We start from the raw sequence: 57,671 nt of genomic DNA, 5'->3' as shown, positions 1-57,671 counted from the left end.
CGTAGAGGCTGCCGACCTCGCCGCGTCCGAGGACGCGCAGGGTGCCGGGTCGCTGGTCACCGAGAGCGACGGCACCGATGTCGGTGCGCACGAGACGGATCACGGGGTGCTCGACGGCTTCGAAGAGCCGCCGCACGATGTGCTTGCGCCCTTCGTGGAGGACGACCTTGATGAGCGTCTTTCCCTCGTTGACGTCCAGCACCGCGTAGGAGTCCACGCTGGCGGGACCGTCGTCGAGTTCGACTCCGTTCATCAGCTGCTTGCCGACGTGGCGTTCGAGGACACCGTTCACCGTCGCCAGGTAGGTCTTGGACACCTCGAACGACGGGTGCATCAATCGGTGGGCGAGGTCGCCGTCGTTGGTGAGCAGGATGAGGCCCTCGGTGTCGGCATCCAGTCGGCCGACGTGGAAGAGCCGCTGACCGGCCTGCACTCGTTCGGCGACGATGTCGCCGATGCACGGTCGACCCAGATCGTCGGACATCGTCGACTGCCACCCGCGAGGCTTGTTCAGCGCGATGTGCACCAGGTCGGCCTTGACCACGACGCGCGTGCCGTCGACGCGAACGACGGCGGTACCGGGGTCGATGCGCACACCCTGCTCGCGGACGATGCGACCGTCGACCTCCACCCGGCCCTGATCGATCAGTTCCTCGGCCGCACGTCGTGACGCGACACCGGCCTGGGCGAGCACCTTCTGCAGCCGTACGCCGTCCTCGGGGGCGACGTGTGGACGGGGGGTCTCGTCGGTGTGCTGGTGACGCGCGGGTTTCGCGTTGCTCACCGTGACCGACGTGCTGACCTTGCGCTCGGGCTTGGGGGATTTGCCCTTGCCGGTGGGCTTGCCCGACGGTTTCGGAGCGGTGCGGGGGTAGCCGGACTTGGCGGCGCCGCGCTCGGGTTTGCCGTCGGTCCCGCGCTGCGGCTTCCCGCCGGTCCCGCGCTGCGGCTTCCCGCCGCTGCCTCGCGAGACGGGGGTACGGCGGGTCTCGTCCCGCCGTTCCCAGGCCTTCGCGGCCACGGCCTTGTTGGGGCGCTTCTTCTTGCGTTCGGGAGTGTCTCCCGAATCCGGTGTGCCATCACGGCGAGCGGAGTCATTCACAGCAAAACCTGTCTTCAGTCGTTGTCGTCCACTTCGGCGGTGCCGAGGTCGGACTCGTTCTTGTCCTTGCGCCGAGATGCGCGCAGAACCCGTGGATCGGAATCCATCGTGTCGTTGATGTCGTCGATCATGTCCACACCCGGGAGGAGAGGCGCGAGCTCGGGGAGGTCCGACAAGGAGGCCAACCCCAACCGTTCGAGGAACATCTCGGTGGTGACGTACTGCGTGGCACCGGAGTCCGGATCGGGTCCGGACTCCGCGATGAGTCCCCTGGCGAGCAGAGTGCGCATCACACCGTCCACGTTCACACCGCGCACCGCTGATACTCGTGCGCGGGTAACCGGTTGACGATAGGCGATAACGGCGAGGGTTTCCAATGCCGCTCGGGTCAGCTTGGAGCGAGCCCCGTCGAGGAGCAGCCGTTCGACGTACGGCGCGTACTCGGTTCGGGTGTAGAAACGCCACCCGTCGCCCGCGAAGCGCAGGTCGATGCCGCTGCCGCGGTCGGTGAGGTCGGCGGCGACGGCCCGGACGGCCGCGGCGATGCGGGATTCCTCACAGCCCAGTGCGGACGCCAGCTGCGGGACCGATGCCGGGGTGTCCACGACCAGGAGGACGGACTCGAGCGCGGCGCGCAACTCGGGTTCGCTCAGCTGGTCGGACTCGATCTCGTCGGTGTCGACCGGCCGACGCTCACTCGCGTCGCCGGTCGCTTCTCCGTCCACCGTCATCCGTAGTCCTCCATTCTCGCGACGTCGATCTCGTCGTCGGCGCCCGTCCAGCTCACCGACAGTTCGTCGAGCGGTTCGGGTTGTTCGAAGGCCACGACCCGCTCGCGGTACAGCTCGAGCAGCGCCAGAAAACGGGCCACGATGTCGACGGTCACCTCGCAGTCCTGCACCAGATCACCGAACGTGACCCAGGCCCCACGGCCGCGCGCCTGCAGCATCGCCAGGACCGTGCGCGCGTGTTCGGGAACGGACACGGAGGCCATGTGGAGGTGGTCCAGTCCGACGGACAGGACCTCTCGGGGCTGGAACGCGGCCGCGGCGATCTCGGCGAATCGCGCGGTGTCGACCCCCAACATCACTTCCGGCAGCAGGCTCGCGAATCGGTCCTCGAGCGAGACCGACCGGGGGTAGCGCCGCAACGCTGCGCTCTCGAGTTCGCCGAAGAGCAGAGCGACCTGCTTGTACGCCCGGTACTGCAGCAATCGCGCGAACAGCAGATCGCGCACCTCGAGCAGGGCCAGATCCTCGGCGTCCTCGACGTCGCCCGACGGCAGCAGCCGCGCCGCTTTGAGATCGAGCAGGGTCGCCGCGACCACCAGGAACTCGGTGGTGCGGTCGAGCCCCATCGCCGGGCCCAGTTCGCGGGTGTAGGCGATGAAGTCGTCGGTGACGGTGTGCAGGGCGACCTCGGTGACGTCGAGCCGATGCTGGCCGATCAGCGTCAACAACAGATCGAAGGGACCCTCGAAGTTGGTGAGCCGGACGCGGAAGCCGGCGTCGGGTGCGTCGATCCGGGCGTCGGTCACGAACCGGAGACGTCGCGGTGGATCACTTCGCGGGCCAAAGCTCGGTAGGCCTCTGCGCCGGCCGACTTCGGCGCCCACGTGGTGATCGGCTCACCTGCGACGCTGGTCTCCGGGAATCGCACGGTGCGGGTGATCACGGTGTCGAAGACGACGTCGCCGAACACCTCGACCACCCGGTTCATCACTTCCCGCGAGTGGAGGGTGCGAGCGTCGAACATGGTGATGACGATGCCTTCGAGCGACAGACGCGGATTGAGGCGATCGCGCACCTTGTCGACGGTGTCGTTGAGCAGGGCGAGCCCACGCAGGCTGAAGTACTCGCACTCCATGGGTATGAGTACCGCATCGGCGCACGCCAGGGCGTTGACGGTGAGCAACCCCAGCGACGGCTGGCAATCGATGAGCACGTAGTCGTACCGGTCGAGGACGGGATGCAACACACGGCCGAGAGTGTGTTCACGACCCACCTCGGTGACGAGCTGGATCTCGGCGGCCGAGAGGTCGATGTTGCTGGGGAGCAGATCCATGTTCTCGACCCGGGTGCGCATCAGAACGTCGTCGACCGAGACACGCGGCTCGACCAACAGGTTGTGCACCGTCAGCTCGAGCTCGTGATGCGGCACCCCGAGACCGGCGGAGAGCGCGCCCTGAGGATCGAGGTCGACGAGCAGCACCCGCCGACCGAACTCGGCGAGCGAAGCCCCGAGGTTGATCGTGGACGTCGTCTTCCCGACGCCGCCCTTCTGATTGCACATCGCGATCACCGTCGCCGGACCGTGTGTGGCGAGCGGACCCGGCTCGGGGATCTCGCGCGGGAGCCGACCGGTGGGGCCGAGGCCCTGAGCGGGCTTGACCGTCGGCTCGGGCTCGGGTGTGCGCGTTCGGAAGAGGGCACCGTCCGCGTGCTCCTTCTCCTGCTCCGCGGTCGGTGGGCCCTCGGGCCCGTCCGCCGACGGCTGCACTGACACCACTACCGCTCCCTGTCCTCGGTTCTCGACGCGACGGCCGCATCGTGCACGGCCACCGATTTCCCGAAACGCTACCGCGTGCCCGGGCCGGACTCGGCCGTGACACGCACCGCCGGGCCGCGGGCAAGGCTACCGCGCACGCGGATGAGCCTCCGCCCAGACTTCGCGCAGTGTCGTCACGGTCACCAGGGTGTAGATCTGCGTCGTCGTGACCGACGCGTGGCCCAGCAGTTCCTGCACCACGCGCACGTCGGCGCCCCCGTCGAGCAGATGGGTGGCGAACGAGTGACGCAGCGTGTGCGGCGAGACGTTCGCCGTGATACCTGCTCGCTCGGCGGCGTTCTGCAGTACCTGCCACGCCGTCTGTCGGGACAGCCGGCCGCCGCGCACGTTGAGCAGCAGCGCCGGGGTTCCGCGCGAGATCAGGGACGGCCGTCCTCGGACGAGGTAGTTCTCCACCGCCTCGATCGCAGGACGGCCGACCGGGACCAACCGCTCCTTGCCCCCCTTGCCGCGCAGTACCACCGACCGCGACTCCGCGTCGATGTCGTCGACGTCCAGGCCGACGGCTTCGGAGATGCGCGCGCCGGTCGAGTAGAGCAGTTCGAGCAACGCCCGATCCCGCAGACCGCGCGGAGTGTCGGAGGACTCCCCCGCGACGGCGTCGAGCAGGGCGAAGACGTCCTCGACGGACAACGACTTCGGCAACCGACGGCCGGGAGTCGGGGGTTTGACACCCGCCGCCACATCGACGTCCACCACGCCCTCTGCGAGAGCGAAACGGTGCAGACCGCGCACCGCGATGACGGTGCGCGCGGCCGAACTCGGAGCCAGCGGCGGGAACGAGTCCGATCCGAGCCGCAGCGCGGACACGAAATCCGCCACGTCGACCTCCGTCACCTCGCGCAGAGTTCCGCGGCCGAGCCCGGCCAGATAGCTGGCGTACCGAGACAGATCCCGGCGGTAGGACGTGATGGTGTTCCGCGCCGAACCCCGTTCGACCGCAAGGTGATCGAGGTAGGTGTCGATCACCTCGATCGGTGTGTCAGTGGCCACCGTCGGTCGACCGACCGGTCTTGCGCAGCTCGAAAGCCGTCGGGCGATCCCGCCACGGAGCGTCGGGCGGGCGCAGCGCGATCGACCGCGACCGCATCGCGGCGACGGCCAGGATTCCGGCCACGGCCGAGGCGTTGACGATCTCGCCGCTGAACACCCGCGCGACCGCGTCGTCCACGGAGAGCCGGACCAACTCGATGTCCGCCTCCTCGTCGCGGGCGTCGGGCCGGTCCGCCTCGGACAGGTCCTCGGCGACGAAGATGCGCACGGTCTCGTCGGTGAAGCCCGGTGACGCCGCGACGTCGACGAGCAGCGATACCGTCCCGGCCGCGAGGCCGGTCTCCTCGAGCATCTCGCGCTTCACCGCGTCGACGGGGTCCTCGCCCGGCTCGTCGAGCAACCCGGCCGGCAACTCCAGCAGACGCCGACCGAGCGGGTGGCGGTACTGGCTGATCATCACGATGCGGTCCTCGGCATCGAGAGCGACCACCGCCACCGCGCCGTGGTGTTCGATCACCTCGCGCTCGGCGGTGCGGCCGCCCGGCATGGCGACCGAGTCGAGTTTGAGCGCGAGGATCGCGCCCTGGTACACCACGCGAGAGTCGAGAGTCGCGAAGTCGTGACGATCGCTCACGGCCGACTCACGCGTCGCTTCCGGCGGACGCGGGAACCGACGCGGCATTCTCGACGTCCGCGCGGACACTCGGCGCGGAATCGTCCTCGCCGTGCACGTCGACCGGCAGCCGTTCGGCCGACTTGTAGGTGACGGCCGCCGAGACGAGTGCGGCGAACAGCGGGTGCGGCCGCGTGGGCCGGCTCTTGAGCTCCGGGTGGGCCTGCGTCCCGACGAAGAACGGGTGCACGGACTTCGGCAATTCCACGAACTCCACGAGGTGTCCGTCCGGGGAGGTGCCGCTGAACACGAGTCCGCTCTCGGCGATCTTCTCGCGGTAGGTGTTGTTCACCTCGTAGCGGTGACGGTGCCGTTCGGAGACGGACTCGCTGCCGTAGGCCTGCGCGACGACAGACCCCTTGAGCAACGTCGCCGGGTACGCCCCGAGCCGCATGGTGCCGCCGAGGTCCGCTTCACCGGCGACGGCCTGTTCCTGGTCCGCCATCGTCGAGATCACCGGCTGCGTGGTGTCCGGCTCGAACTCCGCGGAGTTGGCATCGGCCAACCCGACGGAGCGCGCGGCCTCGATCACCATGCACTGGAGGCCGAGACACAGTCCCAGAGTGGGGATCTTGTGTTTCCGGGCGTAGGTGATGGCACCGAGCTTGCCTTCGATACCGCGAATACCGAACCCCCCGGGGATCAGCACGGCATCGATGTCGGACAGCGCGATCTTCGCGCCCGCCTCGGTGTCGCAGTCGTCGGACTGCACCCACACCAGCTCGACCTTGGCGCGGTTGGCGAACCCGCCGGCTCGCAGGGCCTCGGTGACCGACAGGTACGCGTCGGGAAGGTCGACGTACTTGCCCACCAACGCAATTCGCACCGTTTCGCGCGGCTGATGGACCCGCTCGAGCAGGTTGCCCCACACGGTCCAGTCGACATCGCGGAACGGCAGGCCCAGCCGTCGCACCACGTAGGCATCGAGGCCCTCGCCGTGCAGGACCTTGGGAATGTCGTAGATGGACGGCGCGTCGGGGGTGGAGATGCACCCGTCGACGTCGACGTCGCACATCAGGGCGATCTTGTTCTTCAGCCCCGGCGGCACGTCACGGTCGCAGCGCAGGATGAGCGCATCGGGCTGAATACCGATGCTGCGCAACGCCGCAACGCTGTGCTGGGTCGGCTTGGTCTTCAACTCGCCCGACGGGGCGAGGAACGGCACGAGCGAGACGTGCAGGAAGAACACGTTCTCGCGGCCGACGTCGTGGCGGACCTGGCGTGCGGCTTCGAGGAACGGCTGCGATTCGATGTCGCCGACGGTTCCGCCGATCTCGGTGATGACCACGTCCGGTGCGTGACCCTGCAGATCGGGCCCGCGCATCGCGAGGATTCGAGCCTTGATCTCGTCCGTGATGTGCGGAATGACCTGGACGGTGTCCCCGAGATACTCGCCGCGACGTTCCTTGGCGATGACGGTCGAGTAGACCTGTCCGGTGGTGACGTTGGCGTAACCCGACAGGTCGCGATCGAGGAAACGCTCGTAGTGCCCCACGTCCAGATCCGTCTCGGCGCCGTCCTCGGTGACGAAGACCTCGCCGTGCTGGAACGGGTTCATCGTTCCCGGATCGACGTTCAGGTACGGGTCGAGTTTCTGCATGGTGACGCGCAGTCCGCGCGAGGTGAGCAGCTGACCGAGGCTGGAGGCAGTGAGCCCCTTGCCGAGGGACGACGCGACTCCGCCGCTGACGAAGATGTGCTTGATGTCGGTCCGCGTGGCGATGCGTGACAGTGCCAAAGAAACTCCCGTGACGGTGCGACCTCGAAAAATCGAGGGGTTCGGACCGAGGCCGATCCACGGGATTTCACAGTAACACCTTTACCGGCCGTCGTCCCGATCCGGTCGACTCCGCGCGTCGGCCGGACCTCGTCGCTCAGCGCGCCGGCGCCCCCACCGTGACGGCGGTCGCCCCCGGTCCGACGCCGTAGCGACCGGCCCCGTCGGCCAGTTGTTCACCGAGAGCGAGGGCGACGGTGATCCGACCGGAGGTGCGATCGACGTTGTCCACCGTGCTCGCCGCCGCGGCGAGAGCGGAATCCGACCGTACGACCGCGATGGGCCCGCTTCCGTCGGCCGCCCCGGGCCGGCCCGCGAGCACCGTTCCGGCGCCGCGCGCGTCGAGCGCACCGGAGAACCGGGCGACGATCGCCCCTCGGTTGCCGTCGGTCCCCGACTCGGCGGCGTCACCGGTGACCACCACGGCCAGCTGCGCCGGCGCCACGGACCCGTCGTCGTAGGCGATATAACCACCACCGCGCAATGTGTCCAGTGCCAGCGCCAACTCCTCGGGCGTGCTCTGCGGCTGTGCGGTGTCCGCGTTCAGCAGTAGCACCGTGCCCAGGAGGTCACCCGCCAGGCTGCCCTGATCCACGGACCCGGTGCGCAACTGCGCACCCGCCGGAACCACGTTGGTCACTCGTGTGCGCAGGTCGTCGCCGCTCGCGGCGGTGACGAACGATTCGGTCAGCGCGACCTGTCCCGTCACCGTCGCACCCGCGTCGACGATCGAGTTCTCCACGCCCTCGATGTCGGCGGGGTCCGCGTCCGGGGTGGTCACCACGATCACGGAACGTTCGGCCAGCGTCCCACCGACGATGCGGGCGGCCACGGCGGAATCGAACACGTCCGCCGCGTTCAGGCGCTCTCCGAGCGCATTGTTCTCCGTCTGGAGTTCGTCGACCTGGTCCGAGAGCCCGGCGCGATCGTCTCGCAGACCGGAGAGCACACGACCCGAGAGAAGGCCCGATCCCAGAACCACACCGACCGCGAGCGCCAGGAACACCGCGATCAGCGAGATGGTGTGGTGGCGTAGCGAAATCACGCCAGCAGCCCCTGGACCCACGGGGCGAAGCTGTTCCAGGTCTCGACCGCCCAATCGAGCGTGGCCGTGCTGCCGTTGGTGACCACGAGCGCCACGATCACGGCGACCAGCGCGGCGAGGACGAGCAGGGCGATGGCTCCGCCCGACACGCGACTCCGGTACAGCGTGGCCATCGCCTTGGCGTCCACCAGCTTCGGTCCGACCTTGAGGCGGGTCATGAACGTCGAGGGGGTGCTCGCGCGCTTACCGGCATCGAAGAACTCGTCCAGCGACGCCGCGCAACCCACCGTCACGATGAGCGAGGCTCCGTGATGGTCCGCCAGCAACAGCGCCAGGTCCGCCGGGGATCCCGTGGCGGGGAACGTCATCGCACCGATTCCGAGGTCCTGGATGCGTTCGAGACCGGTGGCGTGACCGTCGGAATCGGCGGGAAGGACCACCTCGGCGCCGGACTTGAGCGTCCCGGCACTCACGTCCTCCGGGTCGCCGACGATCAGGTCGGGGCGGTATCCCGCGTCGGACAGGGTGTCGGCGCCCGCGCCGACGCCGATGAGGATCGGTGAGTACTCCTTGATGAAGGGCTTCAGGCCCTTGAGATCGACGACGTGATCGGGACCCGTGGCCACCACCACGACGTGACGGCCGTTCATGTCGACGTCGACGTCGGGCACACCCACGCCGTCGATGAGGAGCGGTGACTCGGTGCGGATGAACTCGATGGTGTTGCCGCTGAACGCTTCCAGATGGTCGATCAGACCGGACTTGGCCTCGATCATCCGATCGGCGATGTCGGATTCGGTCTGCTCGACGCCCGTGGCCAGCCTGCGCTCGCCGGCGTAGACGTTACCGTCGTGCAGGCGGATCTTGGATCCGTCCTTGATCTTCTTCAGGGCTTCCGTGCCGACCTCGTCGATCAGCTCGATACCGGCGGCCACGAGAACCTCGGGCCCCAGGTTCGGGTAGCGGCCCGAGATCGAGGCCGAGACGTTGACGACGGCTTTGACTCCGGCCTGCACCAATTGGTCGGCGGTGATCCGGTCGAGGTCGAGCTCGTCGAGTACGACGATGTCTCCCGGCCCGACCCGGCGCAGGAGCTTGGTGGTGTTGCGATCGACCCGAGCGGTTCCCGTGACCCCGGGAAGTGAGTCGTTACTACGCGAGAGCAGAGCGGGCATCTTCATGCCGTCGATGATGAACCGATACGGCGCGTCACCGGAGGAGGCGCGCCGTAACAACTACCACATGGTTCACACGAGTCACATCGATGTCACGGTCAGGTTGTGGCCGATTCACGCTCCGCGGTCGCCGTCCGCAGCAACTCCTCGGCATGGGCACGTCCGGTTTCGGTGTCGTCGAGACCGGCCAACATTCGCGCGAGCTCCACGACGCGCTCGGATTCCGACAGCGTCCGCACCCCGCTGTTCGGACCGCCACGCTTCTCGTCCGTCTTGTTCACCACGAGATGGGTGTCGGCGAAGGCCGCCACCTGCGGGAGGTGGGTCACGACGATCACCTGGTGTGTGCGAGCCAGACGGGCGAGCCGCTTACCGATCTCGACGGCGGCACGGCCACCGACCCCGGCGTCGACCTCGTCGAAGACCATGGTGGCACCGGCATCGGACTGCGCGAGCACGACCTCGAGGGCCAGCATCACACGCGAGAGCTCGCCTCCGGACGCACTCTTGTTGAGAGGGAGCGACTGCGCTCCGCTGTGGGCCGACAGACGGAACTCGACGTCGTCCGTGCCGGACGAACCCGCGTGGAGAACGACACCGTCCACCGTCAGCGCGGACCGATCGTCCGACGTCGTCGTCCGTGGCCGCACCTCGACCTCGAGCTTGGCCTTCCCCATCGCGAGCCCGGCGAGCTCGGTGCTGACCGCTTTCGACAATTTCGTCGCGGCCTTCACCCGTGCCGCAGTGAGCTTGCGCGCGACGTCCGCCGTGGCCGCGGCCGTCTCCTCGACCCGCTCGGTGAGCGCGGCCACCGCTTCCGCGGACACGTCGATTCCGGCGAGACGGGACCGCGCTTCCTCCGCCCAGGCGAGCACACCGTCCACGTCGGCGGCGTATTTGCGGGTCAGGGTCTTGAGCTCGGCCTGCCGCGAGAGCAAGGTGTCCAACGATTCGGCGTCCGACGGGAGGTCGTCCAGGTAGGACGTGAGGTCGGCACCCACGTCGATGACGACGGCGATGGCTTCGGACACGCGCGGCGACATGTCCACGAGCAGCCGGTCCTCGGATCCCGACAATCGATCCCGAGCCTCGCCGAGCAGGGCCATCACCGACACGTCGGTCGGGTCGTCGCCACCGCTGAGGGCGGCTTGCGCGGCCGCAGCCGCCTCGCGGAGCGAATCGACGTCGCTGAGGCGACGCACCGTGGCCGCGATCTCCTCGTCCTCACCCGCGCGAGGCGCCACCGCATCGATCTCGTTCAGCGCATACGTGAGTTGGTCCGCTTCCCGCGCGAGCTCCCGAGCCTTGTCCGTGCGATCTCGCAGTTCGGTGACCGCGTCCACCCACGCGGATCTGCGGGCGCGGTAGGACTTCAGGAGGGTGTCGACGGAGCCGCCCGCGAAGCGATCGACCGCCGCGCGCTGTTGATCGGTGCGCTGGAGCCTGAGCTGATCGTTCTGTCCGTGCACGGTCAACAACGAGCCCGTGAACTCCGACAGCACGCCGGCCGGGACGCTGCGTCCGCCCAGATGAGCGCGAGAACGGCCGTCGCTGCTCACGGTGCGCAACGCGATGATGCTCTCGTCCTCGTCCCGGCGGCCCCCGGTGGACTCGAGGAGTCGTTCCACCTCGGCACGCACGGGATCGGCCGACCGGTCGGTGGTGAACCGACCCTCGACGACCGCGCGGTCGCTGCCCACGCGCACCCGCCCCGCATCGGCCCGTGCACCGGACAGAAGATGCAGGCTGGTCACCACCATCGTCTTTCCGGCTCCGGTCTCGCCGGTGAGCACCGTCAGCCCCGTCGAAAACGATGCGGTGGCCTCGGCGATGACTCCGAGTCCGTCGATGCGAATTTCGGACAGCACGCTAGGTGGTCCTTCCTCGCCAGCCGGTGACCGGCAGGGCGAATTTGTGAACGAGGCGATCGGCGAACGGCGACGAGTCCAGGCGAATCCATTTGATGGGCGCGGCCGCGCGCACCACCTCGACGCGGGCGCCGGCCGGAACGTTCATGGTTCGGCGCCCGTCGCAGAACACGTAGGCGTCACGACCGCCGGCGAAGGTCTCGACGGCGATGTGGGATTCGGGGCTGGTGACGAGCGGTCTCGCGAACAGAGCGTGCGCGTTGCTGGGGATCACGAGGATCGCGTCCAGTTCGGGCCACACCACCGGTCCCCCGGCCGAGAACGCGTATGCGGTGGACCCCGTGGGTGTCGAGATCAGCACTCCGTCGCACCCGAAGGACGACACGGGCCGACCGTCGACCTCGAGGACCACCTCGAGCACCCCGAGGCGGGACCCGTTCTCGATACTCGCCTCGTTCAGCGCCCAGCCGCGGTCGACGATGCGATCGCCCACCCGGACGGTCACGTCGAGGGTCATGCGGGGTTCGATTCGATAATCCCGACGTACGACCATCCCCAGCGTGTCCTCGAGGTCGTCGGCTTCCGCCTCGGCCAGGAAACCGATGCGTCCCAAATTGATGCCGAGCACGGGGATGGACGCAGCGCGAGCGAGCTCGGCCGCGCGCAGGAACGTGCCGTCGCCGCCGAGCACCAACACCAGCTCGCACCCCAATGCCGCGTCGGGTCCGAAATCGACGACGGACACGTCCGAGTGGGGGTCCGACAGCGCGTCGACCCCGGCGCTCGACTCGGCTCGCGAGGCGTTGTGTTCGTCCACGAGAACCCGCAGCGCGATCCCGTGGTCGCGGAAGACCTTCGCCGCGCGGAGCGCGGTCTGTTCGATGTCGGGTCGGCCGGGGTGGGCCACCAGCAGAATCGTGCGGTCGCGTCCGTCGACCGGGACGGAGTGCTCGTTCGGTTGCGCCGTCATCGGGGACCCTTCTCCACTGCCTCGGCCACCAAGTCTTCCACCGGGACAGTAGCGGTCTCGGGATCGTCCGCGCCGGGCGCGCGCAACCAGAGGAAGTACTCCACGTTCCCGGAGGGGCCGGGCAGCGGACTCGGGGCCACCCCCACGGTGACGAGACCGAGTTCCGCTGCCGCTCTGGACACCGCGATCACAGCCTCGGCCCGCCGACCCGGCTCGCGCACCACTCCGCCCGCACCGACGTTGTCCTTGCCGACCTCGAACTGTGGCTTGACCATCGGCACCATGCTCGCGCCGGGGGCGGCCACCGCGGCGAACGCCGGGAGCACCAACGCCAGCGAGATGAACGACAGATCCGCGACGATCAGATCCACCGGCCCTCCCACCGTCTCGACGTCGATGCTGCGAACGTTCGTCCGATCGAGAACCGTGACGCGCTCGTCGGTCCGCAGGCGCCACACCAACTGCCCGTAGCCCACGTCGACCGCGACCACCTCGGCTGCGCCCCGACTCAGCAGCACGTCCGTGAACCCTCCGGTCGACGCGCCCGCGTCGAGGCAGCGGGTGCCGGCCACGGTCAATCCCATCGGCTCGAACCACTCGAGTGCGCCCAGAAGTTTGTGTGCGCCACGCGACGCCCACGAGATCTCGTCCGAGAGTTCCGTGACACGCAACGGAGTTCCCGCCTCGATGGCCGTGGCAGGCTTGGTGGCAACGGAGCCGGCGATGAGCACCCGTCCGGCGGTGATCAGCTCGGACGCATGATCGCGGGAACGGGCAAGTCCGCGCCGCACCAGTTCGGCGTCGACCCGCGCTCGACGAGCCACGTCAGTTCTTGTCCACGGCGGCGAGCGCGTCGACCAAGCTCTGATGGGCCTGTTCGAGGATGCGCCCACGACGAGTCAGAGCGACGAGTCCGTGCGGATCCGCTGTGCCCTCACCGGTGGGGAGGGCGGCAGCCGCGTCGGCCTCTGCGACAGCCGCGGCGACGTCGGCGATCACCGTCGCCGGATCCACCTGCTCGGCCCCCGACTCGATCGCGGGGCCCGGCTTGGGTGCGGCGGGTGCCGATCCGACGGAGACGGATCGGTGCTGCGGAAGGTGACCGCCCGGACGCGGGTACGACTCGTTCATCGGAGACAACGCTATCCGATGCCGCCGACGCTCTCGCGCTCACCGACCGAGCCACCGATCCATGTCGCCGGCGATGCTCAGGACGCGGCGTCCGCCCACCGAGCGACGACGTAGCGAGACACCTCGTCCATGCCCTCGACTCTGTCGAAAGGGCCCGAATCCCAGACCCTCGGCAGAACCGCGCGCAGGGCTTCCACCCAGAGGGCCTGCCCGGCCGACGCATCGTCGGCGGAGTCCGTTCCGGCTGCGGACAGACGGAGAGCACCGTCCGTGACCGACACGGACCAGTCGACGCCGGACTGCACGGGACCACCCACCGTGTGGGCGTCCTTCGCACCGAGCAGCGCCGAGAGATCCGCGGAAATCGACGTCGGTCGTTCGGCGGGGACGGCGCGCAGAACGTCGAGAACCGTACTGACCCCCGTCAGAACCAACAGCGACGGAATCCCGACCTCGTTGGCTCCGGCGATATCGGTGTCGAGGCGATCACCCACCACCAGTGGGGTTCGAGAGTCGCTGCGTTCGAGGGCATCTCGCATCAAAGGGGCCTCGGGCTTGCCCGCCACGATCGGTGTCCGTCCGGTTGCCGCGGCAACCGCCGCCACGAAGGCGCCGTTCCCCGGCCCCAGACCGCGCGGAGTGGGGAGACTGGTGTCACCGTTGGTCGCCACCCAGGTCGCTCCCGCGCGCACGGCGTACGTGGCCTCGGCGATGTCGGCCCACGCGGTGCTCGGCGAGTGCCCCTGGACGACGGCGTCGGGAATGGGCTCGGACGTTCGTACGGCGCGCAGCCCTGCGGCCTCGACCTCGGCGACCAGCGCGTCGGTGCCCACGACGAGAACGGTCGATCCACCGTTCAGCAAGCCCGCCAGAAGCCGACCGGCGGCCTGAGAACTGGTCACGACGGAGTCGTCGGGGGCGGAGAACCCCAGCTCACGAAGATGCGCCGCGACGTCGGACGGCGATCGACTTGCGTTGTTGGTCACGTAGAACAGCGCGGACGGGCACTCGCGCAACACGTCCACCGCACCCTCGATGGGGTCCGGTCCCCGATAGAGGGTGCCGTCCAGATCCAGCAGTAGGGCGTCGTGGTTCTCGGCCAGCGTGGTCACGGACCGGTCAGCTCGTCGACACGTTCTTCTGCGTCGGTCTCGCCGTCCGTGTCGGCGGACGCCGCGCGGAGGAACCATTGGACTCCGTCGTCGGTCCGACCGGCCGCGACGAGAGCATCGGCGTACGCGTAGAAGAGCCGTGCGGCCGCCGATCCTGTGCGATCGCCTTCGAGGTCCGACGTCTGCAAGGTGACCACGGCCTGGTCGTACTGACCGAGGTCCATTCGTGCGCCGGCGACGACGATACGCAGCTCGGACGCGTCGTCACCGGTCAACTGCCTGGCTTCGTCGCTGCGACCCAGTTCGATGGCTCGTTCCGGCCTTCCGAGTCCGCGTTCGCAGTCGGCCATGACCGACAGCAATCCGGGGCCACCCGCCATACGCCGCGCAGCCCGTAATTCGGACAACGCTTCGGCCCACTCCCCTGCGTGATACGCAGCGATACCAGCGGTTTCACGAACGACCGCGATACGTCCGGCACGTTGCCGTGCCGCCCGAGCGTGGGCCAGAGCAACAGCCGGGTCGTCTGCGATCAGACGACTGACCATCACCATGTGCCGTGCGACGGCTTCGGCGTTGGTCTTGTCCAGGCTCAACAGATCTCGACGAACAGCCGGATCGAGTTCTTTCGCTTCCAGATCGTCGGGTAGATCCGGTTCCACCGGCCGCGGGGGGCGAGCGTCGCGAGGCGGTCCGCCACCGGTACGTCGAGGACCGGAGCTTCCTTCGCCTCCGCGGCGCCGCGCCGAGTCGCCCCCGGATGCGGCCGGGCCGCTCCCGCGACGGTCGTTCGTCCATCGCCGTCCGTCGCCGGAACCACGGGAGGAATCACCTCGCTGGGGCGCACCCCCACGATCGGACCCGGAACGTCGATCGGAGCTCCCGCGCCGGTCGGACGAACCGCCGGCTCGAAACCCCTTCTGTCCGTCACCGGACGCTGCGCGGCGGTCCGAGGAGGACTTGCCATCCGGTGCTGATTCTTCCGGCACAGGCTCACCTTTCAGATCGTGTCGCTCGCGTGGAGTTGTCGAGTCCAGTGCACCACGTCGAGAGGCTCGGCGCGCCTCGACCGGCGCCCGATGTCACGCGATCGATCGGGGTACGGAAACACGAAAGGGGACCCAAATGAATGGGTCCCCTTTCGGTAAGTATGTACGGCGGTGTCCTACTCTCCCACACCCTGTCGGGTGCAGTACCATCGGCGCTGGAGGGCTTAGCTTCCGGGTTCGGAATGGGACCGGGCGTTTCCCCTCCGCTATGGCCACCGTAACTCTGTGAAACACAGTGCACGAGGCACACATCCCCTGGTTTCCGGTTACCGGGTTCGGGTGTCGGCGGTGTGCCGGCATCCGGTTCGGTGATCGGGTGATCGGGGGGTGGTGCGGTTCATCTGAACACTCGTGTGTTGTTTCAGATACTGCACAGTGGACGCGTAGCTTCTTCGGTGTAAGTCCTCGGCCTATTAGTACCAGTCACCTGCATACATTGCTGTACTTCCAGTTCTGGCCTATCGACCCGGTGGTCTGCCGGGGGCCTTACCCCCTCGAGGGGGTGAGAAACCTCATCTTGGAACAGGCTTCCCGCTTAGATGCTTTCAGCGGTTATCCCTTCCGAACGTAGCTAACCAGCGGTGCTCCTGGTGGAACAACTGGCACACCAGAGGTTCGTCCGTCCCGGTCCTCTCGTACTAGGGACAGCCTTCCTCAAGTTTCTGACGCGCGCGGCGGATAGAGACCGAACTGTCTCACGACGTTCTAAACCCAGCTCGCGTGCCGCTTTAATGGGCGAACAGCCCAACCCTTGGGACCTACTCCAGCCCCAGGATGCGACGAGCCGACATCGAGGTGCCAAACCATCCCGTCGATATGGACTCTTGGGGAAGATCAGCCTGTTATCCCCGGGGTACCTTTTATCCGTTGAGCGACACCGCTTCCACTTGCCGGTGCCGGATCACTAGTCCCGACTTTCGTCCCTGCTCGACGTGTCAGTCTCACAGTCAAGCTCCCTTGTGCACTTGCACTCGACACCTGATTGCCAACCAGGCTGAGGGAACCTTTGGGCGCCTCCGTTACATTTTGGGAGGCAACCGCCCCAGTTAAACTACCCACCAGGCACTGTCCCTGAACCAGATCATGGTCCGAGGTTGAGGTATCCAATACGATCAGAGTGGTATTTCAACAACGACTCCACAACCACTGGCGTGGCCGCTTCACAGTCTCCCACCTATCCTACACAAACCGAACCGAACACCAATACCAAGCTGTAGTGAAGGTCCCGGGGTCTTTTCGTCCTGCCGCGCGTAACGAGCATCTTTACTCGTAATGCAATTTCGCCGAGTCTATGGTTGAGACAGCTGAGAAGTCGTTACGCCATTCGTGCAGGTCGGAACTTACCCGACAAGGAATTTCGCTACCTTAGGATGGTTATAGTTACCACCGCCGTTTACTGGGGCTTAAATTCTCAGCTTCACCACCGAAGTGATTGACCGGTCCTCTTAACCTTCCAGCACCGGGCAGGCGTCAGTCCGTATACATCGTCTTACGACTTCGCACGGACCTGTGTTTTTAGTAAACAGTCGCTTCTCACTGGTCTCTGCGACCCACACCAGCTCGGGAAGTAAATTCCGTCACCGGCAGGGGTCCCCCTTCTCCCGAAGTTACGGGGGCATTTTGCCGAGTTCCTTAACCATAGTTATCTCGATCGCCTTGGTATTCTCTACCTGATCACCTGTGTCGGTTTGGGGTACGGGCCGTGTACCAGCTCGCTAGAGGCTTTTCTCGGCAGCATAGGATCACTGAATTCGCCTCATTCGGCTATGCATCACCTCTCAGGCTTGTATGAGTGACGGATTTGCCTATCACTCGCCCTACGGGCTTACACCAGTGTTACCACTGACTGGCTCAGCTACCTTCCTGCGTCACCCCATCGCTTGACTACTACCAGAGAAGGTCCCGTGCATCACCTCCACGGCACCCGAAGGTGCTCCAGAAGGCTCTGGACGGTTAGTACCCCTGATTCGTCATGGGCGCGGATACACGGGTACGGGAATATCAACCCGTTGTCCATCGACTACGCCTGTCGGCCTCGCCTTAGGTCCCGACTCACCCTGGGCGGATTAACCTGGCCCAGGAACCCTTGATCATTCGGCGGACGAGTTTCTCACTCGTCTTTCGCTACTCATGCCTGCATTCTCACTCGCGTGGCCTCCACACCTGGATCACTCCGGCGCTTCCCTGGCCACACGACGCTCCCCTACCCATCCACACACCTGGCACACACCCCGTAGGGCATGCGCGGGCTATCGTGTGAATGCCGCGGCTTCGGCGGTGTACTTGAGCCCCGCTACATTGTCGGCGCAAAATCACTTGACCAGTGAGCTATTACGCACTCTTTCAAGGGTGGCTGCTTCTAAGCCAACCTCCTGGTTGTCTTCGCGACTTCACATCCTTTTCCACTTAGTACACGCTTAGGGGCCTTAGCCGGCGATCTGGGCTGTTTCCCTCTCGACCACGAACCTTATCGCCCGCAGTCTCACTGCCGCGCTCTCACACCCTGGCATTCGGAGTTTGGCTGATTTCGATAAGCTTGTAGGCCCTCTAGACCATCCAGTAGCTCTACCTCCAGAGTGAAACACGCGACGCTGCACCTAAATGCATTTCGGGGAGAACCAGCTATCACGGAGTTTGATTGGCCTTTCACCCCTACCCACAACTCATCCCCTCAGTTTTCAACCTAAGTGGGTTCGGGCCTCCACGACGTCTTACCGTCGCTTCACCCTGGCCATGGGTAGATCACTCCGCTTCGGGTCCAGAGCATGCGACTCAAACGCCCTATTCGGACTCGCTTTCGCTACGGCTACCCCACACGGGTTAACCTCGCCACATACCACTGACTCGCAGGCTCATTCTTCAAAAGGCACGCCATCACCACCCACAGCAAAACTGTGCAACGGCTCTGACGGATTGTAAGCGCACGGTTTCAGGTACTATTTCACTCCCCTCCCGGGGTACTTTTCACCTTTCCCTCACGGTACTAGTCCGCTATCGGTCACCAGGGAGTATTCAGGCTTATCGGGTGGTCCCGACAGATTCACAGCAGATTTCACGGGCCCGCTGCTACTTGGGCATTCACTTCGACAGTCGCGCAGTTTTCGTCTACGGGATTCTCACCCTCTACGACAGGCCATCCCAGACCACTTCGACTAACCACACGATTTCTCACTGTCGGCCGATCCGGCAGAATCGACAAAAACAAACCCCACAACCCCACACGCACAACCCCTGCCGGGTATCACATGCACATGGTTTGGCCTCATCCGCGTTCGCTCGCCACTACTGACGGAATCACTGTTGTTTTCTCTTCCTGTGGGTACTGAGATGTTTCACTTCCCCACGTTCCCTCCACACACCCTATATATTCAGGCGCGGGTAACACGACATCACTCGTGCTGGGTTTCCCCATTCGGACACCCTCGGATCTCAGCTCGGTTGACAGCTCCCCGAGGCTTATCGCAGCCTCCTACGTCCTTCATCGGCTCCTGGTGCCAAGGCATCCACCGTACGCTCTTCATTACTTACAACAAAGATGCTCGCGTCCACTGTGCAGTTCTCAAACAACACACACACAACACTGCTCACGCTGCTCTCAGACACCCCCACGACACCGACCGAAGCCGACACCACGAAAGCCGATAGACACAACCAGCATTGCCTGTATTCGTTCTTGCCATGAAAAAACACACTCACGCGTGTTCTCTCAGGACCCAACAGTGCATCGATATAACCCGCTCTCCCACCGGCACACAGGCCGGCGGTCACACCCACCGAAGCGGATGCACGAGAACGAATTGGTTGTCAGTGTTCCACCCATGAGCGTCCACCCGACCCACGAACGGGGCCGGCATGGTCTCTGCACCGTTTCCCTCCCACCTGTGTGAGTGGTACTCCAGCGAGATGTGCTCCTTAGAAAGGAGGTGATCCAGCCGCACCTTCCGGTACGGCTACCTTGTTACGACTTCGTCCCAATCGCCGATCCCACCTTCGACGGCTCCCTCCCACAAGGGGTTAGGCCACCGGCTTCGGGTGTTACCGACTTTCATGACGTGACGGGCGGTGTGTACAAGGCCCGGGAACGTATTCACCGCAGCGTTGCTGATCTGCGATTACTAGCGACTCCGACTTCACGGGGTCGAGTTGCAGACCCCGATCCGAACTGAGACCGGCTTTAAGGGATTCGCTCCACCTCACGGTATCGCAGCCCTCTGTACCGGCCATTGTAGCATGTGTGAAGCCCTGGACATAAGGGGCATGATGACTTGACGTCGTCCCCACCTTCCTCCGAGTTGACCCCGGCAGTCTCTTACGAGTCCCCACCATCACGTGCTGGCAACATAAGACAAGGGTTGCGCTCGTTGCGGGACTTAACCCAACATCTCACGACACGAGCTGACGACAGCCATGCACCACCTGTACACCGACCACAAGGGGGGCCGTATCTCTACGGCTTTCCGGTGTATGTCAAACCCAGGTAAGGTTCTTCGCGTTGCATCGAATTAATCCACATGCTCCGCCGCTTGTGCGGGCCCCCGTCAATTCCTTTGAGTTTTAGCCTTGCGGCCGTACTCCCCAGGCGGGGCGCTTAATGCGTTAGCTACGGCACGGATCCCGTGGAAGGAAACCCACACCTAGCGCCCACCGTTTACGGCGTGGACTACCAGGGTATCTAATCCTGTTCGCTACCCACGCTTTCGCTCCTCAGCGTCAGTTATTTCCCAGAGACCCGCCTTCGCCACCGGTGTTCCTCCTGATATCTGCGCATTTCACCGCTACACCAGGAATTCCAGTCTCCCCTGAAATACTCAAGTCTGCCCGTATCGCCTGCACGCCAGCAGTTGAGCTGCTGGTTTTCACAGACGACGCGACAAACCGCCTACGAGCTCTTTACGCCCAGTAATTCCGGACAACGCTTGCACCCTACGTATTACCGCGGCTGCTGGCACGTAGTTGGCCGGTGCTTCTTCTGCAGGTACCGTCACTCACGCTTCGTCCCTGCTGAAAGAGGTTTACAACCCGAAGGCCGTCATCCCTCACGCGGCGTCGCTGCATCAGGCTTGCGCCCATTGTGCAATATTCCCCACTGCTGCCTCCCGTAGGAGTCTGGGCCGTGTCTCAGTCCCAGTGTGGCCGGTCGCCCTCTCAGGCCGGCTACCCGTCGTCGCCTTGGTAGGCCATTACCCCACCAACAAGCTGATAGGCCGCGGGCCCATCCTGCACCGATAAATCTTTCCACCACAGCACATGCATGCTGCAGTCATATCCGGTATTAGACCCAGTTTCCCGGGCTTATCCCGAAGTGCAGGGCAGATCACCCACGTGTTACTCACCCGTTCGCCACTCGTGTACCCCGAAGGGCCTTACCGTTCGACTTGCATGTGTTAAGCACGCCGCCAGCGTTCGTCCTGAGCCAGGATCAAACTCTCCGTTGAAGACTCATACCCACCACCACAGACCAGAACAGCCCGGGCGATGAATGAAAACTAGAGAGCCAAATCCAGCAATAAAACTCACGCCAGCAATACTCCATTGCTGACAAAAAAGAACCAGTTCCCCCTCGACGGGAAGAAGAGAAGAAACCAGCAAACCAAAAACAATTGGCACTGACATTCATCGACACACTGTTGAGTTCTCAAAGAACACGCACACACCATCACCACCCGCCGAAGCGAGCAAGATCCGGGGCTGGTTCGTTATTGTGTCGAGCAGTGACGTCCAACCTCGTGTCCCGGCGTTGATCTCCGGGTCGGTGTCCGTGTCGCTCTGACTCGAAGAAAGTTACGCCTCGGATAACAGCGCGTCAAATCCCCAGGTCGAGGCCGCGTCCGAGGGATGAACATGCAGGTCCTGGTGCACAGAACCGTTGCGATCCGCGATCGCGACCGTTCGGCGCCTCATGTGACTCGCGCCACCGGGCCGGCAATCGGTTCGACCCCGACGGACGCCTCCCCGGGACGACCTACTCGGCGGTCACGACTCGCGCCCCGGCGAAGTTCCGCTTCCCTCGACGAATCACCAGCCACGAACCGTGAAGCAGGTCCTCCGCCGAGAACGTCCACCCCTCATCGGCGATCTTCACGTTGTTCACCGATGCGCCGCCTTCCTTGACCGCGCGACGAGCGGCTCCCTTGCTCTCGCACAACCCGGTTTCGACCAGGAGGTCCACGATCGTGGACGCGCTCTGCGCGTGCACCTCGGCAACCGTCGTCTCCGACAGCGCGGCCGCCAACGTCGCTTCGTCCAGGTCTCGGATCTCGCCTCGTCCGAACAGGGCCGAGCTCGCGAGTTCCACCGCCGCGGTGTTGTCCGTGCCGTGGACCAGGTCGGTCATCTCCTTGGCCAGCCGCTTCTGCGCTTCACGCGCGTGCGGGCGCTCGGCGGTCGCCGTCTCGAGCTCCCCCAGTTCCTCGCGGTCCAGGAACGTGAACCACCGCAGGTACTTGACGACATCGGCGTCGGCCGTGTTCACGAAGTACTGGTACCAGGCGTACGGGGAGGTCATCGTCGGGTCGAGCCACAGACTTCCGCCGCCCGTCGACTTTCCGAACTTGGTCCCGTCGGCCGCGGTCACGAGTGGCACGGTCAGGCCGTGCACGGTCCGGCCGTCGACCCGACGATTCAGATCGACTCCTGCGACGATGTTTCCCCACTGATCCGAACCACCCACCTGCAGGCTGCAGTCGTAACGACGACGCAAGTGCAGGAAATCGTTGGCCTGCAGAAGCATGTAGCTGAACTCGGTGTAGGACATCCCGTCTGCTTCGAGCCGTCGCTTCACGGTGTCCCGCGCCAACATGACGTTCACCGAGAAGTGTTTGCCGAGATCACGCAAGAAATCCACCGCGGACAACTCGGCGGTCCAGTTCAGATTGTTCTCGACCACGGCCCCCGAGTCGGTGTCGTCGAAATCGACGAATCGCTCGAGTTGCCCCCGGATGCGCTCCGACCACTCCGCCACGACGTCCGCGGTGTTCATCGTCCGCTCCCCCACGTCCCGGGGATCGCCGATCATGCCCGTCGCGCCGCCGGCCATCACGATCGGTCGGTGGCCCGCGCGTTGAAAGCGCTTCAATGCCAACAACGGGACGAGGTGACCTGCGTGCAGACTCGGTCCCGTGGGGTCGAATCCGGCGTACACCGTGATCGGACCCGCCTCGGCCGCGCGCGCGAGCGCGTCCAGATCGGTCGACTGCGCGATGAGGCCACGCCAGGACAGTTCGTCGATGATGCTCACCGACCGATTGTCTCGCATACGCTGCAAACCGTCGTCACGGACTCCGTGTGGGCGCGGCGGCGCGGGGGCTGCGTCGATAGGCGGACACGGCGCGGGACCCCGGAAGCCAGAAGCGCCACGCACGATCGGCATCGGTGCTCACCCCCACTCGCGGCCCCGCCTCCACCGTGGACGCCCGGCCTCCGAGAGTCACCGTCACCGGCCCGCTGGCGTCGAAGACGTCGACGCCGTTGTGGTCCGAGGACAACCCCAGAGCACGGCCCAGATTGCCCGGGCCGCGGGCGAGATCACGGTCCGCACGAGCCGTGGACCGGCGACTCCGGCACGTCTCGACGCCCAGGATGACCTCGCCTGCACGCAGCAGGACAGCACCTGCGGTTCCGTCCGATCCACAGACCACGTTGGCGCACAGGTGCATTCCGTAACTGAGATAGACGTACAGGCGTCCCGCCGGACCGAACATCACCTCGTTACGGCGTGTGGGACCTCGGAACGAATGTGCAGCCGAATCGGGCCACGGTCCTGTGGCCGGCCCACCGTAGGCCTCCACCTCGACGATGCGCAGGGTGACTCCGCCGGCGGTGATCGTTCCTCCCAACAACGCGCGGGCAGCGGTCTCCGGGTCGGACAGTCGCTCGCTCACCGTTGTCGGCGCATCGTGTCGCGCGGTCACGCCTCGGTCGGCGACACCGCTCGCGACATGATCGATTCGTGCTCCGCCTCGTCGGCCTCGTGGGCGTCGTCGATCAGCAGAACGGGAATGCCGTTCTCGATCGGGTAGACCCGACGAAGCCGTGGGTTGTAGAGCGCTTCGTCCGGAACGAGCAGCAGGGGTCCTTTGTCTTCCGGGCACGCCAGAATGCTGTGCAACCGCGCATCGATCGTCATGTTGACAACCTACTGCCCGACGGCGAACTTCTCCGCAGCCACCGCTTTCGTCAGCCGTTTGTACTCTCCGCCCACCGACGCGCGATACCAGGACTTCGTTCCCGGTGCCGGCATGCCGGCAGAACGCAGGTCGTCCACCAGTGGTCGGAACGCACGCGAGATCGGTATGTCCGCCACGACGTGCACCACGTCCGGCCGCTGATTCTCGTCCAGCACTTCGAAAGCCTCGCTGATCGCCGCCGCAGTCACCCGCCGACCCGACCGTGCTGTGACCGCACAGACCGCGAACTGGGACCCGGCATCGCCCACGCCGTAGACGACCGCGACGTCGACGGCGTCGACCGTCGACACCGCGTCCACGATGGGCTGCACGAACACCGGGCCACCGGGTGTGGACACCACCGACCGTTTGTGGCCGAGCAGCCAGTAGTCGCCACCCGCGTCCCGCCGAAACAGCAATTCGGTCGGAACCCAGACGTCGCCTGCTCCGAACACCCCGCGCATGAACGTGCCGCCGGTCTCGTCCAGTCCGGGACGACCCAGAAGCATCCCGGGCTCGTCGTCTTCACACACCCGCACGAAACCGCGGCCGTCCTCGAGGTACTTGCCGGTGACGGGGTCGTACGCCGCCAGTTCCACCCGAGCACTGCCGGGGAGTGGGCGTCCTTTCGAACCGACCTTCGTGCCGGCGACGTTGGCCAGGATCACGTCCCCCTCGGTGGACGCGTAGAACTCGAGTACTCGAGCCGGCGACAGTCGGTCCAGGGTGCGCCGCCAGAGGTTCGTCGGCATCCCCGACCCGATGAGCAGGCGAATCGCGTGCAGACCGGGCTCGGGCAGATCCGGATGCTCCAGAATGTCGCGCATCATGGTCCAGGTGTAGGACACGACGGTGACGCCGTATCGACGCGCCTCGTCCGCGAAGCGCTCGGGTTCGAGCCCTCGGGACAGGGCGATCCGCGAACCACCCGCGAGCGCTCCGCCCACAGCAACCAGCAGACCAGCCGAATGGTGAAGCGGCGCAAGGCAGTACACGGTGTCGAGTCGGCCCAGATTGGCGGCGCCCGCCGTTCCGTAGGCGGACAGAGCCCACCGGTAGTTCGTGATGAACTTCGCGGACAATCCGTCGGCGTTCTCGCTGAACAGCACGAAGGCGAGTTCGCGGGCTCGACCCGGATTCGGGACGTACCAACCGGGCAACACCACCAGGGACGGGTCGATCGACTCGAGGTCGATCACTCGACCCGACGAATCCGGTGGCAGCGCTCGCGAATCACCGCCCCCCAGGACCCGGACGTCCAGACCGTAGCGATCCACGCCCTCGAGGTTGTCCGGATCGACCACGATCATCTCGACGCGTCCCAGTCGCAGTGCCTGCGTCAGATCGGACGACGGCTGGAGCATGACCGCCACGGCACCGATGCGTGACAGCGCCGTCACCGCCGCCAACGCACTCGGTCGCGTCTCCATCAGGACACCGATGTGCATCGCCGGTCGAACCCCGGTCGCGACCAGTCCGCGAACCACGTTGTCGATGCGCTCGTCCACTGCGGCATAGGAGTACACGCGATCGTCGAACACGAAGCATTCGCCGTCGCTCGCACGCTTGGCCTGCTCCGCCACGAGGTGGCCCATCGACACCTGCGAATGCGGTTGCAACTGACCCAGTCGCGCCAACCTCGGCAGTGTGCGGACCGCCTCCGACGAAATGGCTCGCGAACCCCGAACCGCACCCGCCGCGACCGAGGCGATTCCCTTGCCGACTCCGAGTCCGACCTCGGCGATGGACGCGGCCGTGTGGACCAGACGGTTTCCCACCGACACACCGGTGTCGGACGGCAGGTGCTCGTCGTAGGCCATCCGGAACACCTCGTCGGGCTGTCGTCCCCGACCTTCTCGCCACTCGATCCAGGCGCACACCCGAGGCCACGTCTGGGTGGCCGCCGTGCTGCCGACGACGAGCCCGAAGTGGCCGGCGCGCAGGTCCGATTCGTACACCTCGGCCCGGGGAGCTGCACGTCGAATACCACGCACGGCCAGGGGCTGACCGATGTCGTCGACCTCTCCGACGAACGCCAGGATCGGCATGGTCAACTCGGCCAGGGACACGACGCGTCCGCGTATGGAGAATCCCCCGGTGAGCATGCGGTTGTGCACGACGAACTGTGTCAACAATTCCGCGACGGCCGGGCCCGACCAGGCCACCCACCCGTCCATCGCCAGGAACCGACGTTGCGACTCCCGCGGGAGCAAGGATTCGCGATCGTGCAACTGCCGTACGAAGTCGATCCGGGACTTGACGGTTTTCGCGGGGTCCAGCAGCTGGAATCCGGTGCGCGCCATCCAGTCCGTCACCGCCAGTCGGGTGAACACGTGGTCGGCCAGGAACTCGGCACCTTTCGTGGCCACTCCGGCCGGGATGCCGAGCGGTAGCGCCGCCAGGGTGTCCACGGGGCTCCCGAAGGTGATGATGCTCGCGATGTCGCGCCCACCCCGATACGCCGCGGCCTGGTAGGCGAACATGCCGCCCTGCGAGTACCCGCCCAGATGCACGTCGCGTCCGGTGCGGGCGGCCACGATCTCGACGATCTCGCTGATGGCCACGATGTGGTCGGTCAGGGTGCGGTTCCAGCCACCCTCCTCGGTGGCCGGCGAACCGAAGTCCACCACCCAGGGATCCATCCCGGCGTCGTGCAGCAGGCCGACTCCACCGTTGTCGCGGGTGACGTCGTAGACGTTCGCGGACATCATCATCGGCGGGATGAGCACCACGGGCGGGCCCGACGGCGACGATCCGGGAAAGTAGCGCCGGAGCCGATACATCGAGTCCCGAGCCACCACGTCGAAGGGCGACGACATCGTGTCGGTCTCGAGACCGCCCAACCGGATGACCTCGAGCCCGTTCTGCGCGGTCGCCACGACCCGACGCAACGACGTGGTGACCGATGCACTGCCGATACCCAGCACGCGTTACTCCTGACCAGAACTCGCCGATGCCGGCGATGCGAGGACAGCGTCTCACACTCACCCGGACACGACCGTAGCCCTCGCGTCGAGGGACGAGATCTACGCCGTGAGCCAGGTCCGCAGCGCCGCGATGGTGTTCCGCACGCCGGCCGACTGCTCGACGACCCGCGCCGGGGCCGTTCCCCCGCGGCTGTCGCGGGATGCGATCGACCCGTCCACGGTGAGCACCTCGCGCACCGCCGGCGTCAACGCCGAATCGATCGCCGCGAACTGCTCGTCGCCGAGTTCGTCCAGGCCGATGCCGGCCGCCTCCGCCGTCCGCACGCAGTCACCCGCCACCTCGTGGGCGTGCCGGAACGGAACGCCCTGGCGCACGAGCCATTCGGCGATGTCCGTGGCGAGTGTGAAGCCGGCCGGCGCCAGATCTCGCAGTCGCGCGGTGTCGAACGTCAAGGTCTCGACGAGACCCGTGATGGCCGGGAGCAACATTTCCAATTGCAACACCGAGTCGAAGACGGGTTCCTTGTCCTCCTGCAGGTCCCGGTTGTACGCGAGGGGTTGGGCCTTCAGAGTCGCCAACAGCCCCGTCACGTTGCCGATCAGGCGTCCGGTCTTGCCTCGGGTCAGTTCGGCCACATCGGGATTCTTCTTCTGCGGCATGATCGAACTTCCCGTGGACCACGCGTCCGCGAGCGTCACGTAGCCGTACTCGGGAGTACTCCACGACACGATCTCCTCGGCGAGCCGAGACAGATCCACGGCGGTCATCGCGAGGACGAATGCGGCTTCCGCTGCGAAATCACGCGACGACGTGGCGTCGATGGAGTTCTCGGCCGACGCGTCGAACCCGAGCTCGGCAGCGATCTTCTCCGGGTCCAGGCCGAGTGACGACCCCGCCAGCGCACCGGACCCGTACGGCGAGACCGCAGCGCGCCGGTCGAAGTCGCGAAACCGCTCGACGTCGCGCAGCAACGGATGGACGTGCGCCAGGAGGTGATGCGCGAGCAGAACCGGTTGCGCCGCCTGCGAGTGTGTCTTGCCCGGCATGGCGTCGCGTGGGTGCGCGTCCGCTTGGTCGGTGAGGGCCACCGCGACGTCCAGGACCCCGGTCGAGACCCGCCGCACGGCGTCGCGCAACCACATGCGGAACAGCGTGGCCACCTGGTCGTTGCGCGAGCGTCCTGCGCGCAGTCGACCGCCGAGTTCCGGACCCACCCGTTCGATCAGTCCTCGTTCGAGCGCCCCGTGCACATCCTCGTCGGATTCGGCCGGACCGAACTCACCCGACGCCACGTCCTCACCGAGCCGGTCGAGGCCGTCGAGCATGGCCTCGAGGTCGGTGGCGGACAGCAGACCGGCCGAGTTCAGCACGCGCGCATGCGCTTTCGACGCACGCACGTCGTACGGCGCGAGAACCCAGTCGAAGTGTGTCGACTTGCTCAGAGCCGCCATCGCCTCTGCGGGTCCGGCCGCGAACCGGCCGCCCCACAGAGCCCCGGCGTTGGTGCCGTGCGACGAGCCGGCGGGTTCCGTCGTCACAGGTCCGACTGTCCCTGCGCGCCGACCGAACCGCGATCACGGCTCGCCGCGATCTTCGACGACAGCCCGTGCAGCTGCACGAAGCCCTTCGCCGCCGACTGGTCGAAGGTGTCGCCCGCGTCGTAGGTCGCGAGATTGAAGTCGTAGAGGGACTCGCCGGAGCGCCGACCGTTCACGACGATCGTGCCGGCGTGCAGGACGAGGCGGATCTCACCGGAGACGTGCTCCTGGGTGTGCTGGACGAACGTGTCGAGCGCGCCCTTGAGCGGCGAGAACCAGAGGCCGTCGTACACCAGCTCGGCCCACTTCTGGTCCGTGTGCCGCTTGTAGCGGCCGAGTTCGCGCTCGAGGGTGACGTGCTCGAGCTCCTCGTGGGCGCGGATGAGAATCATGGCGCCGGGAGCCTCGTAGACCTCGCGGCTCTTGATGCCCACCAACCGGTCCTCGACGACGTCGAGGCGACCCACGCCCTGCTTGCCGCCGCGAGTGTTGAGTTCCTGGATGGCTTCGAGAACGGACACCGGCCGACCGTCGATGGCCACGGGCCGGCCCTTGTCGAACGTGATGACCAGCTCGTCCGGGGCGGTGAAGTTCGCCGTCGGGTCTTCGGTGTACTCGTAGACGTCCTTGGTGGGCGCATTCCAGAGATCCTCGAGGAAGCCCGTCTCGACCGCGCGGCCCCACACGTTCTGATCGATCGAGAAGGGCGACTTCTTGGTCACGTTGATCGGAATGTCGTTCTCCTCCGCGAAGGCGATGGCCTTCTCGCGGGTCCAGGCGTAGTCGCGCACCGGGGCCAGCACCTCGAGCTCGGGAGCCAACGTGTTGAAGCCGACCTCGAACCGCACCTGATCGTTGCCCTTGCCGGTGCAACCGTGCGCCACGACGGTGCCGCCGTGGGCGCGCGCGTTGTCGACGAGGTGCTTGACGATCAGCGGACGGCTGATCGCGGAGAGCACCGGATAGCGATCCATGTACAGGGCGTTCGACTGAATCGTGGGCAGGCAGTACTCGTCGGCGAACTCGTTGCGAGCGTCGACGACGACGGCCTCCACCGCGCCGCAGTCGATGGCTCGCTGACGGATGGCCTCCATGTCCTCGCCGCCCTGGCCGAGGTCGATCGCGACCGCGACGACCTCCTTCCCGGTCTCGCGGCCGATCCAGCTGATGGCGACGGAAGTGTCGAGGCCACCGGAGTAGGCGAGGATGACGCGTTCGGCCATGAGGTATGTGCTCCTTCGTTGTCTGCGTTACGGATTTGTGTTCGTGGTGCGAAACGGCGATGCCGAATCAGCGAGCGAGTTCCTCGATGCGATCGGCCAGATCTCGACCGGTCAGCGGTTCTCGGGCTATGACGAAGATGGTGTCATCCCCGGCAACCGTTCCCACAATTTCGGGCAGCGCCGCTCGGTCCAGCGCACTGGCGAGATAGTGGGCCGCGCCGGGTGGCGTGCGCAACACCGCGAAGTTGGCGCTGGCATCGGTGGAGACCAGCAGATCCGCGAGCAGGCGCGAGAGCCGATCGGTACCGCCGGCCACGCCACGGACCGGACTGCCGTCCTCGGGCACCACGTAGACGCCGGCCCCGCCGTCCGCCGCGCGCAGCTTGACGGCCCCGAGTTCGTCGAGGTCGCGCGACAGTGTCGCCTGCGTCGCCTCGATACCCTCCGCGGCCAGCAGAGCCTGCAGCTCGGGCTGACTGCGCACGGGTCGGGCCGACAGCAGGGCCACGATGCGCGCCTGACGCCCGGCTCGGGTCGACGCCGTGACGGGCCCACGATCGGACCGGACCGCGGCATCGTCGGCGGTCACGGTCGGACCGAGTTCGTCCGGCTCGCAGTCGCCTTCTCGAGCAGCCAGACGAGAACCGCCTTCTGGGCGTGCAGACGATTCTCCGCCTCGTCCCACACCACGCTCCGAGGGCCGTCGAGCACACCGTCGGAGATCTCCTCGCCCCGATGGGCGGGGAGGCAGTGCAGCACGAGCGCCTCGCCGTCGGCACGTCCGAGGAGGTCCTCGTTCACCTGGAACGGCCGCAGCGGCCCGACGCGATCGAGGCCGTCGTTCTCCTGCCCCATCGAGGTCCAGGTGTCGGTGACCAACACGTCGGCCCCGGTCGCCGCGGCCACCGGATCGTTCGTGACGGTCACCGTTGCGCCGGTCAGTTCGGCGCGTGCGTGCGCTGCCTGCAGCACCGCGGGTGCGGGAACGAAGCCCTCGGGCGCGGCGACGGTGACGTCGATCCCGGCGGTGACGCCGCCGAGCATCAGTGAATGTGCCATGTTGTTGGCACCGTCTCCGAAGTACGTCAACCGCAGTCCCCGCAGGGAGCCCTTGCGCTCCGCGAGGGTCTGCAGATCGGCGAGGACCTGGCACGGGTGGAAGTCGTCGGACAACGCGTTCACGATGGGAACGGTGGCGCCGGTTGCCATCTGCTCGAATCGCTTCTGACCGAAGGTTCGCCAGACGATGGCGTCGACGTACCGCGAGAGCACCCGGCCGGTGTCCTGCAGCGTCTCCTCGCGGCCGAGCTGCGTACTGCGCCCGTCGACCACCACGGCGTGACCACCGAGCTGGGCGATACCCATCTCGAAGGAGAATCGCGTACGGGTGGAGTTCTTCTCGAAGATGACCCCGACCCCACGCGGTCCTTCGAGCGGACGCTCCGAGAACGGCTGCTTCTTCAGTTCGGCTGCGAGCGCCAGGATTTCGGCCTGCTCGTCGGGGGTCAGGTCGTCGTCACGCAGAAAGTGCCGCAGCATCAGTGATCTGCCTTCCGGTGGGTTGCGGTGTCCAGGATCGCGGGGAGCGCGTCGACGAAGCTCGAGGCCTGATCCTCGGAGAGAATCAACGGCGGCGCGAGCCGGACGACACCCGGTTGGGCCGCGTTGACCAGGAAGCCCGCGTGTCGTGCGGCGAGTTCCACGTCGGCCGCGACCGGTTCGGTGAGCACGATGCCCAGCAGGAGCCCGGCCCCGCGGACGTGGTCGATCGCCGGGTGATCGAGCGCCTCGATGTCGTTGCGCCAGGTCTTGCCGAGCCGGTCGACGTGCGAGAGAAGGTCGGACTCCGCCAGGGTGCGGAGCACGGCGAGCGCGGCGGCGGTGCTGATCGGATTGCCGCCGAACGTGGTTCCGTGTTTGCCCGGCTGCAGCAGGCTCGCCGCAGGGCCGATCCCGATGCAGGCGCCGAGGGGAAGTCCACCGCCCAGCCCCTTGGCCAGGGTGATCACGTCGGGGACGACTCCGAAGCGTTGGTGGGCGTAGAACCATCCGGTCCGGCCGATGCCCGTCTGGACCTCGTCGAGCACCAGGAGCGCACCCCGCCGAGCGGTGATCTCACGCGCCGCCGTCAGGTAGTCCTCCGGCGGGACGACGACGCCGCCCTCCCCCATGATGGGTTCCAGGAACACCGCGGCGGTGTTCTCGTCCACCGCGTCCGCCAGCGCCTCGATGTCGCCGTACGGCACGTGTGTCACTCCGGCGGGCATCGGCTCGAACGGAGTGCGCTTGTCGCGCTGGCCGGTCAGCGCGAGGGCGCCCATGGTCCGCCCGTGGAACGATCCCTCGGCCGCCACGATGTTCGGCCGGCCCGTCAGTCGAGCGATCTTGAAGGCCGCCTCGTTCGCCTCGGCGCCGGAGTTGCAGAAGAAGACCCTGGCGTCCACGCCCGTACCGAGCTGCTCGAGCAGTCGCTCGGCGAGTTCCACCGACGGGGTGTTGACGTAGAGGTTGGACGTGTGGCCCAGACGACCGACCTGAGCGGTCACGGCCTCGACCACCGCCGGATGCGCGTGTCCCAGAATGTTGGTCGCGATGCCGGCGAGGAGGTCGAGGTACTCCTTGCCGTCGGCGTCCGTCACCACGGCTCCGCGACCTTCCACCAGCGCCACGCGGGGGACACCGTAGTTGTTCATGAGCGCGCCGGAGAAACGCTGCTGCATGTCCTCGGTACTCGTCGAATCAGCCATCTCGTCAACCCCTTTCGTGGTGTGTTGGTGTCGTGCGCGGATGCGTCGCCGACGTCACCATGGTTCCGATTCCCTCGCCGGTGAAGAGCTCCAGCAGAACGGAGTGCTCGAGCCGACCGTCGATGACGTGCGCGCTCGGTACCCCGCCGCGGACCGCGCGCAGGCAGGCCTCCATCTTGGGCACCATTCCGGCGTCCAGGCGCGGCAGCAGTTCCTCGAGGTCCGACGCGGCGATCTCGGACACCAGGGACCCTCGGTCGGGCCAGCGCGTGTAGAGCCCCTCGACGTCGGTGAGGATCACGAGCTTCTCCGCCCCCAGGGCCTCCGCCAAGGCGGCGGCCGCGGTGTCGGCGTTGATGTTGTGGACCACGCCGTCGGCGTCGGGGGCGATGGTCGAGACCACCGGTATGCGGCCGGCGCCCACGAGATCGTTCACCGCGCTCGGATCGACCGTCGTCACGTCGCCGACCAGGCCGATGTCGGTGTCCTCACCGTCGACGAGCACGGTACGGCGAGTGGCGGTGAACAGATGAGCGTCCTCCCCCGAGATCCCCACCGCATACGGTCCGTGGGCATTGATCAGACCGACGAGCTCTCGCCCCACCTGGCCGAACAGAACCATCCGGACGACGTCCATGACCTCGGGGGTGGTGACCCGGAAGCCACCGCGGAACTCGCCCGTGAGTCCGAGCCGGCCCAGCATCGCCGTGATCTGGGGTCCGCCGCCGTGCACCACGATCGGGTGGACACCGACTGCACGCAGGAACGCCATGTCGGCGGCGAACGCCCGCTTGAGTCCGTCGTCGATCATCGCGTTGCCGCCGTACTTCACCACGACGGTCTTTCCGGCCCACTGTTGCAGCCATGGCAGAGCTGCGGCGAGCACGCGGGCGGTGTCGGCGGCGGGCAGATCGCTCACGAGGAGTACGCCGAGTTCTCTTCGACGTAGGCATGCGAGAGATCGGTCGTGCGGATCGTCGCCTCGTGGTCGCCGGCGCCGAGGTGGATGGACACGTCGATGTCGACCATCGACAGATCCACCTCGCGTGCGCCGGGTGCGCCCATCCCGTCGACGCACACCGCCTGTCCGTTGAAGGAGACCGTGATGTGGTCCGGGTCCAGTTCCACGGGAGCGATTCCCACCGCGGCGAGGACGCGGCCCCAGTTGGGATCGGATCCGAACAGCGCCGTCTTCACCAGGGAGTCACGGGCGACGGTACGCGCGGCGATCAGAGCGTCGTGCTCCGAGGCCGCGCCTGCGACGGTGACCCGGACCCGTTTGGTCACACCCTCGGCGTCGGCCATCAACTGGTCCGCGAGGTCGTCGCACACGGCATGGAGCGCGGCGTTCAGTTCCGCCTGCGTGGCCTCGACGCCGCTGGCTCCGGACGAGAGCAACAGCACGGTGTCGTTGGTGGAGGTGGCGCCATCGACATCGAGCCGGTCGAAGGTCGACGCGGTCGCCGACCGCAGGGCGAGGTCGAGTTGTTCCGCGGTGGCCACCGCGTCGGTGGTGATCACGCAGAGCATCGTCGCCAGCGACGGGGCGAGCATTCCGGCGCCCTTGGCCATCCCGCCGACGTTCCAGCCATTCTGGTGATGGATGGCGGCCTGTTTGGGGACGGTGTCGGTGGTCATGATGGCGTACGCCGCGTCGGTTCCACCGGAGATGCCACCGGCCAACTCGTGCACCGCCGTCGTGACACCGGCCAGAACCTTGTCCATGGGAAGCCGATCACCGATGAGGCCCGTGGAGCACACCGCGATCTCGGCCGCGCCGGTCTCGGTGCCCCAGTTGCTCAGGGTGTGCGCGACGTGTTCGGCGGTGCGGTGAGTGTCCTGGAACCCCGGCGCTCCCGTGCAGGCGTTGGCGCCACCAGAGTTCAGGACCACGGCGCGCAGCGCGCCGGAGCGCAGCACTTGCTGAGACCACAGCACGGGTGCGGCCTTGACCTTGTTCACGGTGAAGACACCGGCCGCAGCGAGATCCGGGCCCTCGTTGAACACCAGAGCGAGGTCCGGTCCGCCCTTCGCCTTGATCGACGCCTCGATGCCGGCCGCGCGGAATCCGGCGGCCGACGTGACGCCCTGGTGACGGACGAGAACGCCCGCCGGCGCCTGATCGGTGTCGTTCGGCGTCGTCATGGTGCCACTCCTACCGTCGAGAGCCCGTCGGTCTCGGGAAGACCGAGGGCGAGGTTCATCGATTGCACGGCGCCACCCGCCGTGCCCTTGGTCAGGTTGTCGATGACGGAGGTCACCACCAGCATTCCGGCGTCCGCGTCCACCTCCACCTGAAGGTGAACGGCGTTCGATCCGAGAACCGACCCGGTCTGCGGCTGGTGTCCGCGCGGAAGCAGATGCAGGAAAGGCTCGTCCGCGCAGTACTTCTCGTACACCGCCCGTGCCGTCTCCTCGGTCGCGGTGGTGCGCGCCGAGCAGGTGGCGAGGATCCCTCGCGGCATCGGGGCGAGAACGGGCGTGAACGACACGGTGACCTCGGACCCGGCAATGGCAGAGAGGTTCTGCCGGATCTCCGGGGTGTGCCGGTGCGCGCCGGCGACGCCGTAGGCGCGGACCGAACCCATCACCTCGGACCCGAGGAGGTTGGCCTTCGGAGCTCGTCCCGCGCCGGAGCTCCCGCTCACCGCGACGACGGTCACGTACGGCTCGACGAGGTGCGCGTCGAGTGCCGGGGCCATGGCCAGGGTCGCCGCCGTGGGATAGCAGCCGGGGACGGCGATGCGCGTCGCTCCCGCGAGAATGTTGCGGGCACCCGGCAGTTCGGGAAGTCCGTAGGGCCAGTGCCCGGCGTACTCTCCGCCGTACCAGCGGTCCCATGCGGACGCGTCGGTCAACCGGAAGTCCGCGCCGCAGTCGATGACCACCGTGTCCGCCGACAGGGCCGCAGCAATTGCGCCTGAATTACCGTGCGGGAGGCCCAGAAAGACGACGTCGTGGCCCGACAGCTGCTCCACCGTCGTCTCGGTGAGGACGCGACCGGACAGTGGCACCAGATGCGGGTGGTGTTCACCGAGAGTCGACCCCGCGTTGCCGCCTGCGGTGAGCGCACCGATCCGCAGCCGTCCCGCGACGTGCGCGGGGTGCGCGAGAAGTAGGCGCAGGATCTCGCCGCCGGCGTACCCGCTGGCCCCGGCGACGGCCACCGACAGGGCATCGGGTGAGGTTGCTGAATCCATACGATGATTATGCACTACCGTGCAAGCTCATTCGTCAACGGGTTCGACGGCGCTCCGACCCGGTCATCGGCGCAGGTACGCCCCCACCGCCGTCGCAGCGGACTCCACCGCGGCGTCCCGCGCGGCACTGGCCTCGTTCTCGGTCAGCGTTCGATCGCTCGCTCGGAACCGCAACGCGAAGGCCAGCGACTTCTTTCCCTCACCCACCTGATCTCCGACGAACACGTCGAAGATCCTGATCTCCTCCAGCAGCGGGCCCGCTCCGGTCACCAACGCCTGTTCCACCGCGTGGGCCGGAACCGACTCGTCGACCACCACCGCGACGTCCTGCAACAACGCGGGGAACGGCGAGATCACGGGCGACGGCAGAACTTCGCGGACGGGCAGGGCGTCGAGGTCGATCTCCACCGCGCACGTGCGCGGCGGCAGTCCTGCGCGCTCCACCACTCCGGGATGAAGTTCTCCCGCGTACCCGACCACGGTTCCGTCGACCGACAGTTCCGCGCAGCGACCGGGGTGCCACGGTTCGCGGTGCGCCGCACTCAGTTCCAGCTCCACCCCCGACGCCTCGGCGATGATCCGAGCGGCCGCGAACGCGTCCGCGGCCTCGGCGGGGCGGCCCGCGCCCCAGGGCCCGGCCGCCGTCACCGCACCGGTCAGCACCACACCGACGTGCACCGGTTGAATCGGAAGGGATTGTTTCAGCGTGTCGATCTCTTCCGCGGACGGGCGGCGATCGACCGCGAGGGCGTCGACCGGCCGGGTGCCCTCACCGGGCTGCACCACCTGCGCCACCGCGAACAGCGACAGGTCACGCTGTCCGCGGGAGACGTTGCGCGCCGCTACCTCCAAGAGGCCCGGGAGAAGTGTGGTGGCCAACTCGGGCCGGTCGGCCTCGAGCGGGTTGAGTACCCGCGTGGTGACTCGACGCGCATCGTCGGGAGCGAGGCCCCACACGTCGAAAACTCCGGCGGGAAGGAAGACCGGAGCCAGAACCTCGACGTGTCCGGTGTACGCGAGGGCTCGGCCCACGGCACGTCGCCGCCGTTGAGTCGCCGTCAGTCCCCGTCCGGCGGGCGCCGTCGGCAGCACCGACGGAATCGACTCCAGCCCTTCGAGTCGCAGAACCTCCTCGACCAGATCGGCCGGCTGCCTCAGGTCCGGTCGCCAGCTGGGCGGAGTCACCTCGGCCACGGCCCGTCCGTCGTCGCTCACGTCCACCGCGACGTCGCAGCCGATCTGCGTCAGCCGCCGAACCGCGGTCCCGGGTGCATAGGCGACGCCGGCGACGCGATCGGGGAGATCGAGATCGATCGTCACCGAGGTCATCGCGGTGGGTCCACCGACGTCGGTGAGGCTCGACTCCACGCGACCGCCCGCGATGGACACCAGGAGGGACGCCGCTCGATCGAGAGCGCGCACGGGCAGAGCGGAATCGACGATGCGTTCGTACCGACGACTCGCCTCGCTGGGCAGCTTGTGGCGCCGTGCGGTCCGGAACACCGCGAGCGGGTCCCAGATCGCGGCTTCGAGCAGGATGTCCGTCGTCCCCGAGCCCACTTCGGTCGACGCTCCACCCATCACGCCCGCCAGCGACAGCACTCCCGAGTCGTCCGCGATGACCACGTCCTCCGGGTCCAGCGTGCGCTCGACATCGTCGAGGGTGCGGAGGGTCTCCCCCGCCGCCGCGCGGCGTACGACCAACGGACCGGTGACCGTCGCCGCATCGAATGCGTGCAGGGGTTGCCCGAGTTCGAGCATGACGTAGTTCGTCACGTCCACGGCGGGCGAGATCGGCCGGACACCGGACAACAGCAGACGTCGCTGGAGCCACCACGGCGACGTCGCCGCCGGGTCGAGCGCCGTGACCCGGCGGGCGGCGAACCGTGTCGCCCCGGATTCCGCGCGTACGTCGACGGTCCAGGCCTCGCCGTCGGCCGCACCCTCGTCCACCACGGGACGAACGGTCGCAGCCGGGTCGGCGTACTCGAGATCGAAACCGCACGCGAGTTCACGGGCGAGCCCGCGAACGCTGAGGGCGTAGCCGCGGTCGGGCGTGACGTTCACGTCGAAGACCGTGTCGTCGGTGCCCAGCACGGTGCGGGCGTCGGTCCCGGGCTCCGCGGTGCCCGCAGGCAGGACGAGAATACCGGAATGGTCGGAACCGACACCGAGCTCGGACACCGAGCAGATCATGCCGTCGGAGGTGCGTCCGTAGGTCTCCCGCGCGGCGATGGCGAATCCGCCCGGCAGCACGGAGCCGGGGAGCGCGGCGACGATGAGGTCGCCCTCGGCGAAATTGCGTGCACCGCAGACGATTCCGCGCGGAGCACTCTCTCCGACCTCGACGAGGCAGAAACGGATCGGCTTCTTGAACTCGGTGAGTTCCTCGATCGACGCCACCCTCCCCACCACCAGGGGGCCGGTGATCTCCGGGAGCGGGAGAACCTCCTCGATCTCGAAGCCGACGCGAACGAAGCCCGCGTCGAGATCGTCGGCCGAGACGGCCCATCCGGGCGCGGCCTTCTGTACGACCTCGGTCAACCAGGACTGTGGCACTCGCACGAGATGGACTCTCTTCTCATCGGTTCGAACGTCGGGTTCGCGGCTGGGACGGTGTCGGTCAGCCGGCGGCGCCGAAGGGCAGGCTGAACCTGATGTCCCCCTCGACGATGTCGCGCATGTCGGGAATGTCGTTGCGGAACTGCAGCGTTCGCTCCAGTCCCATTCCGAAGGCAAAACCGCTGTAGACCTCGGGGTCCACCCCGCACGCTCGCAAGACGTTCGGATTCACCATGCCGCAGCCACCCCACTCCACCCAGCCGGCTCCGCCCTTCTTGCGAGGAAACCAGACGTCGACCTCGGCCGACGGTTCGGTGAACGGGAAGTAGTTGGGCCGCATGCGCGTTCGGGTGTCCGGACCGAACAGGGCGCGAGCGAACGCATCGAGCGTCCCCCGCAGATGCGCCATCGTGAGCCCCTTGTCGACGGCCAGCCCCTCGACCTGGTGGAAGACGGGGGTGTGCGTGGAATCGAGCTCGTCGGTGCGGAACGTCCGCCCCGGGCAGACGACGTAGATGGGGAGCTCGCGTTCGAGCATCGACCGCACCTGCACCGGCGAGGTGTGAGTGCGCAGCACCTGGCGTGACCCCTCGGGCGCGATGTGGAAAGTGTCCTGCATGGTGCGGGCCGGATGGTCCGGAAGGAAATTCAGAGCGTCGAAGTTGAAGTGCTCCGTTTCCACCTCGGGGCCCTCTGCCACTTCCCAGCCCATGGCGACGAACACGTCGGCGACCTGATCGGCGATGACAGTGATGGGGTGCCGGGCGCCCACCGGACGGCGCACCGCGGGAAGGGTGACGTCGATGGACTCGGCCACCAGAACCGCGGCGTCGCGCTCGGCTGCGAGCACCTCGCGTCGCTCGCCGAACGCGACCTTGACCCGATCACGTGCGGTTTTCACACGCTTGCCGGCGTCGGCGCGATCGGTCTTGGGAAGGCTTCCGAGTGCACGCTGCGCCAAAGCCAGCGGGGCGCGATTGCCGATGTGGTCGATCTTGGCGTCGTTGAGGGCCTCGATCGACGCGGCATCCGCCACTGCTATCTCGGCGCGTTCGACCGCGGCGGCGATGGCCTCGTCCGTGAGGAACTCCGCGCCGGGCTGATCCTCGGCGCCGGTCCCACCGTCGTTCTGGGCCACAGGCAACACTCCTACGTCACGTACGCGTCGCGATCTCGGTGGAGATCGACGTCCCGCATCCTATTCGATGGACCCCGGCACGATCACCGGCCCGATCGTCGGCGGCGTCGGTGCAGCCTCGCACTCGTGTAGAGGCACACCGCCGCGGCGGTGGCGAGGTTGAGGCTCTCGGCGCGCCCGTGGATCGGGATCCGGATCCGGTGATCGGCGACGGCCGCCACGTCCGCGGGCAGACCGTGCGCTTCGTTCCCGAACAACCATGCCGTGGGTCCGGCGAGCACGTCGTCCGCGTCGTCGAGATCGAGTTCGCCGTCCACGGTGGTGGCCACGAGAGCGACCCCACTCGCCCGGACGGCGTCGAGAGCGTCGAACACCGACCGCTCGCGGGCGACGGGAAGATGAAAGATGGACCCGGCGGACGCGCGCACGCTCTTGCCGTTCTGCGGATCGACGCTGTCACCGGCGAACACCACCGCGTCGGCCCCGGCCGCGTCGGACACCCGCACCACGGTCCCGGCGTTTCCGGGCTCGGAGATTCCCACCGGCACCGCGATCAGGTCCGGACGACCTGCGCAGGCTTCGGACACGGACACGACGACGGCATCGCAGACACCGACCAGCCCCGGCGGGGTGACGGTTTCGGACAGGGCCTTCGCCGCCCGCTCGGTGATCGGACGGGGGCGCACTCCCGACGCCGCGGCCGCCTCGAGAAGGTCGGCGCGGTCCGTGAACCACCGTTCGGTGGCGAAGAGCTCACGGAGGTGACCACCACGGATCGCCTCGGTCACGGCGTTCTCACCCTCGGCGAGAAACGTACCGGTGCGCGAGCGCTCGGCCGTGCGATGCAGCTTGACAGCCGAAACGACCCGCGGTGTCCGCTCGGTGAGCGGAGCCGCGGGTCGGTTCGAATCGTCGTCGAATCGGCCGGTCAGGCCACTTCTCCGGCGGGTGCATTGATGTCGGCCGGCAGTGCAGCCTTCGCGACCTCGACGAGGCCGGTGAACGCCGCCGCGTCCGAGACGGCCAGCTCGGCGAGGATCTTGCGATCGACCTCGACACCGGCGATCTTCAGGCCCTGGACGAAACGGTTGTACGTGATGTCGTTGGCCCGAGCCGCAGCGTTGATGCGCGTGATCCACAGCTTGCGGAAGTCACCCTTGCGCGCGCGACGGTCGCGGTAGGCGTACGTCAGCGAGTGGAGCTGCTGCTCCTTGGCCTTGGTGTACAGACGTGAGCGCTGTCCGCGGTAACCGCTGGACGCTTCGAGAATCGAACGGCGCTTCTTCTGGGCGTTGACCGCCCTCTTTACGCGTGCCACTGGAAAATCCTGTCGATCTGGGGCTCAGTGAGCCCGGGTGGGAAAGAAATCAGATACCGAGAAGTCGCTTGACGCGCGGAACGTCGTTGGGGCTGACCACGGCCTTACCGGACAGCCGACGGGTGACGCGCGAGGACTTGTGCTCGAGAAGGTGGCGCTTTCCCGCCTTCTGGCGCAGGATCTTTCCGCTACCGGACACCTTGAAGCGCTTGCTGGTGCCGCTGTGTGTCTTCGCCTTGGGCATTGAGTCCTCAGTTCTGTATTGCTCGGTCGGTGGTGCTACGTGGTCGGACACAGCGCGATCGTGGTGCATCGCGGCTGCACCCGACAACCACGAGCGCTTATGCGCCCGGAGTGGGTTGAGCCGTGGGGGCCGGGTCGGCCGCCGGTGCCGGGTCGGCCGCCGGCGGGGCCGACGACGCGCGGGTGACCGGCGGAGCCTGCGACGCTTCCTGCGCCTTGGCCCTGGTCTTGGCGCCCTTGTGCGGAGCCAACACCATGGTCATGTTGCGACCGTCCTGCTTGGCCGAAGTTTCGACGAAACCGTGCTCGGCGACGTCGGCACCGAGGCGCTGCAGGAGGCGATAGCCGAGTTCCGGTCGCGACTGCTCGCGTCCGCGGAACATGATCGTCACCTTGACCTTCGATCCGGCTTCGAGGAAGCGGACCACGTGGCCCTTCTTCGTCTCGTAGTCGTGATCGTCGATCTTGGGTCGGAGCTTCTGCTCCTTGATCACGGTGAGTGTCTGGTTCTTGCGCGATTCACGCGCTTTCTGAGCAGCCTCGTACTTGAACTTGCCGTAGTCCATGATCTTGCAGACCGGTGGACGGGCGTCGGGAGCGACCTCGACGAGATCGAGATCGGCTTCGAGAGCCAAGCGGAGCGCATCTTCAACACGCACGATGCCAACCTGTTCGCCACCCGGCCCGACGAGCCGGACCTCGGGAACTCGGATGCGATCGTTGATGCGGGTCTCAGTGCTGATGGGGCCTCCTCGGTAGTGCGGTGACGGTTGTCGTGCTGACCTGGCGACCGCGTCGTCCTTCCACGCTGCCACCGGCGCTCGCATCGCCCGTCTTCCGCCGGCCCCGTGTCGCTCGCCGTCGACGGACGGTACGAACGACGAAACCCCGTGCACTCGACGTGATCGAGAGCAGCGGGGTCCGGTTCCGACCGGTCCGAGGCGACGTGTCGCTTCGGTGCCTCCGAAGAGGCCACACCGCTCACCGTGCGGTGAGGCGGGACCGGACCGACGCACTGATCGTGCGGCGGTGGGAGTCGGACTCCACTTGCTGCCCGCGAGCATCTCTGTTCGCAGGCGGTCGTCCAGACACACTATCACCGGTTCGGAGGGAACTCCGAATCGGTGCAGTTCGGAGGGTGCGCGGCGGGGGCGACTAGGGCAGAGAACCCCTCCACGACCGTGGACTCGCTGGTCCGTGACATTCTCTTGGCATGACCATCGACCCCGGAACGCCCGATCCCACCGACCCGGATTCGAGCGTTCGTGAACTCGCCGACGTTCCCGCCGTCGAGGTGATCAGCCGCGCCGCCGTCATGCTGATGAGTTCGGCTGCGGAAAAACTCGGACTGTCCGAGGCCGATCCGTCGGCCAGTCCGCATCTCGATCTCGACGAGGCCCGCCGTGTCATCACCGCGCTCGCCGGTCTGGTCACCTCGTCGGTGGAGTACCTCGGACCTCACGCAGGCCCCATTCGTGAAGGGCTGCAAGCACTTCAGCGTGCCTTCCGGGAGCAGTCCGCTCATCCCGACGCACCCGGAGCCGGGCCCGGCGAGAAATACACCGGTCCCGTTCACTGACCCGTCGCCGACGGGCCGCGCGGGCCCCCGGCGACGCGGCGGGTCGGTCAGGACACCGGCACCGGCTTCTTGCGTCGAACCCGCTTGACGGGGACCGGCGTCGCCGAGGCGGCCTCGAGAGTCTCTCGGAGAAACTTTCCCGTGTAGCTCTCCGGGACCGCGGCGATGTCCTCGGGGGTGCCCTCGGCCACCATCTGCCCACCCCCGGATCCACCCTCGGGGCCCATGTCGATCACCCAGTCCGACGTCTTGATCACGTCGAGGTTGTGCTCGATGACGATGACGGTGTTTCCCTTGTCCACCAGTCCGTTGATGACCAGCAGCAGCTTGCGAATGTCCTCGAAGTGCAGACCGGTGGTGGGTTCGTCGAGGATGTACACGGTCCGACCCATCGAACGCTTCTGCAGTTCCGCCGCGAGTTTCACACGCTGCGCCTCGCCGCCGGACAGCGTGGTGGCCGGCTGGCCGAGGCGCACGTACCCCAAGCCGACCTCGTTCAAGGTGGCGAGGTAGCGGTGGATCGAGGTGATCGGCTGGAAGAACTCCGCCGCTTCCTCGATGGGCATGTCGAGGACTTCGGCGATCGTCTTGCCCTTGTAGTGCACCTCGAGGGTCTCCCGGTTGTAACGCGCCCCGTGACACACCTCGCAGGGAACGTAGACGTCCGGCAGGAAGTTCATCTCGATCTTCAGCGTGCCGTCGCCGGAGCAGGCCTCGCACCGGCCGCCCTTGACGTTGAAGGAGAACCGTCCGGGCTGGTAGCCGCGAACCTTGGCCTCGGTGGTGGCGGCGAAGAGGGTACGGATCTTGTCGAACACGCCGGTGTAGGTGGCCGCGTTGGACCGCGGGGTTCGGCCGATCGGTGACTGGTCCACGCGCACCAGCTTGTCGAGCTGGTCCAGGCCGTTGACGCGGGTGTGTCGACCCGGCACCTGACGGGCGCCGTTGAGCTTGTTCGCCATCACCGTGGCGAGGATGTCGTTCACCAGGGTCGACTTGCCCGATCCCGAGACCCCGGTGATCGCCGTGAGTACCCCCAGCGGGAAGCTGACGTCGATTTCGCGAAGGTTGTGCTCACGAGCACCGACCACGGTGACCTTGCGCTTGGGATCGATCGGTCGGCGTAGCGCGGGAACGGGTATCGACGAGCGGCCGGACAGGTAGGCGCCGGTCAGGCTCTCCGGGTTGCTCAGCAGCTTCTCGTAGGACCCGCTGTGGACGACGCGGCCGCCGTGCTCCCCGGCGAGGGGTCCGATGTCGACGACCCAGTCGGACGTGCGGATGGTGTCTTCGTCGTGTTCGACGACGATGAGCGTGTTCCCGAGGTCACGCAACCGGGTGAGGGTCTCGATGAGTCGACGATTGTCCCGTTGATGCAGCCCGATGGACGGCTCGTCCAGAACGTAGAGGACGCCGACGAGACCACTGCCGATCTGCGTGGCCAGGCGGATTCGCTGGGCCTCGCCGCCCGAGAGCGAGCCGGCGGCTCGCGAGAGCGAGAGATACTCCAGACCGACGTCGAGCAGGAATCCGAGTCGAGCCTGGATCTCCTTCAACACCTGCCCGGCGATGGCCTCCTCACGGGGCCCGAGCGTGAGCGTGTTCAGGAACTCGGAACAGTCGGCGATGGAGAGCGAACCGACCTCGGAGATCGATTTGGGGCCGAAGTCTCCGGCCTCGATGGTGACCGCGAGGATCTCCGGGCGCAGCCGGGCGCCGTCGCAGACCGGGCACGCGATCTCTCGCATGTACCCGTCGTAGCGTTCTTTCATCTGCTCGGACTCGGTCTGCTCCATCCGGCGATGCAGGAACGGCATGACGCCCTCGAACTCCGCGTAGTAGGACCGAGTGCGCCCGTACCGGTTCTTGTAGCGGACGTGGACCTGATGTTCGCTGCCCTCGAGGACGGCACGCTTCACCTTCGCCGGAAGCTTGCGCCACGGCATGTCGATGTCGAATTCCATCGCATCGGCCAGACCGGACAGCAGTCGACCGAAGTACTCCGAGGTCTGCCCCATGGACCACGGCGCGATGGCTCCGTCGGCCAGAGACAGATCCGGATCCGGGACCACGAGCTCGGGGTCGACCTCCTTGCGCACGCCGAGGCCGACGCACTCGGGGCACGCGCCGTACGGGGAGTTGAACGAGAACGATCGCGGCTCCAGGTCGTCGATCGACAGCGGGTGGCCGTTCGGACACGCGAGGCGCTCCGAGAAACGACGTTCCCGGTCGGCCGCGTTCTCCTCACGATCGACGAAATCGAGCAACAGAATGCCGTCGGCCAGCCGCAACGCCGTCTCGACGGAGTCGGTCAGCCGCTGCTTCGACGAGGATTTGACCGTCAGTCGGTCGACGACGACCTCGATATCGTGCTTGTCCTGTTTCTTGAGCTTGGGCGGGTCGGAGAGCTGGTGCACCGTGCCGTCGACCCGGATACGCGAGTAACCCTGGGTGTTCAGCTGCTCGAACAGGTCGACGAACTCGCCCTTGCGGGTGCGCACGACGGGCGCGAGGACCTGGAACCTCAGCCCCTCCTCCATCGCGAGCACCTGATCGACGATCTGCTGGGGAGTCTGCTTCGCGATCCGCTCCCCACACCGTGGGCAGTGTGCGGTGCCGGCGCGCGCGTAGAGCAGACGGAGGTAGTCGTAGACCTCGGTGATGGTTCCGACCGTGGATCGCGGATTCCGGTTGGTGGACTTCTGATCGATCGACACCGCGGGCGAGAGGCCCTCGATGAAATCGACGTCCGGCTTGTCCATCTGACCGAGGAACTGCCGGGCGTACGCCGAGAGCGACTCCACGTACCGACGCTGGCCCTCGGCGAAGATCGTGTCGAACGCCAGCGAGGACTTGCCCGACCCGGAGAGGCCGGTGAACACGATCATCGCGTCCCTCGGGAGGTCGATGTCGACGCCCTTCAGGTTGTGTTCCCGTGCGCCCTGCACGACCAGGCGATCCGCCACGGTGGTCCCTTCGTCGTTCGCGGCCGACGGCCGCAGTGGATGGTGACTTGTGTTCTCGAGGGGCTCGGTCGAACCCGGGTGTTGCCGGCGACCGATCCGGTGTTGCCGGTGTCCGATCCGGTGGACCCGGCGCACGGTTCCGGCGAATGCTCCGGTCGAGCCCTTCCGACCATATGCCCGACCACCGACAGGTTCACGCCTGCGCGGCCCCGGTACGTGACCAGGGACACCGTCGGTAATCTGAAGCCATGAGCGATTCGGCACCGACGATCTCCGACGACTACACCGGCGACGTCTCGCCGGGCGGCGAATCTCAGCGACGACGGTTGTCCCACGCCGCCATCGTGAAGACGTCGGTCGGCCCCATGAACAACAACGCGTACCTCGTCGTGTGTTCCGCGACCGGGGAATCCGTCCTGATCGACGCCGCGAACGACGCGTCCACCCTCGCGGCCGTCGTGGCGGATCAGGCCCCGTCGTTGACGATGGTGGTCACCACGCATTCCCATCCCGACCACTGGCAGGCGCTCGAGGACATCGTCGGCGGCACCGACGTCGAGTCCGCGGCCCACCGGCTCGATGCCGAACCCCTGCCGGTTGCTCCGACCACCCTTCTCGACGGAGGCGAGACCCTGCAGGTCGGTCGCCTGGCGTTCGACGTCGTCCATCTCGTGGGACACACGCCGGGTTCCGTCGCGCTCGCACTCACCGACCCCGCGGACGGCGTGGTCCACCTGTTCACCGGGGACTCGCTCTTCCCCGGTGGCGTCGGTAAGACCGACGGACCGGAGAACTTCACCTCTCTCCTCGACGACGTCGAGACCAAGATCTTCGGCGCCTACCCGGATTCGACGGTCGTCTATCCCGGCCACGGCGCGGACACCACCCTGGGCGCCGAACGCGGTTCGCTTCCCGAATGGCGCTCTCGGGGATGGTGACGACGCGCGCGGGGTTGGACCGCGTTCGGCCGGGGTAGACCTAGAGTTGTTGTCGTCCAGAACACATGTCGTGCACCGAATATCAGCCGCAACGCAGGAGGCTCAGTGATTGTCCGCCGGATAGCCCGACCGATGCTCGCCACTATCTTCATCGCGGGGGGTGTGGACGCACTGCGCAACCCCAAGTTCGAGAAGCAGGCGGCCGCCCCCCTCATCGAGAAGGGTCAGGAAGTTCTTCCCGACGAGGTGACGCAGAGCGTTCCCACCGATCCCGACACGCTGGTGAAGGTCAACGCCGCCGTCCAGATCGGCGGCGGGCTTCTTCTCGCTTCCGGAAAGGCTCCGCGGATCGCCTCCGTGGCCCTCGCCGGCAGCCTCGTTCCCACCACCTTCGCGGGTCATCCCTTCTGGGAGGAGACCGACCCGGAGGCGAAGGCAGCGCAGCGCATCCACTTCCTCAAGAACGTCAGCCTCCTCGGTGGACTGCTCATCGCGGCCGTCGACACCGAGGGCAAGCCGTCGGTCGCCTGGCGCAGCAAGAAGGCCGCCAAGGCTGCACAGGAAGCAGTGGTTCACGCCCTTCCCGGCCAGTCCGAGACCAACGAGACCCTGTCCGTCGCCGGCGAGAAGGCCAAGCAACTCGCGGCCGTCGCGGCCGATCGCGGGTCCGATCTCGCGGTCGTCGCTCAGGATCGTGGAGGCAAGCTCGCCGAGCTCGCCCAGGAGCGCAGTTCCAAGTGGGCGGATCTTGCGTCGAAGCGTGCGGCGGAGTTCGCCGAGGTCGCTCAGGACCGCGGCGGAAAGTTCGCCGAGGTTGCCGCAGCACAGGGCTCGGTCCTGGCCGAGCGTGCGAAGCACGACGGTGGTGACCTCGTCGACAAGTACGGCAAGAAGGCCCGTAAGCAGGCCAAGAAGTCGGGCAAGGATGCGCGCAAGCAGTTCGACGCGGCGCGCAAGGAGTACAAGAAGCAGTACAAGCACGGCGGCAAGGACGCCCAGAAGCAGTTGAAGGCGTCGGTCAAGGAAGCCGAGAAGCGTGCCAAGAAGGCTCGCGCCGAGCTCGAGCACCGGGTGAACATCTTCAGCTGATCGATATCGTCGGCAGAAGGACGGCCGGTCGATCCCCGCACGGGGACCGACCGGCCGTTGTCGTTCCCTACGAGTCGAGAGTGGTCTCGACCTGCGTCGATCACGCACCACTCTCGTGACCCGTAGACTTTTCTGGCACAAAGTACGTAGAGAACTTCCATCGCTTCAGGAGTCCATGTGCCGAATCAGGGCACCCCGATCGACACGTCCGTCGACACCACCACCGACGAACTGCGACACGAACAGACGTACGTCACCGCGCTCTACGGTCGTTTGGATCGGCTGCGCCGGTACGCGAAATCGCGCCTGAGCAGCGTGCTGCTGGAAACCGGCGGTACGCCCCAGGCGCGCAGCGAGAGAGAGTCCTTCACCAACCTCTACACCGACGACATCGCTCGGTACGACGCGTCGGAGAACGGCCTGTGTTTCGGCCGGATCGACGTCGCCGACGAGCCCCCGCGCTACATCGGCCGGGTGGGAATCCTCGACGAGGACAACGACTTCGAGTCCCTGCTCTACGACTGGCGTGCGCCGTTGGCGCGCCCCTTCTACCTCGCGACGCCCGCGGCGCCCGAAGGTGTCGAACGCCGACGACACATTCGCACCCGCAGCCGCCGGGTGACGTCGATCGCCGACGAGTTTCTCGATCTCGACGCCGCCCGTGCCGCCGGGGTGACGGAGGGTTCGGACGGTGTGGCCGGGGAGAGCGCACTGCTGTCGGCACTGAACGCAGCACGCACGGGTCTGATGAACGACATCGTGGAGACCATTCAGCGCGAGCAGGACGACATCATCAGGTCCACCCACCGCAGCGCGCTCGTGGTGCAGGGTGGTCCGGGCACGGGCAAGACCGCGGTGGCGCTCCACCGTGCGGCCTACCTGCTGTACACCTACCGGCAGCAACTGGACAAGAGCGGCGTACTGATCATCGGCCCCAACTCCACCTTCCTCGACTACATCGGGCAGGTGCTTCCCTCACTGGGAGAAACCGGGGTCCTGCTCTCGACGATCGGGAACCTGTACCCCGGAGTCGATTCCACGCGTGAGGACACCGTCGACGCAGCTCGCCTGAAGGGGTCGTTGTCGATGGTCGACGTACTCGTCGCCGCGGTTCGCGATCGGCAGGAACTTCCCGCCGAGCCCCTCGAGGTCGATTTCGACACCTACACGCTCCGCGTCGATCGCAAGATGGCGACGCGCGCACGCGGCCGGGCACGGTCGTCGCGTCGCCCGCACAATCTGGCCCGACCGATCTTCGTCTCCACTCTGATCGATCTGCTGGCCGATCAGTTCGCGGCGATGGTCGGCGGGGACGTGCTGGACGGATCGAATCTACTGAGCCGGGACGATCTTTCCGACATCCGCGACGAGATGCGCGAGAACCCCGAACTCATGACCGCCGTCGGCTCGCTGTGGCCCGAACTGACGCCACCGGACGTGTTGGCGGGATTGTTCGCCGACCGGGACCGGATCGATCGCGCGACGGCGGGCTGGTCGGACGCCGACCGTGACGCACTCGAGCGCTCGGACGACGGTCGGTTCTCCGCCGCCGATGCCCCGCTTCTCGACGAGATCGCCGAGTTGCTCGGGATGGACGACGCCGCCGAGAGGGAGCGCGAGCAGCGCCGGTGGCGCGCGCAGATCGCGGACGCGCAGGGCGCTCTCGACATCCTCACCGGTTCGGCGCCTCAGGACCTCGAGGACGAGCTCGATCCGGAAATTCTGATGGCGTACGACTTGATCGACGCCGATCGGCTGGCCCAACGGCAGGACAGCGGGCGTCGATTGACGACCGCCGAACGCGCAGCGGGCGACCGAACCTGGACCTACGGTCACGTGATCGTCGACGAGGCTCAGGAACTCACGGAAATGGCCTGGCGCATGGTGATGCGGCGAGTTCCGAACCGGTGGATGACTCTCGTCGGCGACGTCGCTCAGACGGGTGATCCGGCCGGAGCCTCGTCGTGGCAGGACGTGCTCGGTCCGTACGTGGCGAAGAGGTGGAAGCTGACCGAACTGACCGTCAACTACCGCACTCCGGCGGCGATCATGGGCCTGGCGCAGTGCGTGCTGTCCGCGATCGATCCCGACGCGACGGTGCCGCGCTCGGTGCGCGACAACGGAGAGGTGCCCCGGGCGGTTCGAGTCGATCCGACCGACGTGATGTCGGAAGTGTCCGCTCGGGTCGACCGGCACCCGCGTCCGGGGACGAGTGCGGTTCTCGCGCCCGCCGCTCTCCTGCCGTCGCTCGGTGATCTGGCGTCCGAGTCCGTGGTGGTGAGCACGGTCCGCGATTGCAAGGGGCTGGAGTTCGACTCGGTACTCCTGGTCGAGCCGGCCGCGATCGTCGCCGAATCGGCCCGAGGTCTCAACGATCTCTACGTCGCCCTGACCCGCGCCACACAGCGCGTCGACATCGTGCACAGCGACGATCTTCCGGCGGTGCTGGCGTCTTCCGATCTCCTGGAACGCTTCTGACCGTCGCGCGGTGACCCGGTGTGGCGCAATCGCTCGAAGTCGATTCCGCCACACCGGAACGCGGGGCTAGCGCGTGGTGTGAACGATCAGTACGTCGCACCGAGCCTTGCGTGCCGCGTCCGAGGGAACGGAGCCCAGCAGTCGGCCCGTCAAAGAGTTCAGGCCCCGGTTGCCGACCACCAGGAGGTCCGCCCCGACCTCGGAGACCAACTCGAGGAGCGAGTCGACCGGGTTTCCGACGACGGGTCGCTCCTCGATCGTCGACGCTCCGGCGGCCGTCGCGCGCTCGCGCGCCGTGCGCAGGATCTCCTGCGTCGGTGCGGATCCCGTGATCTGGTAGGCATCCTCGCCGAGCACGTCGGCGTCCTGCGAGGAGGACTTGGAATCGGCCGGGTAGTACGCGCAGGCGATGTACAACGTTGCTTCGGCGTCCCCCGCCAGCGCTGCTGCCTTCTCCACTGCCCGCAGGGACGAATCGGAACCATCGGTCCCGACGACGACGGTGCGGTAAGCGCTCATTCATTCCTCCAGTGGTGAGAACTCGACGCCGGTCGAGTGGGTTCCCGAGCGACACTAGTACCAGGGGTCGCCGACCGACGGCGCTTCCGGCCGAAAGCACGTCCGCGCTCCCTCGCATACTGTGAACGCATGCAGACCCCCCGATTCCGGATGCCCGGACGCACCTGGATATCGGTGGCCGCCATCGTCGTCGTCCTCGCGCTCGTGGCCCTCGTCACCACCCTGGTCCGTTCGGACGCCGGGGCCGGCGCCGCGGTGCGTACCGAGGACTCGGTTCTGACCTTCCCGGAGGGTCCCGGCAGCGACGCCACCGTGTCGATCGACACCACGGTCTACGTTCCCGACTCCACGCCCGCACCGGCCGTGATCCTGGCCCACGGATTCGGCGGCGACAAGACCTCTCTCGACGGTCAGGCCCGCGACCTCGCGGCCCGCGGATTCGTCGTGCTCGCCTACAGCGCACGAGGATTCGGCGCCAGTACCGGAACGATCGGTCTGAACGACCCGGACCGTGAAGTCGCCGACGCACGCGGCCTGGTCGACTACCTCGCCACTCGATCCGATGTCACGCTCGACGCGCCCGGAGATCCCCGGGTCGGCGTCGCCGGCGGCTCCTACGGTGGCGCCCTTGCGCTCATGGCCGCGGGGACCGACCCCCGGATCGACGCCGACGCGGCGTCGATCACCTGGAACGACCTCGGCCGCAGCCTCTTTCCCAATTACTCGGCGCCCGCGACCGACCCCGTGGCGAACGACGCAACCCCTGCCGCCTCCGTTTCCGGTGACTCGGGTGTTCTCAAGCGCAGCTGGGCCGGCATCTTTTTCGGCGCCGGTGCCGCACCCGCTCCGGGTGCGGGCCCGGTCGACGACGCAACGACGCCCGAGCAGCCGTCCGCACCCGCGGTGGGGGGTGCCGCGGCGTGCGGTCGCTTCTCGCTCCAGGCCTGCCTCGCGTACGCGGAGTCCGCGGTCGGAGGCCAACCGTCCGCGGAGACGTCCGCGTTCCTGCGGGCGCGCTCACCCGCGTCGTACGCGGCGGACATCACGGCACCGACACTGTTGATGCAGGGCCAGCAGGACTCCCTGTTCGGTCTCGATCAGTCCGACGCGACCGCCCGGCAGATCGCCGACGCCGGCGGAGACGTCGAGGTTCAGTGGTTCGACGGCGGGCACGACGCCGGCGGGACCACGCCCGATGCCGACGCCGCGGTGGCCGATTTTCTCGTCGCCCACCTCGTCGACGGAGTCGACAGCGGCGACGCGGCCGCTCCGTTCACCTACACCCTGCCCGGTGACCCGACCGATCAGGGCGATCGCGCGGAGACACGGACCGCGGACTCCTACCCCGGTCTGGGCGGAACCGACCCGACCCCCACCGAGAGCTTCGCCCTGACGTCGGTCACGGGCAACGCCACGCAGACCGTGATTCGGCCGCCCGGTGCGTCTCCCGCGGCCATCTCGTCGCTTCCCGGGATCGGATCGGCACTGTCCGCACTGGGCGGGGCCGCCGGTGGAGCCGCGAGTGGGGCCGGCGCTGCCCTCGCGCAGGACATCCCCGGTCAGTCCGCGTCGTTCGTCACCGAACCGCTCGACACCTCGTACACCATCACCGGCACCTCCACCGTCACGGTCACCGTGGGCCCCACGCCGTCACCCGACGGCACCGTGTTGTTCGCCAAGCTGTACGACGTGTCCGACGACGGCCGCAAGACGCTTCCGAACGGTCTGGTGTCGGCGGTGCGCGTGGCGCCCTCGGACACCGACACCACGGTGCGCGTCACCATGCCCGGCATCGCGTATCAGGTCGCGGCGGGGCACACGATCGAAGTGTCGTTCTCGACCACCGACCAGGCGTACGCCATGCCCCTCGAGCCGGCGGCGATCTCGGTGACGCTCGACGACGCGTCGTTGGCCCTCCCCAGCGTTCCGTCCCGCACCGAGGGCACGAGCTTCCCCGTACTTCCCGTGGTCGGCATCGCGGGTCTCGCGGTGCTGGTGTGCGCACTCGTCGTCGTATCGGCGGCCCGCGCCCGTCGCCGCACCGTCGCCGAGGTGGACGAGGACCTTCTGGAGGTCCCGTTGGTCATCACCGACCTCGCCAAGAGCTACTCGAACGGATTCCGCGCGGTCGACGGCGTCTCTTTCACCGTCGGTGCCGGTCAGGTGCTCGGACTGCTGGGCCCGAACGGCGCCGGGAAGACCACCACGTTGCGCATGCTCATGGGCCTGATCAGCCCCACCCGTGGTGACATCAGGGTCTTCGGGCACGCGGTCACTCCCGGAGCACCGGTTCTGTCTCGGCTCGGGTCGTTCGTGGAGGGGTCCGGTTTCCTCCCGCACCTGTCGGGCGCGGAGAACCTGCGGTTGTACTGGCAGGCCACCGGCCGACCGGAAGCCGATGCGCACCTCGAGGAGGCGTTGGAGATCGCCGACCTCGGCGCGGCCATCGACCGCAAGGTGCGTTCCTACAGTCAGGGCATGCGCCAGCGCCTCGCGATCGCTCAGGCCATGCTGGGGTTGCCGGATCTCATGGTGCTCGACGAACCGACCAACGGACTCGATCCGCCCCAGATCCGCACCATGCGTGACGTCCTCATCCGGTACGCGCGGACCGGTCGCACCGTTCTGGTGAGCAGCCACCTTCTGGCCGAGGTGGAGCAGACGTGCACGCACTTGGTGGTGATGAACAAGGGCACCGTGATCAGCTCGGGCACGGTCGAGGAACTGATCGGTGCGAGCGGCCCGACTGAGTTCCGCACCGATCGCGGCGCGGAGACTCTGGCGGTGCTGCGGTCCTTGGACGGTGTCGGCGACGTCGTCGAGGTCGAATCCGGTGGCGCGATCCGCGCGCACCTGGGCGCGGTCGAGACTCCGGTGGCCGTACGGTCCCTGGTCGATGCGGGAATCGCCGTGCAATCCGTCTCGCGATCCACTCGGCTCGAGGACGTGTTCCTCGACCTGGTCGACGAGGACTCCCGCGACCGTGATGCCGATTCCACGATCACCGACACGGACGGACCTCGCTCATGAGCACCACCCATTCGGACGGTCGGGTCGACGGCTACGACGCGTCGAAGACGCTGTCGTTGCGCACGGAGCTCACGCGCCAGTTCACGCGGCGCCGCACTCAGATGGCGCTGGGGTTCCTCGCGTTGCTCCCGGTGATCCTGGCGGTGGCCTTCGCCATCGGTGGTTCCGACGACGCGGACGCCAGCGGCGGCCTCATCGAACTCGGCACCCAGAGCGCGGTGAACTTCACCGTCTTCGCTCTGTTCGTGTCGGTCGGATTCCTGCTGATCGTGGTGGTCGCGTTGTTCTTCGGCGATGCCGTCGCCAGCGAGGCGTCCTGGTCGAGTCTGCGGTACCTGCTCGCCGTACCGATCCCCCGCGGCCGACTGCTGGCCCAGAAAGCCGCGGTGTCGGCGATCCTGTCGCTGATGGCGCTGGCCGTACTGGTCGGGGTGTCTCTCGGACTGGGCAGCATCCTGTACGGGGTGGGCGCACTGGTGTCGCCGTTCGGCGACTCGCTCCCGTTCGGGGTATCGGTGGGCCGCCTCGCCATCGGAGTCGTCTTCATCGCGATCAACCTGACCTGGATCGCCGGACTCGCGATGGCACTCTCGGTCTCCACCGACGCCCCGCTCGGGGCCGTCGGCGGGACGGTGATGGTGTCCATCCTCGCGCAGATCCTCGATCAGATCACCGCGCTGGGATCACTGCGCAACTTCCTGCCCGGCCACTACTCGACGTCGTGGACCAGCGTGCTGTCCCCCACCCTCGACTGGAACGAGCTCGCGGCGGGCGCGTTCTCGTCGCTGGCCTACGCAACCGTGTTCGGCATCGTCGCCTGGCGACGCTTCGCCACCAAGGACATCACGAGCTGACGCCGCCGCCCGACGCGGTCGGCCTCAGGACAGGCCGGCCGCGTCCATTCCTCGCAGTTCCTTCTTCAAGTCCTGGATCTCGTCGCGCAACCGGCCCGCGAGCTCGAACTGCAGTTCGCGCGCGGCGTTCATCATCTGATCGGTGAGAGCCTTGACCAGGTCGGCGAGTTCGGCGCGCGGCATCGACTTCACGTCACGTCCACCGTCGACGACACCGCTGCTGCCCGACCGACCCGCTTCTCCGGGCGCGCGACGACCGCGGCTGGCATTGCGCCCCGAGCCACCGATCTCGACGGAGTTCTCGGTGTCCTCGGCCTCCTCGTAGACCTGATCGAGGATGTCGGCGATCTTCTTGCGCAGAGGCTGCGGATCGACGCCCATCTCCTCGTTGTAGGCGATCTGCTTGGCCCGGCGGCGCTCGGTCTCCTCGATCGCGAACTGCATCGAGTCGGTGATCTTGTCCGCGTACATGTGCACCTGTCCGGAGACGTTGCGCGCCGCGCGGCCGATGGTCTGGATGAGGCTCGTTCCGCTGCGCAGGAACCCCTCCTTGTCGGCGTCGAGGATCGCGACCAGGGACACCTCGGGGAGGTCGAGACCCTCGCGCAGCAGGTTGATGCCGACCAGTACGTCGTACTCCCCCAACCGAAGCTGGCGCAGCAGTTCGACGCGCCGCAGGGTGTCGATGTCGGAGTGCAGGTAGCGCACCCGGATCCCCAGTTCGAGCAGATAGTCGGTCAGATCCTCGGACATCTTCTTGGTCAGTGTCGTCACCAGCACGCGCTCGTCCCGGTCGGCTCGCTGACGGATCTCGTGCACCAGGTCGTCGATCTGGCCCTTGGTCGGCTTGATCACGATCTCCGGATCGACGAGACCGGTCGGCCGGATGACCTGCTCCACGACCTCGCCGCCGCTCTGCCCCAGCTCGTACTTGCCCGGGGTGGCCGAGAGATACACCGTCTGACCGATCCGCTGCGTGAACTCCTCCCACGTGAGCGGTCGATTGTCCGTCGCGGACGGAAGCCGGAATCCGAACTCCACGAGGTTGCGCTTACGGGACATGTCGCCTTCGTACATCGCCCCGATCTGCGGGACCGTCACGTGCGACTCGTCGATGACGAGCAGGAAGTCGTCCGGGAAGTAGTCGATGAGCGTCGCCGGAGCGGTGCCCGCGGGACGGCCGTCGATGTGGCGCGAGTAGTTCTCGATACCGGAGCAGAACCCGACCTGCTTGATCATCTCGAGGTCGTACTGCGTGCGCATGCGCAGCCGTTGGGCCTCGAGCAGTTTCCCCTTGTTCTCGAGGTCGGCGAGGCGTTCCTCGAGCTCGGTCTCGATGTCGCGCACCGCCCGCTCCATGCGTTCCGGTCCCGCGACGTAGTGCGTCGCCGGGAAGATACGCACGCTGTCGACCTGGCGGACGACGTCGCCCGTCAACGGGTGCAGGTAGTACAACGCCTCGATCTCGTCGCCGAAGAACTCGATGCGCACGGCGAGTTCCTCGTACGACGGAATGATCTCGACGGTGTCGCCGCGAACCCGGAACGATCCACGGGTGAAGGCCATGTCGTTGCGCGTGTACTGCACGTCCACGAGCAACCGCAGGAACCGATCGCGGGGAACCTCGGCGCCGACGTCGAGATGCACGGACCGGTCGACGTAGGACTGCGGGGTGCCGAGACCGTAGATGCACGACACGGACGCCACCACCACCACGTCACGCCGCGAGAGCAGGTTGGCGGTGGCGGAGTGACGCAGACGCTCGACGTCGTCGTTCACCGAGGAGTCCTTCTCGATGTACGTATCGGTCTGCGCGATGTACGCCTCGGGCTGGTAGTAGTCGTAGTACGAGACGAAGTACTCGACCGAGTTGTTGGGCAACATGTCCCGGAGCTCGTTCGCGAGCTGCGCGGCCAGCGTCTTGTTCGGGGCCATCACCAGGGTGGGCCGCTGCACCTGTTCGATGAGCCAGGCCGTCGTGGCCGACTTGCCCGTTCCCGTCGCCCCGAGAAGCACGATGTCCCGCTCACCCGCATTCACCCGCTTGGACAGCTCGGCGATCGCGGCGGGCTGATCACCGGCCGGGGTGTGTTCGCTGACGACCTCGAAGGGTCGATCGCTGCGCTCGATCTCGCCGACGGGACGAAATTCCGAGTGGGCGAGCACGGGATGTTCAGCAGCGAAAGCCATGTACCCAGAGTAGGCCGGACCACCGACAAGTTCCGCCCGCGCAGCGGCGTCACCGGGGCTGTCGGTGCCGACGTGAACAATGGAACGCATGTTGCTGCAGCAAGTCGTGGAAACATCGTCCGCAGTCGGCGCCACACGTTCGCGCAAGGCGAAAGTGACGGCGCTCTCCGGCCTGCTGTCGGAGTGCGAACCGCAGGATGTTCCGCTGATCACCACGTATCTCGCCGGCGCCCTCCGGCAGCGCCGGACCGGCGTCGGATGGCGCACGCTGTCCGCTCTGCCCCCGGCCGCCGACCATCCCACCCTGACCGTGACCGACGTCGACGCCGAGTTCGAGAGGCTCTCGCACCTGTCCGGTTCCGGTTCGCAGGGCGCTCGGGCGGATGCCGTGCGTGCTCTCTTCGCACGCGCCACAGCGGAGGAGCAGACGTGGTTGCGTGGGCTCGTGACCGGCGAGATCCGGCAGGGTGCCCTGGATGCGCTGGTGCAGGAGGCGGTGGCCGCCGCCGCCGGGGTGCCGCTTCGCGACGTGCGTCGGGCCGCGATGCTGTCGGGATCGACGGTCGCGGCGGCCGGCGCGGCCTTCGGCGGTGGCGTCGACGCGCTCTCCGCCATCGGTCTCACCGTCGGTCGCGCCGTGTCTCCGATGCTGGCGTCGAGTGCTCCGACCGTCGCCGACGGTGTCGCCAAGGCCGCCGCCTCGGGCACACCGGTCGTCCTCGACACCAAACTCGACGGAATCCGAATTCAGGTTCACCGTTCGCCGGACGGCGTCCTCGTCACGACGAGGAGCCTCGACGACATCACGGCGCGACTGCCCGAGGTCGTCGACGCGGTCCGATCGCTCGACGTGGAGTCCGTCGTCCTCGACGGCGAAGCCCTCGCACTGACGGAGGACGGCCGGCCTCGGCCCTTCCAGGAGACCGCGTCGCGCACCGCGCAATCCGACGGCGTCGTGGTCACGCCGTACTTCTTCGACGTGCTGCACCTGAACGGCGAGGACCTTCTCGATCGTCCGCTCCGCGAACGGCTGACGATTCTCGACGAACTGGTGGCCGAGGCCCACCGGGTGCCGCGGGTGATCACCGCGGATGTCGAGGTCGCGGCGCGATTTGCGACACGAGCGATCGACGACGGTCACGAGGGTGTGGTGATCAAGAACCCCGAGGCTCCGTACGACGCCGGCCGGCGCGGTTCGGCATGGGTCAAGGTGAAGCCGGTCCACACTCTCGATCTGGTGGTCCTGGCCGTCGAATGGGGTTCCGGACGTCGGGCGGGGAAGCTGTCCAACATCCATCTGGGCGCGGTGGATCCGAACGGCAGATTCGTGATGCTCGGCAAGACGTTCAAGGGGATGACCGACGAGATGCTCGACTGGCAGACGCGTCGATTCCTCGAACTCGAGACGTCGCGCTCCGCGTACACGGTGCACGTTCGGCCCGAACAGGTCGTCGAGATCGCGCTGGACGGGCTGCAGCGTTCCAGCCGCTATCCCGGTGGAAT

General features: G+C 67.0%; 43 protein-coding genes and 3 rRNA genes (2 of these 46 cut by a window edge). 7 read left to right on the top strand and 39 right to left on the bottom strand.

Going from position 1 to position 57,671, the window contains the following annotated elements:
* The 36 genes from ACY466_RS10405 to infC all read right to left on the bottom strand — a co-directional run.
* Window positions 1-1,102, bottom strand: partial view of a pseudouridine synthase gene (locus ACY466_RS10405; RefSeq protein WP_463245337.1) — the 5' portion only. Its footprint begins 17 nt before the window's first position; 1,102 of the gene's 1,119 nt are visible here — the first part of the coding sequence; its start codon is at window positions 1,100-1,102; its stop codon lies beyond the left edge, outside the window.
* 14 nt (window positions 1,103-1,116) lie between these two features.
* Window positions 1,117-1,833: an SMC-Scp complex subunit ScpB gene (gene scpB / locus ACY466_RS10400; RefSeq protein WP_463245336.1), complete on the bottom strand. Its 717-nt coding sequence runs from the start codon at window positions 1,831-1,833 to the stop codon at window positions 1,117-1,119.
* Window positions 1,830-2,639 carry a segregation and condensation protein A gene (locus ACY466_RS10395; protein WP_463245335.1) on the bottom strand — a complete coding sequence of 270 codons (810 nt, stop codon included), beginning with the start codon at window positions 2,637-2,639 and terminating at the stop codon, window positions 1,830-1,832. Before ACY466_RS10395 ends, scpB begins: the two co-directional genes overlap by 4 nt.
* Entirely contained in the window at window positions 2,636-3,610 is a 975-nt protein-coding gene (locus tag ACY466_RS10390) for a ParA family protein (protein ID WP_463252098.1), read from the bottom strand. The genes ACY466_RS10395 and ACY466_RS10390 overlap by 4 nt, the downstream gene beginning before the upstream one ends.
* A gap of 126 nt (window positions 3,611-3,736) precedes the next feature.
* A complete protein-coding gene (gene xerD / locus ACY466_RS10385) occupies window positions 3,737-4,663 on the bottom strand; it encodes a site-specific tyrosine recombinase XerD (protein WP_463252097.1) in 927 nt (308 codons plus the stop codon).
* Window positions 4,653-5,345, bottom strand: coding sequence for an NUDIX domain-containing protein (locus tag ACY466_RS10380; protein ID WP_463252096.1), 693 nt, complete (start codon window positions 5,343-5,345; stop codon window positions 4,653-4,655). The genes xerD and ACY466_RS10380 overlap by 11 nt, the downstream gene beginning before the upstream one ends.
* The gene (locus tag ACY466_RS10375) at window positions 5,305-7,074 is read right to left on the bottom strand and encodes a CTP synthase (protein WP_463252095.1); all 1,770 of its coding nucleotides are present in this window, start codon (window positions 7,072-7,074) and stop codon (window positions 5,305-5,307) included. Before ACY466_RS10375 ends, ACY466_RS10380 begins: the two co-directional genes overlap by 41 nt.
* 136 nt (window positions 7,075-7,210) lie before the next feature.
* Window positions 7,211-8,158 (bottom strand): copper transporter, encoded by a 948-nt coding sequence (locus tag ACY466_RS10370; RefSeq protein WP_463252094.1) that lies wholly within the window; start codon window positions 8,156-8,158, stop codon window positions 7,211-7,213.
* Window positions 8,155-9,339, bottom strand: a complete 1,185-nt coding sequence (gene steA, locus ACY466_RS10365; RefSeq protein ID WP_463252093.1) for a putative cytokinetic ring protein SteA — start codon at window positions 9,337-9,339, stop codon at window positions 8,155-8,157. Before steA ends, ACY466_RS10370 begins: the two co-directional genes overlap by 4 nt.
* Before the next feature lie 92 nt (window positions 9,340-9,431).
* Window positions 9,432-11,201: a DNA repair protein RecN gene (gene recN, locus ACY466_RS10360; protein ID WP_463252092.1), complete on the bottom strand. Its 1,770-nt coding sequence runs from the start codon at window positions 11,199-11,201 to the stop codon at window positions 9,432-9,434.
* 1 nt (window position 11,202) lies between these two features.
* Window positions 11,203-12,171 (bottom strand): NAD kinase, encoded by a 969-nt coding sequence (locus ACY466_RS10355; protein WP_463252091.1) that lies wholly within the window; start codon window positions 12,169-12,171, stop codon window positions 11,203-11,205.
* Window positions 12,168-12,995: a TlyA family RNA methyltransferase gene (locus tag ACY466_RS10350; protein WP_463252090.1), complete on the bottom strand. Its 828-nt coding sequence runs from the start codon at window positions 12,993-12,995 to the stop codon at window positions 12,168-12,170. The genes ACY466_RS10355 and ACY466_RS10350 overlap by 4 nt, the downstream gene beginning before the upstream one ends.
* Before the next feature lies 1 nt (window position 12,996).
* Entirely contained in the window at window positions 12,997-13,302 is a 306-nt protein-coding gene (locus ACY466_RS10345) for a hypothetical protein (protein WP_463252089.1), read from the bottom strand.
* Between the two features lie 77 nt (window positions 13,303-13,379).
* The gene (locus ACY466_RS10340) at window positions 13,380-14,414 is read right to left on the bottom strand and encodes an HAD-IIA family hydrolase (RefSeq protein WP_463252088.1); all 1,035 of its coding nucleotides are present in this window, start codon (window positions 14,412-14,414) and stop codon (window positions 13,380-13,382) included.
* A complete protein-coding gene (locus ACY466_RS10335; RefSeq protein ID WP_463252087.1) occupies window positions 14,411-15,403 on the bottom strand; it encodes a tetratricopeptide repeat protein in 993 nt (330 codons plus the stop codon). Before ACY466_RS10335 ends, ACY466_RS10340 begins: the two co-directional genes overlap by 4 nt.
* A 163-nt stretch (window positions 15,404-15,566) precedes the next feature.
* Window positions 15,567-15,683 (bottom strand): 5S ribosomal RNA (rrf, locus tag ACY466_RS10330).
* A 173-nt stretch (window positions 15,684-15,856) separates the two neighbouring features.
* A 23S ribosomal RNA gene (locus ACY466_RS10325) occupies window positions 15,857-18,993 on the bottom strand.
* Between the two features lie 386 nt (window positions 18,994-19,379).
* A 16S ribosomal RNA gene (locus ACY466_RS10320) occupies window positions 19,380-20,898 on the bottom strand.
* The 16S, 23S and 5S rRNA genes sit together here, the layout of an rRNA operon.
* A gap of 527 nt (window positions 20,899-21,425) precedes the next feature.
* Complete coding sequence (gene tyrS / locus ACY466_RS10315) at window positions 21,426-22,700, bottom strand: tyrosine--tRNA ligase (protein WP_463252086.1); 1,275 nt, start codon at window positions 22,698-22,700, stop codon at window positions 21,426-21,428.
* Window positions 22,701-22,734: 34 nt separating this feature from the next.
* Complete coding sequence (locus ACY466_RS10310; protein ID WP_463252085.1) at window positions 22,735-23,373, bottom strand: DNA-3-methyladenine glycosylase; 639 nt, start codon at window positions 23,371-23,373, stop codon at window positions 22,735-22,737.
* Window positions 23,370-23,588, bottom strand: a complete 219-nt coding sequence (locus tag ACY466_RS10305; protein WP_463252084.1) for a Trm112 family protein — start codon at window positions 23,586-23,588, stop codon at window positions 23,370-23,372. The genes ACY466_RS10310 and ACY466_RS10305 overlap by 4 nt, the downstream gene beginning before the upstream one ends.
* 9 nt (window positions 23,589-23,597) lie before the next feature.
* Window positions 23,598-26,555 (bottom strand): AMP-binding protein, encoded by a 2,958-nt coding sequence (locus ACY466_RS10300; RefSeq protein WP_463252083.1) that lies wholly within the window; start codon window positions 26,553-26,555, stop codon window positions 23,598-23,600.
* A 99-nt stretch (window positions 26,556-26,654) separates the two neighbouring features.
* Window positions 26,655-28,094 carry an argininosuccinate lyase gene (gene argH, locus ACY466_RS10295; RefSeq protein WP_463252082.1) on the bottom strand — a complete coding sequence of 480 codons (1,440 nt, stop codon included), beginning with the start codon at window positions 28,092-28,094 and terminating at the stop codon, window positions 26,655-26,657.
* On the bottom strand, window positions 28,091-29,317 hold the full coding sequence (locus ACY466_RS10290; protein ID WP_463252081.1) for an argininosuccinate synthase: 1,227 nt from the start codon (window positions 29,315-29,317) through the stop codon (window positions 28,091-28,093). The genes argH and ACY466_RS10290 overlap by 4 nt, the downstream gene beginning before the upstream one ends.
* A 67-nt stretch (window positions 29,318-29,384) precedes the next feature.
* Window positions 29,385-29,906: an arginine repressor gene (locus ACY466_RS10285; RefSeq protein WP_463252080.1), complete on the bottom strand. Its 522-nt coding sequence runs from the start codon at window positions 29,904-29,906 to the stop codon at window positions 29,385-29,387.
* On the bottom strand, window positions 29,903-30,856 hold the full coding sequence (gene argF, locus ACY466_RS10280; RefSeq protein ID WP_463252079.1) for an ornithine carbamoyltransferase: 954 nt from the start codon (window positions 30,854-30,856) through the stop codon (window positions 29,903-29,905). The genes ACY466_RS10285 and argF overlap by 4 nt, the downstream gene beginning before the upstream one ends.
* Window positions 30,856-32,064 (bottom strand): acetylornithine transaminase, encoded by a 1,209-nt coding sequence (locus ACY466_RS10275; RefSeq protein WP_463252078.1) that lies wholly within the window; start codon window positions 32,062-32,064, stop codon window positions 30,856-30,858. Before ACY466_RS10275 ends, argF begins: the two co-directional genes overlap by 1 nt.
* Before the next feature lie 4 nt (window positions 32,065-32,068).
* Window positions 32,069-32,983: an acetylglutamate kinase gene (gene argB / locus ACY466_RS10270; RefSeq protein WP_463252077.1), complete on the bottom strand. Its 915-nt coding sequence runs from the start codon at window positions 32,981-32,983 to the stop codon at window positions 32,069-32,071.
* Window positions 32,980-34,209 (bottom strand): bifunctional glutamate N-acetyltransferase/amino-acid acetyltransferase ArgJ, encoded by a 1,230-nt coding sequence (argJ, locus tag ACY466_RS10265; protein WP_463252076.1) that lies wholly within the window; start codon window positions 34,207-34,209, stop codon window positions 32,980-32,982. Before argJ ends, argB begins: the two co-directional genes overlap by 4 nt.
* A complete protein-coding gene (argC, locus tag ACY466_RS10260; RefSeq protein WP_463252075.1) occupies window positions 34,206-35,264 on the bottom strand; it encodes an N-acetyl-gamma-glutamyl-phosphate reductase in 1,059 nt (352 codons plus the stop codon). Before argC ends, argJ begins: the two co-directional genes overlap by 4 nt.
* A 63-nt stretch (window positions 35,265-35,327) precedes the next feature.
* Window positions 35,328-37,829 (bottom strand): phenylalanine--tRNA ligase subunit beta, encoded by a 2,502-nt coding sequence (pheT, locus tag ACY466_RS10255; RefSeq protein WP_463252074.1) that lies wholly within the window; start codon window positions 37,827-37,829, stop codon window positions 35,328-35,330.
* A gap of 58 nt (window positions 37,830-37,887) precedes the next feature.
* Entirely contained in the window at window positions 37,888-38,964 is a 1,077-nt protein-coding gene (gene pheS, locus ACY466_RS10250; protein WP_463252073.1) for a phenylalanine--tRNA ligase subunit alpha, read from the bottom strand.
* 83 nt (window positions 38,965-39,047) lie between these two features.
* Window positions 39,048-39,896, bottom strand: a complete 849-nt coding sequence (locus ACY466_RS10245; protein WP_463252217.1) for a TrmH family RNA methyltransferase — start codon at window positions 39,894-39,896, stop codon at window positions 39,048-39,050.
* Entirely contained in the window at window positions 39,893-40,282 is a 390-nt protein-coding gene (gene rplT / locus ACY466_RS10240) for a 50S ribosomal protein L20 (RefSeq protein ID WP_463252072.1), read from the bottom strand. The genes ACY466_RS10245 and rplT overlap by 4 nt, the downstream gene beginning before the upstream one ends.
* 49 nt (window positions 40,283-40,331) lie before the next feature.
* Window positions 40,332-40,526 (bottom strand): 50S ribosomal protein L35, encoded by a 195-nt coding sequence (gene rpmI / locus ACY466_RS10235; RefSeq protein WP_463252071.1) that lies wholly within the window; start codon window positions 40,524-40,526, stop codon window positions 40,332-40,334.
* A gap of 97 nt (window positions 40,527-40,623) precedes the next feature.
* The gene (gene infC, locus ACY466_RS10230; RefSeq protein ID WP_463252070.1) at window positions 40,624-41,352 is read right to left on the bottom strand and encodes a translation initiation factor IF-3; all 729 of its coding nucleotides are present in this window, start codon (window positions 41,350-41,352) and stop codon (window positions 40,624-40,626) included.
* A 386-nt stretch (window positions 41,353-41,738) separates the two neighbouring features.
* Between infC and ACY466_RS10225 the strand changes: the two genes are divergently transcribed.
* Window positions 41,739-42,104 carry a DUF1844 domain-containing protein gene (locus tag ACY466_RS10225; RefSeq protein ID WP_463252069.1) on the top strand — a complete coding sequence of 122 codons (366 nt, stop codon included), beginning with the start codon at window positions 41,739-41,741 and terminating at the stop codon, window positions 42,102-42,104.
* A gap of 47 nt (window positions 42,105-42,151) precedes the next feature.
* Here ACY466_RS10225 and uvrA read toward each other — a convergent pair whose 3' ends face one another.
* Window positions 42,152-45,070 carry an excinuclease ABC subunit UvrA gene (uvrA, locus tag ACY466_RS10220; protein WP_463252068.1) on the bottom strand — a complete coding sequence of 973 codons (2,919 nt, stop codon included), beginning with the start codon at window positions 45,068-45,070 and terminating at the stop codon, window positions 42,152-42,154.
* A gap of 248 nt (window positions 45,071-45,318) precedes the next feature.
* On the opposite strand from uvrA, the gene ACY466_RS10215 reads away from it, so the two are divergent.
* The 3 genes from ACY466_RS10215 (at window position 45,319) to ACY466_RS10205 (ending at window position 49,575) form a co-directional block, all read left to right on the top strand.
* Complete coding sequence (locus tag ACY466_RS10215) at window positions 45,319-46,008, top strand: MBL fold metallo-hydrolase (protein WP_463252067.1); 690 nt, start codon at window positions 45,319-45,321, stop codon at window positions 46,006-46,008.
* A 105-nt stretch (window positions 46,009-46,113) separates the two neighbouring features.
* Entirely contained in the window at window positions 46,114-47,097 is a 984-nt protein-coding gene (locus ACY466_RS10210; RefSeq protein WP_463252066.1) for a DoxX family protein, read from the top strand.
* A 177-nt stretch (window positions 47,098-47,274) separates the two neighbouring features.
* Complete coding sequence (locus ACY466_RS10205) at window positions 47,275-49,575, top strand: HelD family protein (protein WP_463252065.1); 2,301 nt, start codon at window positions 47,275-47,277, stop codon at window positions 49,573-49,575.
* Window positions 49,576-49,641: 66 nt separating this feature from the next.
* Here the strand turns inward: ACY466_RS10205 and ACY466_RS10200 are convergent, their stop codons facing one another.
* Window positions 49,642-50,094: a universal stress protein gene (locus tag ACY466_RS10200; protein WP_463252064.1), complete on the bottom strand. Its 453-nt coding sequence runs from the start codon at window positions 50,092-50,094 to the stop codon at window positions 49,642-49,644.
* A gap of 129 nt (window positions 50,095-50,223) precedes the next feature.
* Here ACY466_RS10200 and ACY466_RS10195 point away from each other — a divergent pair, with 129 nt between their 5' ends.
* Together ACY466_RS10195 and ACY466_RS10190 are read left to right on the top strand one after the other, a co-directional pair.
* Complete coding sequence (locus ACY466_RS10195; protein ID WP_463252063.1) at window positions 50,224-53,124, top strand: alpha/beta fold hydrolase; 2,901 nt, start codon at window positions 50,224-50,226, stop codon at window positions 53,122-53,124.
* Window positions 53,121-53,978, top strand: a complete 858-nt coding sequence (locus tag ACY466_RS10190; RefSeq protein WP_463252062.1) for an ABC transporter permease — start codon at window positions 53,121-53,123, stop codon at window positions 53,976-53,978. The genes ACY466_RS10195 and ACY466_RS10190 overlap by 4 nt, the downstream gene beginning before the upstream one ends.
* Window positions 53,979-54,002: 24 nt before the next feature.
* Here the strand turns inward: ACY466_RS10190 and uvrB are convergent, their stop codons facing one another.
* The gene (gene uvrB, locus ACY466_RS10185) at window positions 54,003-56,168 is read right to left on the bottom strand and encodes an excinuclease ABC subunit UvrB (RefSeq protein WP_463252061.1); all 2,166 of its coding nucleotides are present in this window, start codon (window positions 56,166-56,168) and stop codon (window positions 54,003-54,005) included.
* A gap of 88 nt (window positions 56,169-56,256) precedes the next feature.
* Between uvrB and ACY466_RS10180 the strand changes: the two genes are divergently transcribed.
* On the top strand, window positions 56,257-57,671 hold the 5' portion of the coding sequence (locus ACY466_RS10180; protein ID WP_463252060.1) for an ATP-dependent DNA ligase. 97 nt of this gene lie beyond the right edge of the window; the window shows 1,415 of its 1,512 coding nt (coding positions 1-1,415); it begins with the start codon at window positions 56,257-56,259; its stop codon lies beyond the right edge, outside the window.

This window comes from Rhodococcus sp. K11/5 (assembly GCF_055193735.1).
The sequence above is the reverse complement of the archived record's forward strand: the minus strand, read 5'-3'. Positions and strand labels throughout refer to the sequence as shown.

What these genes read in the sequence shown, in the direction of transcription:
- ACY466_RS10355 (WP_463252091.1), bottom strand. Translation starts at nt 12,171, where the DNA reads ATGACGGCGCAACCGAACGAGCACTCCGTCCCGGTCGACGGACGCGAC.
- ACY466_RS10275 (WP_463252078.1), bottom strand. Translation starts at nt 32,064, where the DNA reads ATGGCTGATTCGACGAGTACCGAGGACATGCAGCAGCGTTTCTCCGGC.
- ACY466_RS10215 (WP_463252067.1), top strand. Translation starts at nt 45,319, where the DNA reads ATGAGCGATTCGGCACCGACGATCTCCGACGACTACACCGGCGACGTC.
- ACY466_RS10195 (WP_463252063.1), top strand. Translation starts at nt 50,224, where the DNA reads ATGCAGACCCCCCGATTCCGGATGCCCGGACGCACCTGGATATCGGTG.
- rpmI (WP_463252071.1), bottom strand. Translation starts at nt 40,526, where the DNA reads ATGCCCAAGGCGAAGACACACAGCGGCACCAGCAAGCGCTTCAAGGTG.
- ACY466_RS10305 (WP_463252084.1), bottom strand. Translation starts at nt 23,588, where the DNA reads ATGACGATCGATGCGCGGTTGCACAGCATTCTGGCGTGCCCGGAAGAC.
- infC (WP_463252070.1), bottom strand. Translation starts at nt 41,352, where the DNA reads ATGCGAGCGCCGGTGGCAGCGTGGAAGGACGACGCGGTCGCCAGGTCA.
- ACY466_RS10200 (WP_463252064.1), bottom strand. Translation starts at nt 50,094, where the DNA reads ATGAGCGCTTACCGCACCGTCGTCGTCGGGACCGATGGTTCCGATTCG.
- argF (WP_463252079.1), bottom strand. Translation starts at nt 30,856, where the DNA reads ATGCTGCGGCACTTTCTGCGTGACGACGACCTGACCCCCGACGAGCAG.
- uvrB (WP_463252061.1), bottom strand. Translation starts at nt 56,168, where the DNA reads ATGGCTTTCGCTGCTGAACATCCCGTGCTCGCCCACTCGGAATTTCGT.
- ACY466_RS10190 (WP_463252062.1), top strand. Translation starts at nt 53,121, where the DNA reads ATGAGCACCACCCATTCGGACGGTCGGGTCGACGGCTACGACGCGTCG.
- ACY466_RS10380 (WP_463252096.1), bottom strand. Translation starts at nt 5,345, where the DNA reads ATGCCGCGTCGGTTCCCGCGTCCGCCGGAAGCGACGCGTGAGTCGGCC.
- argJ (WP_463252076.1), bottom strand. Translation starts at nt 34,209, where the DNA reads ATGACGACGCCGAACGACACCGATCAGGCGCCGGCGGGCGTTCTCGTC.
- argC (WP_463252075.1), bottom strand. Translation starts at nt 35,264, where the DNA reads ATGGATTCAGCAACCTCACCCGATGCCCTGTCGGTGGCCGTCGCCGGG.
- ACY466_RS10290 (WP_463252081.1), bottom strand. Translation starts at nt 29,317, where the DNA reads ATGGCCGAACGCGTCATCCTCGCCTACTCCGGTGGCCTCGACACTTCC.
- ACY466_RS10345 (WP_463252089.1), bottom strand. Translation starts at nt 13,302, where the DNA reads ATGAACGAGTCGTACCCGCGTCCGGGCGGTCACCTTCCGCAGCACCGA.
- steA (WP_463252093.1), bottom strand. Translation starts at nt 9,339, where the DNA reads ATGAAGATGCCCGCTCTGCTCTCGCGTAGTAACGACTCACTTCCCGGG.
- ACY466_RS10225 (WP_463252069.1), top strand. Translation starts at nt 41,739, where the DNA reads ATGACCATCGACCCCGGAACGCCCGATCCCACCGACCCGGATTCGAGC.
- scpB (WP_463245336.1), bottom strand. Translation starts at nt 1,833, where the DNA reads ATGACGGTGGACGGAGAAGCGACCGGCGACGCGAGTGAGCGTCGGCCG.